The sequence below is a fragment of the Paenibacillus typhae genome (assembly GCF_900099765.1).
Taxonomy (GTDB): Bacteria; Bacillota; Bacilli; order Paenibacillales; family Paenibacillaceae; genus Paenibacillus_AQ; species Paenibacillus_AQ typhae.
On record NZ_FNDX01000019.1, the window covers coordinates 57,212 to 102,525 of the forward strand.

At 50.2% G+C, this 45,314-nt stretch carries 43 protein-coding genes (1 of these 43 cut by a window edge); 30 read left to right on the forward strand and 13 right to left on the reverse strand.

Features of this window, described 5'->3' with window-relative positions:
• Positions 1-248, reverse strand: the 5' portion of a protein-coding gene (locus tag BLR64_RS16460) for a winged helix-turn-helix transcriptional regulator (RefSeq protein ID WP_090715774.1). The gene continues 79 nt to the left of window position 1, outside the view; the window shows 248 of its 327 coding nt (coding positions 1-248); its start codon is at positions 246-248; the stop codon falls past the left edge of the window.
• Positions 249-409: 161 nt separating this feature from the next.
• On the opposite strand from BLR64_RS16460, the gene BLR64_RS16465 reads away from it, so the two are divergent.
• The 7 genes from BLR64_RS16465 (at position 410) to BLR64_RS16495 (ending at position 6,102) form a co-directional block, all read left to right on the forward strand.
• Positions 410-1,192 (forward strand): GTP cyclohydrolase II, encoded by a 783-nt coding sequence (locus BLR64_RS16465; RefSeq protein WP_090715776.1) that lies wholly within the window; start codon positions 410-412, stop codon positions 1,190-1,192.
• A 75-nt stretch (positions 1,193-1,267) separates the two neighbouring features.
• Entirely contained in the window at positions 1,268-2,323 is a 1,056-nt protein-coding gene (locus BLR64_RS16470; protein ID WP_090715777.1) for an ABC transporter ATP-binding protein, read from the forward strand.
• Positions 2,324-2,366: 43 nt separating this feature from the next.
• Positions 2,367-3,161, forward strand: coding sequence for an ABC transporter permease (locus tag BLR64_RS16475; RefSeq protein ID WP_090715843.1), 795 nt, complete (start codon positions 2,367-2,369; stop codon positions 3,159-3,161).
• A gap of 4 nt (positions 3,162-3,165) precedes the next feature.
• Positions 3,166-3,951, forward strand: coding sequence for an ABC transporter permease (locus tag BLR64_RS16480; RefSeq protein WP_090715779.1), 786 nt, complete (start codon positions 3,166-3,168; stop codon positions 3,949-3,951).
• A gap of 202 nt (positions 3,952-4,153) precedes the next feature.
• On the forward strand, positions 4,154-5,152 hold the full coding sequence (locus tag BLR64_RS16485) for an ROK family protein (protein WP_090715780.1): 999 nt from the start codon (positions 4,154-4,156) through the stop codon (positions 5,150-5,152).
• Positions 5,153-5,177: 25 nt separating this feature from the next.
• Positions 5,178-5,714, forward strand: a complete 537-nt coding sequence (locus BLR64_RS16490; protein ID WP_090715782.1) for a hypothetical protein — start codon at positions 5,178-5,180, stop codon at positions 5,712-5,714.
• A 49-nt stretch (positions 5,715-5,763) separates the two neighbouring features.
• Complete coding sequence (locus BLR64_RS16495) at positions 5,764-6,102, forward strand: DUF6054 family protein (RefSeq protein ID WP_208607188.1); 339 nt, start codon at positions 5,764-5,766, stop codon at positions 6,100-6,102.
• A gap of 27 nt (positions 6,103-6,129) precedes the next feature.
• Here BLR64_RS16495 and BLR64_RS16500 read toward each other — a convergent pair whose 3' ends face one another.
• Positions 6,130-6,573 carry a DUF4395 domain-containing protein gene (locus BLR64_RS16500; protein WP_090715783.1) on the reverse strand — a complete coding sequence of 148 codons (444 nt, stop codon included), beginning with the start codon at positions 6,571-6,573 and terminating at the stop codon, positions 6,130-6,132.
• Positions 6,574-6,779: 206 nt separating this feature from the next.
• Here BLR64_RS16500 and BLR64_RS16505 point away from each other — a divergent pair, with 206 nt between their 5' ends.
• The 3 genes from BLR64_RS16505 (at position 6,780) to BLR64_RS16515 (ending at position 9,784) form a co-directional block, all read left to right on the forward strand.
• Entirely contained in the window at positions 6,780-7,349 is a 570-nt protein-coding gene (locus BLR64_RS16505) for a TetR/AcrR family transcriptional regulator (RefSeq protein ID WP_090715785.1), read from the forward strand.
• A gap of 58 nt (positions 7,350-7,407) precedes the next feature.
• Positions 7,408-8,862, forward strand: a complete 1,455-nt coding sequence (locus BLR64_RS16510) for a DHA2 family efflux MFS transporter permease subunit (protein WP_090715847.1) — start codon at positions 7,408-7,410, stop codon at positions 8,860-8,862.
• Between the two features lie 151 nt (positions 8,863-9,013).
• Positions 9,014-9,784 carry a M15 family metallopeptidase gene (locus tag BLR64_RS16515; RefSeq protein WP_090715787.1) on the forward strand — a complete coding sequence of 257 codons (771 nt, stop codon included), beginning with the start codon at positions 9,014-9,016 and terminating at the stop codon, positions 9,782-9,784.
• A gap of 22 nt (positions 9,785-9,806) precedes the next feature.
• Here the strand turns inward: BLR64_RS16515 and BLR64_RS16520 are convergent, their stop codons facing one another.
• Entirely contained in the window at positions 9,807-10,817 is a 1,011-nt protein-coding gene (locus BLR64_RS16520; protein WP_090715788.1) for an ABC transporter substrate-binding protein, read from the reverse strand.
• A gap of 235 nt (positions 10,818-11,052) precedes the next feature.
• Here BLR64_RS16520 and BLR64_RS16525 point away from each other — a divergent pair, with 235 nt between their 5' ends.
• A complete protein-coding gene (locus BLR64_RS16525; protein ID WP_090715790.1) occupies positions 11,053-11,823 on the forward strand; it encodes a stalk domain-containing protein in 771 nt (256 codons plus the stop codon).
• Between the two features lie 77 nt (positions 11,824-11,900).
• On the opposite strand, the gene BLR64_RS16530 is transcribed toward BLR64_RS16525, so the two are convergent.
• Positions 11,901-12,803, reverse strand: a complete 903-nt coding sequence (locus BLR64_RS16530; RefSeq protein WP_090715791.1) for a DMT family transporter — start codon at positions 12,801-12,803, stop codon at positions 11,901-11,903.
• A 127-nt stretch (positions 12,804-12,930) separates the two neighbouring features.
• Here BLR64_RS16530 and BLR64_RS16535 point away from each other — a divergent pair, with 127 nt between their 5' ends.
• On the forward strand, positions 12,931-13,809 hold the full coding sequence (locus BLR64_RS16535) for a LysR family transcriptional regulator (protein WP_090715849.1): 879 nt from the start codon (positions 12,931-12,933) through the stop codon (positions 13,807-13,809).
• 149 nt (positions 13,810-13,958) lie between these two features.
• Here BLR64_RS16535 and BLR64_RS16540 read toward each other — a convergent pair whose 3' ends face one another.
• The 3 genes from BLR64_RS16540 to BLR64_RS30830 form a co-directional block, all read right to left on the reverse strand.
• Positions 13,959-14,672, reverse strand: coding sequence for a thioredoxin domain-containing protein (locus tag BLR64_RS16540; protein WP_090715793.1), 714 nt, complete (start codon positions 14,670-14,672; stop codon positions 13,959-13,961).
• A 35-nt stretch (positions 14,673-14,707) separates the two neighbouring features.
• Complete coding sequence (locus BLR64_RS16545; RefSeq protein WP_090715794.1) at positions 14,708-16,066, reverse strand: WG repeat-containing protein; 1,359 nt, start codon at positions 16,064-16,066, stop codon at positions 14,708-14,710.
• A gap of 87 nt (positions 16,067-16,153) precedes the next feature.
• The gene (locus tag BLR64_RS30830; protein ID WP_090715796.1) at positions 16,154-17,125 is read right to left on the reverse strand and encodes a YrpD family protein; all 972 of its coding nucleotides are present in this window, start codon (positions 17,123-17,125) and stop codon (positions 16,154-16,156) included.
• A gap of 439 nt (positions 17,126-17,564) precedes the next feature.
• Between BLR64_RS30830 and BLR64_RS16555 the strand changes: the two genes are divergently transcribed.
• On the forward strand, positions 17,565-18,725 hold the full coding sequence (locus BLR64_RS16555) for a Gfo/Idh/MocA family protein (protein ID WP_090715798.1): 1,161 nt from the start codon (positions 17,565-17,567) through the stop codon (positions 18,723-18,725).
• A gap of 100 nt (positions 18,726-18,825) precedes the next feature.
• Positions 18,826-19,623, forward strand: a complete 798-nt coding sequence (locus BLR64_RS16560) for a DUF3221 domain-containing protein (RefSeq protein ID WP_167360702.1) — start codon at positions 18,826-18,828, stop codon at positions 19,621-19,623.
• A 73-nt stretch (positions 19,624-19,696) separates the two neighbouring features.
• Here the strand turns inward: BLR64_RS16560 and BLR64_RS16565 are convergent, their stop codons facing one another.
• The gene (locus BLR64_RS16565) at positions 19,697-20,584 is read right to left on the reverse strand and encodes an AraC family transcriptional regulator (RefSeq protein WP_090715801.1); all 888 of its coding nucleotides are present in this window, start codon (positions 20,582-20,584) and stop codon (positions 19,697-19,699) included.
• A 124-nt stretch (positions 20,585-20,708) separates the two neighbouring features.
• Between BLR64_RS16565 and BLR64_RS16570 the strand changes: the two genes are divergently transcribed.
• Together BLR64_RS16570 and BLR64_RS16575 are read left to right on the forward strand one after the other, a co-directional pair.
• The gene (locus BLR64_RS16570) at positions 20,709-21,596 is read left to right on the forward strand and encodes a sugar phosphate isomerase/epimerase family protein (protein ID WP_068726125.1); all 888 of its coding nucleotides are present in this window, start codon (positions 20,709-20,711) and stop codon (positions 21,594-21,596) included.
• A 12-nt stretch (positions 21,597-21,608) separates the two neighbouring features.
• Positions 21,609-22,682: a Gfo/Idh/MocA family protein gene (locus tag BLR64_RS16575; RefSeq protein ID WP_090715803.1), complete on the forward strand. Its 1,074-nt coding sequence runs from the start codon at positions 21,609-21,611 to the stop codon at positions 22,680-22,682.
• Between the two features lie 77 nt (positions 22,683-22,759).
• Here BLR64_RS16575 and BLR64_RS16580 read toward each other — a convergent pair whose 3' ends face one another.
• On the reverse strand, positions 22,760-22,966 hold the full coding sequence (locus BLR64_RS16580; protein WP_090715804.1) for a DUF1657 domain-containing protein: 207 nt from the start codon (positions 22,964-22,966) through the stop codon (positions 22,760-22,762).
• A gap of 209 nt (positions 22,967-23,175) precedes the next feature.
• Here BLR64_RS16580 and BLR64_RS16585 point away from each other — a divergent pair, with 209 nt between their 5' ends.
• From BLR64_RS16585 to BLR64_RS16615, 7 genes are all read left to right on the forward strand, one after another.
• Complete coding sequence (locus tag BLR64_RS16585) at positions 23,176-24,039, forward strand: DUF421 domain-containing protein (RefSeq protein ID WP_090715806.1); 864 nt, start codon at positions 23,176-23,178, stop codon at positions 24,037-24,039.
• Between the two features lie 37 nt (positions 24,040-24,076).
• Positions 24,077-25,525, forward strand: a complete 1,449-nt coding sequence (locus BLR64_RS16590) for a spore germination protein (RefSeq protein WP_090715807.1) — start codon at positions 24,077-24,079, stop codon at positions 25,523-25,525.
• Positions 25,522-26,682 (forward strand): Ger(x)C family spore germination protein, encoded by a 1,161-nt coding sequence (locus BLR64_RS16595; protein WP_090715809.1) that lies wholly within the window; start codon positions 25,522-25,524, stop codon positions 26,680-26,682. Before BLR64_RS16590 ends, BLR64_RS16595 begins: the two co-directional genes overlap by 4 nt.
• A gap of 22 nt (positions 26,683-26,704) precedes the next feature.
• Entirely contained in the window at positions 26,705-27,796 is a 1,092-nt protein-coding gene (locus BLR64_RS16600) for a GerAB/ArcD/ProY family transporter (RefSeq protein ID WP_090715810.1), read from the forward strand.
• A 94-nt stretch (positions 27,797-27,890) separates the two neighbouring features.
• Positions 27,891-28,868 (forward strand): AAA family ATPase, encoded by a 978-nt coding sequence (locus tag BLR64_RS16605; protein ID WP_090715812.1) that lies wholly within the window; start codon positions 27,891-27,893, stop codon positions 28,866-28,868.
• Positions 28,869-28,871: 3 nt separating this feature from the next.
• Entirely contained in the window at positions 28,872-29,954 is a 1,083-nt protein-coding gene (locus tag BLR64_RS16610) for a DUF58 domain-containing protein (protein WP_090715814.1), read from the forward strand.
• On the forward strand, positions 29,951-31,294 hold the full coding sequence (locus tag BLR64_RS16615; protein ID WP_090715815.1) for a DUF4129 domain-containing protein: 1,344 nt from the start codon (positions 29,951-29,953) through the stop codon (positions 31,292-31,294). Before BLR64_RS16610 ends, BLR64_RS16615 begins: the two co-directional genes overlap by 4 nt.
• Positions 31,295-31,351: 57 nt before the next feature.
• Here BLR64_RS16615 and BLR64_RS16620 read toward each other — a convergent pair whose 3' ends face one another.
• The 3 genes from BLR64_RS16620 to BLR64_RS16630 all read right to left on the reverse strand — a co-directional run bounded on the left by BLR64_RS16620 (position 31,352) and on the right by BLR64_RS16630 (position 34,683).
• The gene (locus tag BLR64_RS16620; RefSeq protein WP_090715817.1) at positions 31,352-31,678 is read right to left on the reverse strand and encodes an AzlD domain-containing protein; all 327 of its coding nucleotides are present in this window, start codon (positions 31,676-31,678) and stop codon (positions 31,352-31,354) included.
• Positions 31,669-32,406, reverse strand: a complete 738-nt coding sequence (locus BLR64_RS16625; protein WP_090715819.1) for an AzlC family ABC transporter permease — start codon at positions 32,404-32,406, stop codon at positions 31,669-31,671. The genes BLR64_RS16620 and BLR64_RS16625 overlap by 10 nt, the downstream gene beginning before the upstream one ends.
• Positions 32,407-32,628: 222 nt before the next feature.
• Positions 32,629-34,683, reverse strand: coding sequence for a beta-galactosidase (locus BLR64_RS16630; protein ID WP_090715820.1), 2,055 nt, complete (start codon positions 34,681-34,683; stop codon positions 32,629-32,631).
• Positions 34,684-34,826: 143 nt separating this feature from the next.
• On the opposite strand from BLR64_RS16630, the gene BLR64_RS16635 reads away from it, so the two are divergent.
• The 5 genes from BLR64_RS16635 to BLR64_RS16655 all read left to right on the forward strand — a co-directional run bounded on the left by BLR64_RS16635 (position 34,827) and on the right by BLR64_RS16655 (position 41,692).
• A complete protein-coding gene (locus BLR64_RS16635) occupies positions 34,827-35,660 on the forward strand; it encodes a helix-turn-helix transcriptional regulator (protein WP_090715822.1) in 834 nt (277 codons plus the stop codon).
• Positions 35,661-35,843: 183 nt separating this feature from the next.
• Positions 35,844-38,423: a hypothetical protein gene (locus tag BLR64_RS16640; RefSeq protein ID WP_090715823.1), complete on the forward strand. Its 2,580-nt coding sequence runs from the start codon at positions 35,844-35,846 to the stop codon at positions 38,421-38,423.
• A 34-nt stretch (positions 38,424-38,457) separates the two neighbouring features.
• Entirely contained in the window at positions 38,458-39,171 is a 714-nt protein-coding gene (locus tag BLR64_RS16645; RefSeq protein WP_090715825.1) for an ABC transporter ATP-binding protein, read from the forward strand.
• Entirely contained in the window at positions 39,168-40,547 is a 1,380-nt protein-coding gene (locus BLR64_RS16650; RefSeq protein WP_090715826.1) for an ABC transporter permease, read from the forward strand. The genes BLR64_RS16645 and BLR64_RS16650 overlap by 4 nt, the downstream gene beginning before the upstream one ends.
• Before the next feature lie 47 nt (positions 40,548-40,594).
• Positions 40,595-41,692, forward strand: a complete 1,098-nt coding sequence (locus tag BLR64_RS16655) for an efflux RND transporter periplasmic adaptor subunit (protein ID WP_090715829.1) — start codon at positions 40,595-40,597, stop codon at positions 41,690-41,692.
• Between the two features lie 72 nt (positions 41,693-41,764).
• On the opposite strand, the gene nagZ is transcribed toward BLR64_RS16655, so the two are convergent.
• Positions 41,765-43,123, reverse strand: a complete 1,359-nt coding sequence (gene nagZ, locus BLR64_RS16660; RefSeq protein WP_090715831.1) for a beta-N-acetylhexosaminidase — start codon at positions 43,121-43,123, stop codon at positions 41,765-41,767.
• Positions 43,124-43,239: 116 nt separating this feature from the next.
• Here nagZ and BLR64_RS16665 point away from each other — a divergent pair, with 116 nt between their 5' ends.
• Both BLR64_RS16665 and BLR64_RS16670 read left to right on the forward strand, forming a co-directional pair.
• Positions 43,240-43,743, forward strand: coding sequence for a ferritin (locus BLR64_RS16665; RefSeq protein WP_090715851.1), 504 nt, complete (start codon positions 43,240-43,242; stop codon positions 43,741-43,743).
• 325 nt (positions 43,744-44,068) lie between these two features.
• Positions 44,069-44,932: a cation diffusion facilitator family transporter gene (locus BLR64_RS16670; RefSeq protein WP_090715832.1), complete on the forward strand. Its 864-nt coding sequence runs from the start codon at positions 44,069-44,071 to the stop codon at positions 44,930-44,932.
• The last annotated feature ends 382 nt before the right edge of the window (positions 44,933-45,314 follow it).

A 45,314-nucleotide genomic window follows, 5' to 3' on the forward strand; every position in this document is an offset into this window, starting at 1 on the left:
TTGGCAGTCAGGGAGTATTCAATGCGCACCGGCATTTCGGGATATACTGTCCGCTGAATGATACCTTCGTTTTCCATTTCCTTCAGCCGGTCAGATAATACCTTACCGCTGAGGTTAGACAGGCAGCCCTCGATTTCACCAAACCGGCGGGGGCCCTGCATCAATACAAATACGATCAGTGCGACCCAGCGTTTGCTTAGAACATCTACCGCCTTCTCAAAGCGGGGACACATCTCGAACTCATTCATTTAGCTCACCTCTGCATTCATTATATCATAAACTTACAATAAGTAATTATAAATATTTATATATATATTATAACTTGACGAAGTTATATTACAATGATAAACTAACTTACAAATAGTTACTACAGCGAATTTTGATAATTAAATTTTAGGATGGTGCAATTATGATTAAACCGGATATCATTTCTATATTGCAGAATAAGATCAAGTGGATTACTAACAATGACAATACAAACATTCTGGTCGGACCGATCACCTTACCTGTCAATCTGGATGGAGAGACGGTTACTTTTAAATGGTACAGCTGGCTTAATGCAGCTGATGAAGATCTTCAGCAGGGCGATACGAAGGAAGCAACAGAGCTTCTGATCTCCCGGCTTTCTTCGCTGAAGCTTGCTGATGCGCAGCAGTCGAGTGTACTTGTATATGGTGATTTTGAACACTCAGACGAGGCCCTGATCCGGATGCACAGCATCTGCCATACCGGGGATATCTTCGGAAGCAAGCGCTGCGACTGCGGATTCCAGCTGCGCCAGTCGATGAAGATGATCGCACAGCACGGCTCCGGGGCGCTGTTCTATTTGGCTAACCATGAAGGCAGAGGCATCGGGCTGTTCAGCAAAGCGATGGCCTACATTCTTCAGGAGGAAGGCTATGATACAGTAGAAGCTAACCTCGAATTGGGCTTTGCCGATGATTCACGGGATTACAGCGACGCGATCAGCGTTCTGCAGCACCTGCGCAGCAAACCGGTCACTTTGATCACGAACAATCCGAAGAAGCTTGAGGCTTTGAAGGCGGCCGGAATGAATACCGGTAAACGGATTCCGCTGTGGGGAGATGTGTCCGTCTTTAACGAAAAGTACCTGCGGACCAAGGTTACCCGCTCCGGGCATCTGGAGGCAGTGAAGACGGCTGATTTTTTTGAAGGAAGAGTCGCTAAATAATGAGGGGTAGTGCTTTTCCGCTCTGTCCATTATAATGGAGAACTGAACCCAACTTATAGTTAGCGAGGTACCTCTATGAACGCAATTGAAGTGCAGGACTTACGCAAAACCTTTAAAGTCCAAAAAAACCGCGAGGGCCTCAAAGGGGCCTTCGCTGATTTGTTTAAACGGCAGTATTCCGAGGTTACCGCTGTTAAAGATATTTCGTTCAAGATTCCGGAGGGCGAAATCTGCGGCTACATCGGGGAGAACGGGGCAGGCAAGTCGACGACAATCAAGATGCTCACGGGCATTCTTGTCCCGACTTCAGGCCAAGTGTCAGTAGGCGGATTTGTTCCTTATATGGAGCGCGAGAAGTTCGTTCAGAACATCGGCGTTGTATTTGGCCAGCGCAGCCAGCTTTGGTGGGACATCGGCGTTATTGAATCCTTTCAGCTGCTGCGTAAAGTATACAGAGTATCGGAGCATGATTTTAAAAAGCGGCTGGATGAGCTTGTCGAGCGGCTTGAGCTCCAAGAGCTTCTTAACCGGCCCGTCCGCAAGCTGAGTCTTGGACAGCGGATGCGCTGCGAGCTGGTCGCTGCGCTTCTGCATAACCCGTCCATTCTGTTTCTGGACGAGCCGACCATCGGCCTGGATATCGTCGTGAAGTCGGAAATCCGTGATTTTCTCAAGGATACGAACCGTGAGCACGGCACCACCATTTTGCTGACAACCCATGATCTGCAGGATATAGAAGCCCTATGCTCAAGGGTCATTATGCTGGATGACGGACGGATTATTTATGATGGCGGTCTTGAGGAGCTGAAACAGCGCTGGGGAACCGGGCGTGAGGTGCAGTTCCAGTTCGGCGCGGCTACCAGGCTGGCTCAGCTCGTACAATGGACAGAGGGAATGCCTGTCACCTGGACAGCGGAGAACGATCTGGGTGCCAAGGTATGGATTCCGCTTGAGCTGAACGTTTCGGATGTGCTGGCCCGTGTGGTCGGAGCGGCGGATATTACCGACATCAAAATTATCGAGACGAATACGGATGAGATTGTACGGAGTATCTATCAGTCCGGCTCTGCAGACAAGCCGGAGGATAAAATCGCGGCACTGCAGGAAGAGAAAGAGGCGGCACATGTCTAAATCTCTAGAGGCCGGCGGTTCACAGGAGAACGGGAAACTGCTGCTGCTGGGAGCCTATTTTGATTTTATTCGTATCCGTTTTTTGACCATGCTTGCATACCGTGTTAATTATTATTCAGGTATCCTGATCTATACCTTAAATATCGGAGTCAATTACTTCACATGGAAGGCTATTTACGGCGGGGGTGAATCCTTGGGCGGCTTTACCAGTGCGCAGATGACCACCTATGTTGCCGTCTCCTGGATGGCGAGAGCCTTTTATTTCAACAACCTTGACCGGGAGATTTCATCAGATATCCGTGACGGGAGCATTGCGATCCAGTTCATCCGTCCGTATAACTATGTGCTCGTCAAAATGATGCAGGGGCTCGGGGAAGGCCTGTTCCGCTTCCTGATGCTGATGATTCCGGGAATGGTTGTGGCGGTTCTGCTCTTTCCGGTTGAGCTCCCGACAGATCCCGCCGCTTGGATTGGGTTTTTGGTCATGCTCTTCTTCAGCTTCCTGATCAGTTCACAGATTAATGTGATCACCGGGCTGAGCGCTTTTTTTGTGGAAAATAATGAGGGTGTGATGCGGATGAAGCGGGTCATTGTTGATCTCTTCTCCGGTCTGATCGTTCCGATCAGCCTGTTTCCGGGCTGGTTGTCCTCTGTGCTGGATGTATTGCCGTTTCAGGCCATTACATACCTTCCGGGCTCAGTTTTTACAGGACGCGTACAAGGGGTGGGCATCTGGAATGTGCTCGGTATTCAGGTCTTCTGGTTCCTGGTGCTGCTGATTCCGATTGTCTGGCTTTATTATGCGGCGCGCAAGCGGCTGTTCGTGCAGGGGGGCTAAGCAGATGTATCATTTAGGCTTATTATGGGAATATCTCAAAAATTATATGAAAACCCGGTTAACCTACCGCGCTGATTTTTGGGTAGAGGTTATCTCGGACCTGCTGTTTCAAGCGACGAACTTTATTTTTATCATGGTCATCTTTATGCATACGGAAAGCCTGGGCGGCTGGAATCAGAATGAAGTGGTCTTTGTTTATGGTTTCTTCATGGTTCCCTTCGGTGTTTTCAGCTGCTTTGTGAATATGTGGAATTTCAGTGAGCGCTATATCGTCAAAGGCGAGATGGACCGCGTGCTGACCCGTCCGGCGCATAACCTGTTTCAGATCCTGCTGGAAAATGTAGACCCGCCGTCCCTGATCGGCTCCTTCATCGGGCTCGTCATTATGGCTATAAGTGGCGCTAATCTTGGTTTGCCCTTTGAATGGTGGACTATTCCAGTGCTTCTGCTGCTCACGTTAAGTGCAGTGGCGATCTATACCGGGATTTACACGGCACTGACTTCGTTGTCGTTCTATTCCGATGCCCCAACCGGCATACTGCCGCTGATGTATAACATCCAGAACTACGGACGTTATCCGGTGACCATCTACAACCGGGCGATTCAGGTGCTGCTTACCTGGATTATTCCTTTTGCCTTTGTCGGGATTTATCCTGCAGCCCTGTTCCTACAGCGGGATGAGATGCGGGGAATGGCTATTCTGACACCGGTTGTCGGGGCTGTATTCCTGAGCATCGGGCTTCTATGCTGGAATTACGGGGTTAAGCGGTATAAGGGAGCGGGTTCCTAATACAATATCTTCTTTGGAGGCAGGTGGATGAGAAATTATCCGTCTGCTTTTTTTGCATGCTCATAATCCGCTACATTAAATTCATCAGATCATACTACCGGGATGCGATAAAAATACTAACCGCCGTAAAAATTAAAGCCCATAATAAAGGTTGTACTACATAATAATGACATTATGCCAAAAAAGGACGGGCTGAGCGGTGATGAACAGATATATCATAGGTGTTGATTTGGGGGGAACAAATATCAAGGCTGGTTTGTATGATACTGAATTTGCACCAGTCAAGGAACTATCTATCCTCACAGAAGCGGCGCAAGGGCCGGCACATGTGCTTGAACGGATCAGAGTGGCCGTAAACCTGCTCACCATTGGGAACGGCATTCCTCTGCGGGAGATTGCAGCTATGGGCATGGGAATACCGGGACTGCTGGACCCGTATGAAGGTCTGTCCGTCTTTTCCCCGAATTTTCCGGGCTGGGAGCAGGTACATATAATAAACGAAATGAAGCAGCACTACAGCTTCCCGGTCTTTATCGACAATGATGTACGGGTCAATTTGTACGGGGAATGGCTGCATGGAGCCGGACGGGGCTGCAGCAATCTGGTGCTGCTTACACTGGGGACGGGGCTAGGCTCCGGTATTGTGCATGACGGCAGAGTTCTGTACGGAACCACCTTCAGCGCCGGTGAAATCGGGCATATGAATATGTACAGGCAAGGGCGCCCTTGCCGCTGCGGCAGCTCCGGCTGTCTGGGCCGTTACGTCTCCGCGGTGGGTATGGTAAATACACTCAAGGAAAAGCTGGCGGCCGGAAGAAGAAGTATCCTTCAGGAATGGACAAGCGGTGACGAAGCGGCTTTTACGGCTAAAATGATCTCGGAAGCCTATGACCTTCACGATCCGCTGGCAGTGGAGGTTATGCACGAGACGGGAGAGCTGCTGGGCTTCGGTCTGTCCAACGTCATTAATCTGCTAAACCCGCAGCGGATTATTATCGGGGGCGGTATGTCGGCAGCAGGTGACCGGCTTCTCAGCACGGTCAGGGAGACCGTGAATGCTCATGCCCTGAAGCTGTCCGGGAGCAGCTGCGACATTGTTCAGGCTGAGCTGGGCAGCCGGGCAGGCACTTTAGGTGCTGCGGCGTATGCGCAGCAGCGGATGCCCGTTTTTGATTCAGCCGCCCGGCATGGTATGCTGTAAATAACCAATATGCAGGAGGGTAATCATGAAACGGGACATTCAGCATGTGCCTTACGGCTATGAGCCGCCGGCCAAGGAACGTAAAGGGACTTTGATTTTCTACGATTCGTTTGAGCATATTACCGACCATGAGCTTGAAGCAGCGGCCAACACAGCGGCAGAACGCAAGTTCACCAAGCTGGTTCTGTACCCGCTGCATGAGGAAACGGTGAGACGGATGAGCAAAGAGCCTGTCCGATCCTATTATAAACGTGAAGACCGGCTGCATGAGTGGAAAAGAGACCAGGGCCGCTCCTTTATCACCATAGAGACCCTCGAAGGCAAGCGGAAGAAATATACCCCCCTCGATACGGCGCTGCGTCATATCAGTGATGTATACCCGCCGCCGTACTTTTTGTACCTGACACCTGAAACGGCAAATCTGTTTGCTTCGTATTCTTCTTTTGAAGAGTGGATTGTCAAGCTGCGCCTGATTCTGTCGGCTGAGCCGCAGCAGCTTCACCCGCGACTAGCGAAGTTCAGCCACCGCTGGGATGTGGCCGGGGCCGTTCAGGAGGAGTAGCCTGCTAAGACAATCCATAAACAGATTACTTCGGGGAGAGTGATCAGAAGTGGCGGATAAGTATACCTTGAATGTGAAAGTAAATCCGGATGTGGCAATGGCGCTGATAAAGGATGGAATGGGTACGGGCGCCGAGCTGCTGCACGAAGAGCTGAACGACCTTGGGGATGGACGGATGATCGGGACGCTTGTGTACGAACGTTACTTTCTCCGCTCCGGCAATCAGGCGGCTATGGTGATTATTGCGGATAATCTGCAGGGAGTAACTAACATCCGGCTTATTTCAGCGGGGAGCTCCAATAGTATGATTTTCAAGATCGACTGGGGTGCAGGCAAAAGCTTTGCTTCATCTGTAGCGAGGATTTTGTCCGATTATACGGTTGAATAAAAAAAGACAGGCAGCATGTGCACGGATTTATTTGTGCGATGCTGCCTGTTTGCGTCTGTACGAATACATTTTCCATTGATAATGGATGAAGCAGCCGATGCAAAAGCCGAGAAGGGCGACTGTCGCGGCAATTGCCACCATGGCAGTGAAAATGGAAGCTGCAAGAGTCCAGCCGTCCAGGTAGCTGATCCATCCGCCCGCCAGGCAAAAGACCGCAATGCTCTGGTTAAACTGCTGCTGATCATAGTCCTCTTGAAGATAAGAGGAGCGCTCTTTGCGGAGAAAATGTCCTGCCAGCTTAATGACCGGGTTATAGCCGAACAACAGACCGGACAGGCCGGCGGCCAGCGGCAATGCAAGAATCCAGTGAGCACCTGTTAACCAGGTCAATACAACAGAAAGGACGATGAAAGCCTGATTGATTTTGACTAAGGGCCGGGGAATTCCATTGGGCTTAGCTAATTCTGCCATACTAATGCACACCTTTCGTATAGGAATAATAAAATTATACTTGATCAATCATCTGCTGGCAATGTAATTCCTGTTATGACATCTGCAAAGTATGTAAACATAAGGTTAAATTTAAATTTTGAAGGATTTTGCGGTTGACAGACGGTTTAAATTTATGGTTCTATTATATAGACCGATTGTTATAAAAGGTAAAGGAAGTGTTGAGCTTGTCGAACAAGCACAATACGCGTGAGGCGATTGTGGACACCGCTTCAAGATTGTTTTTTACACAGGGCTATCACGCGACCGGACTGAATCAGATTATTAAGGACAGTGACTCGCCCAAGGGATCGCTTTATTATTACTTTCCCCGCGGGAAAGAGGAGCTGGCATTGACCTGTATCAACCGGACAAGTGAATTTGTTGCAGAGCTGCTCCGGCATTATGCGGAGAAACAGTCGAGCACAACCGCCATGATACAGGATTTTATACTGGAAGTTGCCAGGAAGGCTGAGGAAACCTCATTCGAAGGCTTTGTTCCGTTCAGCTTCTGGGTCGCCGTTGAAACCTCCTGTGTCAGTGACGAGCTGCGCTCAGCCTGCCAATCTGTCTTCAAGGACTGGCGGGATGTTATCATGCATCGTCTGCTGGAAGAAGGCGTTGATGAGCAGATTGCCTCGGATAAGGCTTCTGTTATCGTTTCATTGTATGAAGGTGCGCTGCTTCAGGCACTGACGTGCAAGAGTACACAACCGCTGCTTGCGGCGGTACAGGTTATACCAGCCATACTGGGTTAAGAGAAAGACAGAGAGAGAAAACTATTTAAATCAGGAGGATACAAGAGTGGAAGCAACAATGCAAGGCAAGCAACAACCTGAGGTTAAGAAATTTAAAACCATTCCGATTCTTGTTTCTCTGCTGCTCGCCGGCTTTATCGGGATGTTCAGTGAAACAGCGTTGAATGTAGCACTGTCGGATTTAATGACTATACTGCAAATTACCCCGTCGACAGCACAATGGCTTACTACCGCTTATCTGCTGACTCTGGGAATTCTCGTTCCGATTTCGGGCCTGCTGCTCCAATGGTTCACAACCAGACAGCTGTTTGTAGCCGCGCTAAGCTTCTCGATCTTGGGAACCTTTATTGCCGCAATGGCACCGACCTTTGAGGTTCTGCTGCTTGCACGCGTGGTGCAGGCAATGGGTACAGCTCTGCTGCTGCCGCTGATGTTCAACACCATACTGGTTATTATCCCGCCTGAAAAAAGAGGCGGAGCGATGGGGCTTATCGGTCTTGTAATTATGGTTGCGCCTGCGATCGGACCGACGATTGCCGGTCTGCTGATCTCCAACCTGACCTGGCACTGGATCTTCTGGCTGTCACTTCCGTTCCTTGTAACGTCCCTGATCTGCGGCATTTTCTTCATGCAAAATGTATCTGAGGTTACCAAGCCGAAGATTGATGTGCTGTCGATTATCCTGTCCTCCGCCGGATTCGGCGGTATCGTATTCGGATTCAGTAGCGCCGGTGAAGAAGGCGGCTGGGGCAGTACCAAGGTTATTGCTGCAATTGCTGTAGGTGTAATTGCGCTTGTGCTATTCGTCATCCGCCAGATGACGATGAAACAGCCGATGATCAACCTGCGTGCTTTTAAATTCCCGATGTTTACGGTAGCTGTGTTGATGATCTTTATCTGTATGATGATCATTCTTTCCTCCATGCTGATTCTTCCGATGTATCTTCAGCAGGGTCAGGGCTACTCAGCATTCAAAGCAGGTCTCCTGCTCTTGCCTGGCGGTATTATCAATGGTCTGATGTCACCGATTATGGGTCGTTTGTTCGATAAATACGGTCCGAAATGGCTTGTTATTCCGGGTCTGGTAGTTGTGGCTGTATCGCTGTGGTTCTTCTCCAGTATTACCGCTACATCGACCGTTATTTTCGTAATCGTGCTGCACAGCGCGCTGATGATCGGGATTTCGATGATCATGATGCCTGCACAAACAAACGGCATCAATCAGCTGCCGCTGGAGTACTATCCTCACGGTACGGCAATCATGAACACACTGCAGCAGGTTGCCGGTGCGATCGGTACTGCGCTCGCTGTCAGCATCATGACTTCCGGTACGAAGAGCTACATGGAAACTGTGACCGACACTACCAACCCGCTGAATGGTCTGGCTGCTTTCACCCATGGGGTGCAAAATGCTTTTGTATTCGGAATGGTGATGGCCGTTATCGGATTGATCATAGCATTCTTCATTAAACGTGTCGTTGTACAGCATAAGACTCAGGCACCGATGCACTAATCGTCTTTTTTGTAAGTAACCAAAAATAATCAAATTTTAAAGGCATATCCGTAAATGGATATGTCTTTTTTTACTGCCCAACTTTATAATGAGATCGTATACTAAGCAGCCGGGAGGATGAAATGGAATAAAGAAAGGGGCAACATGAGGCATGAAGCAGATTTTTAACAGGAAAAAGATTAGTGTGTTAAGCCCGATTGTCTGTGCAGCCTTGCTGTCCGTTTTGACTACGAATCAGGCATCGGCACAGGCCACAACCGGTCAGGATACAGTGTGGAAACCGGCAATCAACAAGGTTGTCAAAAAGGACAAGCTGCCCTCCGGCTTCGTATATCTTGATGAGGTTATTCCGGAAGCGCAATATCAAATCCGCTATTACGGCAAATATAATTTTACCGGTGCACCGGTCAGCGGATATAAGGCACCACTGGCTATCTCTACCTCCAAAGCGGCAAATGCCCTGAAAAAAGTGAGTGATGATCTTTCAGCGAAAGGTTATATTCTAAGAATCTATGATGCCTACCGTCCGCAAAAGGCGGTCAACCGCTTTGTTGCCTGGTCCCTTGATGCTTCAGATATTAAGAATAAGGCCCTGTATTATCCTGAGCTCGATAAGCGTAACCTGTTCAAGCTGGGGTTCATATCCAGAAAATCGGGGCATTCGAGGGGCAGTACCATTGATCTGACGCTGGCCGACAAAAAAACGGGCACCCTGGTGGATATGGGCAGCCCGTATGATTTCTTTGGTGACATTTCTTATTACAATACCACATTGGTCAGCACCGCACAGCATCAGAACCGCAAAATCCTGAAGGATGTTATGGTCAGGCAGGGATTTAAGCCGTATGCCAAGGAATGGTGGCATTTTACCCTGATTAAAGAGCCTTATCCGGCAACCTATTTTGATTTTAATGTGGAGTAGAGCTGATTAATAGTCAAAAGGATTATTGTTGTGCCATTAACACGGGCAGCTCCTCAAGCAGGCGTGTCCGGGTGATCAGATCATCAAAGTTCCATTTGCTGTCAGTAACGTACACATGGCCATTCTTCACCGCCGGAATGGTCTTCCAGATTGGCCCATCCATTAATTCCTTAACGGCGGCGGAGGTTTCCGCCGTCTCATCACCAAGTACAAACACTTCATCTCCGGCATATTCAGCCAGAACCTCAGCCGAAATTTCCGCAAACCGTTCGTCCTTGCCGATCATTTCCTGAACTCTTGGGGAAGGCTTGAAGCCCAGCATATCATACAGCGATACTGAAATTCCCTGATGACCCATCACATAGAGTGTCTTACCGAGCTGCAGATAGATTGTAGCCGTGTCTCCGGAGCCGAGATCCAGCTTCAGCTGATCCTTGACCGCCGCTGCCTTGGTTTCATATTCAGTTATTTTCTGTTCGGCCAGCTCCTGTTTACCGAGCGCGTGGGCAATCTGCCGCAGCCGTTCAAAAGTGCCGCCTTCACCGATTACCACCGTGGGAGCAATCGCAGAAACCGACTCAATAGCCGATTCATCCCAGTCATTATAAAGGATCAGGTCAGGATTTAGAGCCACTATCTTCTCCAGTGACGGGGGATAACCGATATCCTCGATCCCTTCGAGCAGATCAGGGTAGGAAACCTGTGTCCCGATAACGCTGAGACTGGCTCCGGCCGGTTTCACATCCAGGGCGAGCAGATCACCGGGATCACTGCCGATATAGACAATCCGCTGGGGATCGGCCGGAATCTCAATTTGACGGTCCTTGGCATCGGTAAAGCTCCTGGTTTCGCCAGTGCCGGCAGTCTGGGCTGCAGTTGCCTGAGCAGATTCAGCGGTTTGTGCCGGATTTGCTGTAGCTGATGCATTAGCAGCCTCCGGGCTGTTATTCGTGCTGCTGCCGCATGCGGCCACCAGCAATACAATGAGAATCGCGGTGCACAGCAATGAACTGTACCTTTTTAAAGTAGACATGATGAACCCCTTTCTATTTAATAATGATAATCATTATCACTTGAAATGAATTTATCATATCTGTTCCTTATGCACAATACACTCGTCCTTAAAGAATAGAATTTTAATACTCTATCTGAGCGTGTTTTACACGAAACGGGTTACTACTGCCGGGGAATCGGTTATTGTTAACTATAAGACTATTCCCTGCAGGCAGCGTGCATAATAATTCTAATACAGGAGAGGTGTGATCGGGATGAAGAGCAGAGTCGCAGCCGTTATCCTTAGTATTCTGTTATTGGCAGCAGGAACAGGGTTATGGACAGTTAATGAGGCAAAAGCAGCCGGAAGCCTGAGTGTTGTTGTTAACGGACAAGCCCTGCAGCTGGCAGATTCGTCTACTTACAAAAACGGTGCAAATGTATGGGTACCCTTGCGGGAAGTCGCTGAGGCGCTGAAGTACAAGATCACTTATGAAGGAAGCAGTGGTACGGTAAAGTTAAGCCGGGTAAACGAGGTAATCGAATTTAAGCTAAGCAGCCGGGAAATCTTACTGGCCGACAAGCAAAAGGTATCTTATGAAGGCTCTATTGAAACCAGACAGGGACGGCTGTATGTGCCGCTGTCTTTTCTGGCCTCTATCGGACTGGTTGCCGGGTACAATCCGGCAGATAATCGGGCAGAGATTTATTCGCCTGAAGTAACAGCAGGAGCAGTGACCACGTTGCTTGCAACAGGCCAGTATGAGGAGCTGCAAAAAAGGTATATCGGAGGCAGCAGCAGCCAGGCTCTTGCCCTGCCGGTGATCCGGCAGAATTGGGAGCAGGTTGCTGGCGTTGCGGGGAACTATCTCGGGGTTAAATCTGCTGTCAGTGAGCGGAAAGAGGATACATTCATTATTCAGAGCACACTTACCTTCTCTGCGTCAGAGGCTGTATTGACGCTGATTGTAGACAGTACCGGTAAATTGACCGGGCTGAAGCTTGCGCCGGCTGCGGCTGTGAAGGCTGTGGCAGATCAGCAGTAAATACAGATTCTCTGATCGAAAAGGAGATTAAGAAAACAGCCCCGGAGGCTTCCTACCGGGGCTGTTCGTGTAACATTTTATAAATCTGCCCTGCGTTTCTTGAAGCTGCGCAGCGGGTGAGGTGCTGCAGGCATTTTGCCCAGCAGCTCGGAAGCGACTATACCGAGCATTACCAGGGCAGCACCAGCGTAGCCCTGCATCGACAGCTGCTCCCCGGCGAACCAGTAACCAAAGAAAGCGGCGAATACCGGCTCCAGTGAGAAGATCAATCCGGTGCGTGTCGGAGTCGTGTACTGCTGGGCAACGGGCTGCAGGATGAAGCCGCAGGCGCTGCAGAGTATACCGAGGGCCAGAATAGCAATCCATCCGGGCATGGAGGACGGCAGAGCAGGCGTTTCAAATATAGCGGATAATACAAGCGCATAGCCGCCTGCGAACCCCAGCTGGAGAATACCGATATTCAGGGAGTCACAGCGCTTGACGGCTTTAGAGGTGTGCAGAATCTGCACGGCATAGAACAGGGCGGCCAGGATGCAGAGGAAATCACCGGGCCGGATATGCAGTGAGCCGTTCAGCGTGAGCAGCCCGATGCCTGCGATTGCAAGAAAAGCGCCGAAAATTTGCGGCGGGGAGACCTTTTTGCGAAAGACAAGGACTTCTAACAGCGGCACAAACACTACGGTCAGCGCAACCAGGAAACCGGCATTGGAGGTTGTGGTTGTCTGGAGCCCGAAGGTGATGCAGGTAAATACGCCAAGCAGCAGAAAACCTAATAATGCCCCGTATTTTAACGTCTGCCTATTAATGCTTCTTAGCCGTTTATGAAACAGAAATGCCGCCAGTATAAAGGCGAGGCCGAAACGCAGAGCGATCAGATTAAACTCCCCCATAGAATCGAGACCCATTTTCATGAAAATGTAGGAGGAACCCCAGAACAGCGTTACCATTATGAGCAGCAGCTCGGCCTTTAGCGGCTTCATTCGTATCATCAGCATCCTTTTTCTTATCATGTGAGTATAGTATAATACTGCCAAAACCATAAGTTAACTGAATGTTTATCATGGTATACATGAGAAAGATTCATATATGGTACAGGAGCTGATTTTTATGAGTCTTAGCAAATATGAGGTGTTCTTGAGCGTAGTGGAGCTGGGGAGTTTAACGAGAGCGGCTGAAGTGCTGGGTTTTACACAGTCGGGAATCAGCCACACCATCAGCAGCCTGGAAAATGAGTTTGGTTTCCCTTTGCTGCTCAGAAGCCGTTCCGGTGTAAAGCTTACTGGGGGCGGGGAGCAGGTGGTTCCGGCGATGCGGGAAATCCTCAAGTGGAATGAGCAGCTTAAGCAGCAGGTTGCCGATATTCACGGGCTTGAGACCGGGACGATTACGATCGGCACCTTCACCAGCGTGTCTGTATATTGGCTGCCGGGTATGATTAAGGAGTTCCGCAAGGAATATCCGTATATTGAATTCAAGCTGATGGAAGGAGGGTACTACGAAATTGAACAGTGGATCGAGTCGGGGATGATTGACTGCGGATTCATTTCTTTGCCTACGCGGGACAAATTCGAGGTGTTTCCGCTGAAGCAGGACCGTATGCTCGCGGTTCTCTCCAGAGAGCACCCGCTGTCGAATGCTCCCTACATGCCGCTTGCGCAGATCGCTCATGAGGACTTTATCATCCAGAAGCCGGGCTCCGACTATGATGCGAGACGGGTGCTGGACAAGGCGGGAATTAAGCCCAATATTAAATTTACCGTAGGCGACGATTCGGCGATTATTGCCATGGTAGAGAACGGGCTGGGCATCAGCATTCTGCCGGAAATGATCATCACCCGCCAGAACCATAATGTAGCCATGCTGGAGCTGGAGGAGCGCAGCTTTCGCTCGCTGGGAATAGCGGTTCATTCGCTAAAATATGCTTCGCCTGCCACTCGCAGATTTCTTAAGCATGCGCAGGAGTGGCTGAAACAGGAACCGGGGTGATCTACTGTTAGACTAGAGAGAAGGGAAACAACATAATTAATAAAAGCTAATGAAAAAAGAAAAAAATAGCACATTCTGCTAATTGGCAAGCATATGAATGCCAGAGTGAACAGTCTGTGCTTCTTTTATGTTTATTTATACAACAGAAATTATTTTACTGCTAATTGAGTTTCAATAGCTTCAGCCAATGTTTCATATGAAGAATCCAGTAAAAGTTCTCCATTAACCATGAATTGCGGGGTTCCATTTACTCCAAAATGTCCAGCAGTTTTATAGTCTTCCTTTACATCTAACATATATTCATGAGCTTTAAAATTTTTTTCAAATAGACTGTAGTCAATGCCGCTTATATTTTCTTTTACAAATTTCAATAGAAAATCTTGAGTTGCCCATATTTGTGTTTCATCACCTTGTTGATCATAGAGTTTATCATAAAAATCCCAAAATATGGAGTTACTTTGATTAGCAATCGCTTCTCCGGCACTAGCAGCCAGAATAGAATCACGGTCAATAAATGCATAATTAATAAAAAATAGTTCTGCTTTACCAGTATCAATAAATTCCTTTTTCAGTTTTGACCAATTGAGCTCCTTCCATTTTTTACATGCGGGACATTTGAAGTCTGCAAACTCAACTATTTTAACCTTAGCATCAGATTTACCAAGATGGGGTTGCTTTTCGTATTTCAATCCTTCAACATTATACGTACCTTTTATTTCAGTGTAATTGGGCATTTCCTCAAGTGCGGAGATTTTTGATGAATTATTATTAAAGATAATAACAGTCAATAAAAGAATTACAGAAATGGCTAACAAGGTGATAATATAGTAAGATGTTCTGCTACGGAATTCTCTCTTAGTCATCTATAAACGGCCTCGCTTCTTTCATATAATTAAACCTATTTTTGGCTCCAGACAATTTGTCCAAGCTGATTGATATATACTTCACTGTCATTTGTATAAGCATAAGATAACTCGTGGTAGAACGGTTCTGCCCAAGACAAGGTAGGCTGAATAACCCATTGACCAGCTTTGTTTATAAAACCGGATTTTCCCTGAGACTCAGCTATAGCCAGTCCTTCATGAAAATCACCGGCCGCTTCGAATGTATTATGGATTATCTGTTTGCCTCTGGCATCAATGTAACCAACTTTACCATCCATTTTTACCGCGGCTAAACCTTCTGAAAAAGAATGAACGGCATCATATTTAGCAGGTATAACTAACTGGCCTTTTTTATCGATAAATCCGAATTTAGATTCCTTTTGTACAGCTGCTAGCCCTGAATGAAATAGATCGGCATTCGAATAATTTGCAGATATAATAACAGTCCCTTTTTTATTAAGATAAAGATACTTCCCTTTTAATGATACCAATGCTAGACCCTCAGAAAAGTCTGTGGCACTGTCATACAAGGCTTTAATAACTATTTTACCTTTAGTATCGATGTACCCGTATTTTTCTCCAATCTGCACTGCAGCTAGCCCTTCAGAGAATGGATTAGCCTTCTTATATTGTGGTGGTATTATACTGGCGCCTGTCATGTCCATATATCCGTACTTTGAAACGGTTGTGAGTGTCCGGTATGCTGCCAAACCCTCTGAAAATGCCTTTGAGTCATAGTAATTATCTTTTGGAATAACCAGTTTCCCCTGTTGATTTATGAAACCTGCGAACTTACCGCCAGAATATACAATGGCAAGTCCTTCATTAAATCGATATGCATCGGAAAATTTAGATTGATAATTAATAATAATTTTCCCTTGGGAATTGATGTATCCGAATTTGCCTCCGCTTGACACTGGAAATAGGTTATCCTTAGCGTATAATGATACTATTTTCGGACCACTGTACCATTTAACTTGAAGGTTTCCGGCTTCACCTATAAATCGAATCGGCACATAAGTTACACCATTTGTAATTTCTGGTGCAGATTGAAGGGGATATACCTTGTTGTTAATCCAAGCTGTTTTCTGATTTACTAGTAATTTAATGTTAGTATCAGTATTTTTATTTACTCCTGTAATTGATTTTGCAGTCGGGTCAAAGCTGACTGTAAAACCCAAGGCAGAAAAAATATCCTTGAAAGGTACCAGGACGGCGTTATTTTTTATTATCGGAGAGTGTGTTAATGGCAAGCTATCACCATATAACATCACTTGTATTGAATTGTTTGCAAATGCTCCTTCGCGGCTGAAACAGGAAATAATCATCATTGCGATTAATGACGAAAAGAATATCTTTAATGAATTCCGCATGCTACAACTCCCTATATCTTTAATTTGTTTAAATTAAAAATAGCATAGCCAATTTCCTTGTGATACAAGGAAATTGGCTAAAAGCAATTATTTTCCTGTTACTGTAATAGTAACGTTGTTATTTGCATCGCGAGTTACTGTAGCGCCATCTTCATCCGGTGTCGGGAAGGCACTACTAGGCACTGCAACGCCATCTACCTTAATGTTACTAAATACAGATTTGTTTTTACCAATATCGTCACCTGTGACTACAGCGAGTACTTTCCATTTTTGGAAACTAGATGGCTGGATATCATATGCAGTATTCGATGTTACTATGGTAGTCAGAGGAGTGTCAGCAGATCTCCCACAGCCAAGGTCCGCACAGATTGCCGTTCCATCGACCTTCATACGAATTTTCTTTTCATAGTTGTACCAAGCATAAAAGGTAACCTGAGAACCAGCCATATAAGCATTTGAAGCCTGCACTTGATTATATGGTGAAATGAGTGAGGAATTAGTCGTAATTCCGTTAATTTGAATAGTAGGTTTCCATCCTTGTTCGGCGCTGCCAATACCAACATTTGAATCGTACATTAATCCCATATCAGCAGAGTTAGCTCCAGCCATGAAACCTGTGTAAGTATATGCATTTTCTCCGCTATCTCTGGATACTTGTGAAGGTGCCGCGATAGTTGCTGAAGTAGAAATATAGCTTCCCCTTTTAACTATATATTGTCTTCCGCCAATGCCATCTGGTAGATCAACTTGTGCAAAAGGAGTAGCTATATTTTGTAATTTGTATACATTCTCCGAAACTGAGCTTTTGACAGGTGTTGACTCAATACTTGAGAGTGAACGATCAATCGGAACAAAAAATGCTTTCTTTTCATGACTCGCGTCTTCTTCATAAAAATAGTATCCATCATCTTGGACGCTTATGTAATCGTATGTTCGCTCTGTTGTTAATGCAGCAACGCCCTTTAGGCTTTTTGTTAGTTTTTCCTTTTGAATCTCATTCGAAGCCTCAGTAATAAATCCATCAATTACATCTTGTGATATGCCAATTTTATTTTCGATTTTAACTTCTTCTTTTTATTGGGTATCTGATCCAACAAAATTGTTAGCTTCAGCACTTACAACAGATGAAACTAATAATAAAGCTGATAGAAATCCTGTTGAAAGAGTAATCCTTTTTAAATTCATTTTATTGCTCTTTTATAGGTTTAGTAGTAAACGAAAAAAACTGATTGCTCTTGTATCACTCCCCTTTTAAGGAAAATAGTGGAATTCCATAGATGATACTAATCCATAATTTACTAATAATCAACTAAAAAACAATATAAGAAATAATAAGTTATTAACTTTATTAATCCTACAATTTTTTTGTTTAATCTTTGCTTTTTAAAGTTTATCGATCTATTTTTTCTCATAGACTATAATTTCCGTAGAAACATAAAAGTTATGGTACAATATTAAAAGTTTCATATGAAAGCGAATTCATTCAAGGAGGAGTTAGATGAAACAGCTTCGCATTGGAATGATCGGTTACAAGTTTATGGGCAAGGCGCACAGTAATGCGTACCGCAGTTTGCCGATGTTTTTTCCGCAGGCGCTGAAGCCTCAGATGGCGGTCATCTGCGGACGCAATGAAGAGGCCGTGTCCGCGGCAGCCGGCCAGCTGGGCTGGGCCGAGAGTGTGACTGACTGGAAAGAGCTGGTTGCAAGAGAGGATATCGACCTTATTGATATCAATGCCCCAAGCAACGCTCATAAGGAAATTGCTCTGGCAGCGGCTAAGGCGGGCAAACATATTTTCTGTGAAAAGCCGCTGGCGCTGAATCTGGCAGATTCACGTGAGATGCTGGAAGCAGCGGACGCAGCCGGTGTTAAACATATGATTGGCTTCAACTACCGCTTCTCACCTGCAGTACGGCTGGCGAAAAGGCTGATCGAGAGCGGACGGCTTGGGCAAATCTATCATTTCCGCGCCTGGTTTTTGCAGGATTGGATTCTTGATCCGGAATTTCCGCTCGTCTGGAGGCTGCAGAAGGAGGTAGCCGGCTCCGGTTCACATGGAGATCTGGGCGCCCATCTGATTGATCTGGCGCATTTCCTGGTTGGCGATGTTCAGGAAGTAATCGGGATGAGCGAAACGTTCGTCAAGGAGCGCCCGCTGGCCTCAGAGATGACCGGACTCAGCGCGAGAGCCGGGAAGGATGCACCGAGAGGTCCTGTCACTGTAGATGATGCGACACTGTTTCTTGCCCGCTTCACCGGCGGAGCTATCGGGAGTTTTGAGGCAACGCGGTTTGCTGCAGGGCACCGTTCGACGAATGCTTTTGAAATCAACGGCAGCCTGGGCAGCGTGAAATTTGACTTCGAGCGGATGAATGAGCTGGAGGTGTATCTTACTTCTGACGCTGAAGATGTACAGGGCTTCCGCCGTGTGCTCGCTACGGATCCGGCGCATGATTACGCGGAGGCCTGGTGGCCGCCGGGCCACACGATCGGTTTCGAGCACACGTTTATCCATGAAATGCTGGAGCTGTCCTCGGCCATTGCCGAAGACCGTCAGCCGGAGCCGAATTTTAATGACGGCGTGAAATGCCAGGCCGTGCTGGAAGCAGTAGAGCGTTCCATTGAGGAACGGCGCTGGGTTCAGGTATCTGAGATGTAGACAGCCGGCTTCCTGACAGTTCATCGTTAAATGGCTAACAGCAACCTTTCCATGGTTCATCGCGTTTAGAGAAGTAGAAATCATGGAAAGGCGGCTGAATATGTCCAGATGGAAAATAGCGGGACTCAGCTTTGGTTTGATTAGCCTGCTGCTTGCAGGCTGTGCAGATGCAGGGGATGTGACCCGCACGGCTTCACCTGCAGCAAGCTCTTCTTCGGCGCCGGCACAAGGGGCCGTAGCTACATCCGACGGTCAGATTGCGGCGGATCCGGAGAAGGTACAGCTCTTCCTGACAGAGGAAAGCATTCTCAACGGGGATATTTATCTGGAGGACAATCTAGTCCATATTAATATTGTGGGGCTCGACAGCGGACTTGAGCAGCGTTTTGCCGAAAAATTCACTTCCGGCAGCTATATTTTGCACGATGTGAAATATTCTGCCGGTGAGCTTGAAGCAGCACAGAAATTGCTGGCAGACAAGGATTTGCATAATCAGCTTAATCTCTATGGATCATGGGTTGATGTCAAGCAGAACAAGCTTGGCGTTACTGTACCCGACGATTACCTGGAGGCTGCCGAACAGACTCTGAATAAGCTGATTGATCCCGGAATGCTGCGCTTTGAGGTGCAGGAGCTGGGGGAGCCAAGCGTAACCGGAACCATTGTTGAAGTGAAGTCAGAGACTGTGGACCGTATTCTGATCCTGGAACCGGGAAAAGACACGCCGACTTACTGGTTCTCCTTCAATGACCGCTCTGAGCTTTATGATGCTGCCGGGCAGAAAATAGAGGTCACCGGATTGAAAAAGGGACAGCAGGTGCATATCTGGGGGACGGGAACCATTCTGGAGTCGCTGCCTGCACAGGCCACTGTGCGGAGGATTGAACTGATAGAGTAGCTGCACACCGGCAATAAGGAAGAGCACCGTTCATAATAGCTGAACGGTGCTCTTTTTACGCATGCGAAATCCGTCATTTTCTCGCCGCAGAGGGCGTTATCCCTTTGTATTGCTTATACAGCTTAGTGAAGTAATTTGGATTGTCACAGCCTACTTTGCCGGCAATTTCAGTAATGGTAGCATCTGTCTCCAGCAGCAGACGTTCAGCCTCATTAACCCTGCACAGGTTCACGTAGTCAATGAAGGTGCGGCCGGTCAGTTTTTTGAAGGTTTTGCAGAAATGGTAGGGGTTAAGATTTACGAACTTTGCTGCAAATTCGATACTGATTTTATCGTCATAATGGCTGTCCAGATACTCCAGCAGCGGCTTGAAGCGCTCCCTGTTGACCGAATAGCGTTCACTCTGCTGCCTGCCCTCCACCTGCTGCGGGGGAAAGGAGCGGGCCAGCAGGGTGAAGAACAAATGCAGCTGATTCTTGACCACAAGCTGAAAAGCGGGCCCCTTAAGCTGCACTTCATGGATCACCGATTCCAGCAGCGTATAATAGGCAGCGCAGGCAGAAAGATTGTCCGCCGGCTTTACAGGAAACTGGTAGCGGTTATTCAGGTAAGGAGCCACAAACTGCTCGTGCTGGGAGTCCTGGTTCCTGTCCTTGAACAGCGAGGCATGGAACACGATGGATACAAAGTCAATATCTCCGCTTGTTAGACTATAGCCGACGTGAAGTCCGCCTGATGGCACAATAATGACGTCGCCCGCCGAAGCATGATAGGGCTTGCTGTCTACATGAAAGATAGCGCTGCCTTTTTGCATAACAATAATTTCAAAATGCTCATGCCAGTGCAGAAAAAGGATATTCTGCTCTGGCCGGGCATCCCTGCACCCGTTGAAGAATACGCGGAAGGGATAGGTTTTCTCTTCAAGCTGGGGGTATTCCTTGAGCTCTTTCGGATAGGACATCCCGGTATCAACTCCCACAAGATTCAGCTAAATTAGCACAAGATAAGGAGAGATTTTGCTTATAATGAGCCTTATACTTGGTTTATTCAGTTAACTATAAACCAATATTGGAGTGGTACACAAGATGGAAGATACATTGAGAATCGGTACACTGGTCGGAGGAGGAGACGCAGTAAGAGTGATTCCTCAGATTGCACGTCACGGCTTTGAATCCTACAGCCTGACCTTCTGGCAGACTACAGGCAAGACGGATCTGGCAGACACGGCAGCGCGGGTGCGGGAGCTGGCCGAGGAGCACCAGTTTGTCATTTCAGCGATCGGGGTGTTCGGCAATCCGCTTACCGGAACCGGCGATAATGCAGATACACTGGCAAGCTGGGAACGTCTGATTGATCACGCCCACTTATTCGGGACCGATATCGTAAACGGTTTCACCGGACGGCTGACCGGCCTGTCCATCGATGAATCACTGCCCAAATTTGCCGAAGTATTCGGAGAGCTGTCCAAAAGAGCGGCAGATAAAGGAGTCAGAATCGCTTTTGAAAATTGCTCCATGGACGGCAGCTGGAAGACCGGCGACTGGAACATAGCGCATAACCCTACCGCCTGGGAGAAGATGTTCAATGCCGTACCGGCCGACAATATCGGCCTGGAATGGGAGCCCTGCCATCAGATGGTGCAGCTGATCGATCCCATTCCGCAGCTGCGCAAATGGACGGATAAGATATTCCATGTACACGGCAAAGACGCAACAATTGCCTGGGACATCGTAAAGGAATATGGCATCCACGGACCAAAAGATTATGTGTGGCACCGCACTCCGGGCTTCGGGGATACGAACTGGACCGATGTAATCAGCATCCTTCGCCAGGCCGGATACAAGGGCACCATTGACATTGAAGGCTGGCATGACCCGGTATACCGCGATCATCTGGAAATGACCGGACAGGTTCATGCGCTGAACTATCTGAAATCGTGCCGGGGCGGCAGCTTTGTCCCCAATCCGGTCTAGAGGAGGCTTAACATGACAGCACAATATCGGGTGGCTGTGGCCGGCTGCGGAGCCATGTCTAATGAATGGATCAGCTATGCCTTAAAGCGGCCGGATACAGAAATCGTAGCTCTGGTCGATATCCGGCTGGAGGCGGCTGAAGCAATGGCCGTCAAGCACGGCCTTAACACGGCTGCGTTTACGGATATTAAGCAGGCAATCAAGGAGACCGGGGCGAATCTGGTATTTGATGTGACTATTCCATCCAGCCATTATCATATTGCTACTGCAGCGCTTGAGCTGGGCTGCGACGTGTTCAGTGAGAAGCCTCTGGCGGAATCGCTGGAGCAGTGCAGCGAGATTGTAGCGGTTGCCGGACGGACCGGCCGCTCACACGCGGTTATGCAGAACCGCCGCTATGACCCGCGTATCCGTTCTCTCAGAGGGCTGGTTGAAGCCGGGACGATCGGACGGATCGGCTACGTGGGTGCAAGCTTTTTCCTGGCGCCGCATTTCGGCGGCTTCCGGGATGCCATGGACAGCCCGCTGCTGCTGGATATGGCGATTCATACCTTTGATCAGGCACGGTTCATCAGCGGAGCAGACCCGGTTACCGTGTACTGCCAGGAGTTTAACCCTCCAGGCTCATGGTATGCAGGCAATGCAGCGGCTGTCTGCATCTTTGAGATGTCGGACGGCTCCGTATTCTGCTACCAGGGCTCGTGGTGTGCGGAAGGTGCGCCTACTTCCTGGGAAGCATCGTGGCGTGTACAGGGTGAGCAGGGCGCAATCCTGTGGGATGGTACGGGAATGCCTTATGCCGAGGTGATCCGGGACCATGCAAACAATGAACAGTTTCTGCGTGAATACGAGCGGCTCGAAGGAGCTCAGGTACCGATGGAAGAAACCTTCCATCACGGCTGCCTCCGCGAAATGTTCCTGTCGCTCAGTGAGCAGCGCCCGGCTGAAACGGACTGCCGCGACAATATCTACAGTATGGCTATGGTCTTCGGTGCCCTGGAGAGTGCCAGAACCGGCCGCAAGCTGGAAATCGCCAGCTTGTTGAACCTTTCCGGCCAGGTGCTGCGGCAGGAAGCCGGAATCTAGGCGAAAATGAAATAATAAAGAGACCGTCCCTCTGCAGAAGCTGCAGAGGGACGGTCTTTTTTGGTACCGGAAAAAGGTTAGAATCCTCTGTACTGCGGTTCTTCCTTCTCCAGCTGGGCTACACGGCCTTCAACCTGCGTAACGATCTGCTGGGTCTGTTCAGCTGCACTGGTAAACAGGGTTTTGGCTTCCTCATTCTGGGTTTCCAGTGCGAACTGCTCAAGGCTGGCCTGGGCGCTTTTTAACGAAGACAGGCAGGTTTTCACTTGCGAAGCAACAGTCATAACTTGTTTCCCTCCACATTCATAAATAACATCTGACTATCATCTAGTATTGACTGTAAAGCTGAAGGTAATGCTGGTAAATTCAAGCAGTTGAATGGATGAATATGGTTATACAGCATCAAAAGTTCGATGGACCGCGAGTAATTCTCCCCTCTTTTGACAAATAATGAATAGGACATATGCATAAACAAGTTACAGGGGGGATCAGCATGCCGGAATGGCTAGAGGTCATTGTACGAACCATATTTGCTGTTGTGGTCTTGTTCTTTTTGACCAAGCTGCTTGGCAAAAGACAGGTTTCACAGCTTTCTTTTTTTGAATATATAACAGGAATTACTATTGGGAGTGTGGCTGCCTATATTTCACTGGATACGGATAAGACATGGCATCTAGGGATAATTGCGCTGATTGTGTGGGTGGCCTTCTCTCTGGGAATTGAATATCTGCAGATTAAGAGTAAGAAGGCCCGTGATTTCATTGATTTCAAATCAAGCGTTCTGATCAAGGACGGCAAGATTATGGAGGATACCCTGCGTAAAGAAAAGCTGACCACGGATGAGCTGCTGGAGGAGCTGCGCAAAAAGGATGTTTTTACGGTGGCCAATGTTGAGTTTGCCATCATGGAGTCGGACGGTGCCGTCAATGTTCTGCTCAAAAAGGAAAATCAGCCGCTGACACCCAAGGATCTGGGGATCAAGGTGGCACCAGAAAAGGAAACGCAGGCTGTCATCATGGACGGCAAAATACTGGATGAACCTCTGGATACGCTGAACCTGTCGCGCAGCTGGCTGAAGGGGGAGCTGGAAAAACAGGGTCTTACGGTGGAGAATGTTTTTCTCGGGCAGGTGGATTCCTACGGGGAGCTGACGGTTGATCTGTATGCCGACAAGGTGCAGGTGCCGCAGCCCCAGGACAAGCCCCAGCTCTATGCCCTCCTCAAAAAATGCGAAGCGGATCTGGAGCTGTTCAGCCTGTCCACCAGCAATCAGGAGGCGAAGCAGATGTACGGGGACAGCTCGGCCAGACTGCAGAAGCTCCTGCAGGAATTAAAGCCTTATATTCAGGCAAACTAAGTCAGATTCACCATTTATCCGGAGGAGGCGGGAAGAAATGGCGGAAAGCGTTCTGGATGCCATACAGGAGCAGCTGCAAGGCTGCAGTGATGCTGTATACCAGTCTATTAACATTCACGGGCACCCCTGCATGCTGATCTATATCCCGTCTATCGTGGATACCCTCAGCCTGCAGGAATTCGTCGCATCACCGCTGAAGTCCGAGGCCAATGGAGAGCCGGACTGGTCCGGCTTTCTAAAGCGTCTGGATCACGGATCAGCCTTTGCCATTCCCTATATCAAGGTATATGAGATAGACAGGGCCGTGGAGCTGGTTGTCAGCGGCAATGCGGTGCTCTGCATCGAAGGGCTGCCGTTTCTGTACTACTTCGAGATCACCCACTATCAGAAAAGAGCGGTCTCCGAATCTCAGAATGAGCTGGTTGTTATCGGTCCCCAGGAGGCATTCATTGAGGATGTGGCCACCAATCTGTCACTGCTGCGCCACAAGATCAAGCATGCCGACCTGAAGACCAAGCATTTTTCTATCGGAAAATACACAAAGACCGATGTGTATGTGGTCTATATTGAGGGCCTCTACAAGCCGGAAATCCTCGCAGAAATAGAGGAGGTTCTGGTCAATCTGAATATGGACGGCGCACTTGGCATCAGCTACATCGCAGAGCATGTGAAGCAGGGCAAATTCTCGCCGTTTCCGGTATTCCAATATACCGAGCGTCCCGACTCGGTGGCTGCCTCGCTGATGGAGGGCAGGGTCGGAATTTTACAGGACGGTACACCCTCCGCACTGCTGACCCCTGTAACCTTATTAACGCTTCTGCAGTCGTCTGAGGACTATTATCAAAGCTTTTACGCAGGAAGCTGGATCAGGCTGGTCCGCTTTATCTTTTCGCTGATTTCCATGGTGCTTCCGGCCTTTTACGTCGCGGTTACTACTTTTCATTCGCAGATTATCCCGTCAGACCTGCTTCTGACAATTGCCGCCGCACGCGAGAACATCCCCTTCTCTGCCCTTACGGAAGCCCTCATTATGGAGCTGACCTTTGAGGCGTTAAGAGAAGCCGGCACCCGGATTCCAAAGCCTGTCGGACAGACTGTTTCCATTATCGGAGGTATTGTCATCGGTCAGGCAGCTGTGCAGGCAGGAATTGTATCTGCCCCGATGGTCATTGTCGTCTCGATAACCGGGATCGCCTCTTACATTATTCCGCATATGGAGCTGGGGCTTACTTTCAGGCTGCTGCGATTTGTGCTGCTGGTCCTTGGAGGCACGATGGGACTGCTGGGGGTTATCGTTGCTGTTTTTATCATTTACGGGCATCTGGCTCATTTAAAATCGTTTGGAACACCGTACCTTCAGCCGTTAGCACCGCTGATTCTGGAGGACTGGAAGGATACCCTGCTGCGTGTACCTAATCCGTTCATGACCAAGCGGAGCACCTCCTTTACAGCCAGTAAAAATGACAGGAGGCAGAGACCGAAATGAAGCTGCTCAGGCTTGGAGTTGCTCTGCTGCTGATGTTTGGCTTGACCGGCTGCTGGTCCAAGCTTGAGCTGGATGAGCTGACGTTTATATTCGGCATGTATGTGGATGCCGGAGCGGAGCCCGGCACGGTTGAATTGTCCATCAGCACACCGCTGCCAAACCGGCTGGCATCCGGTACACTACCCGGAACTGCCCAGGGAAAAAACTATTCGACTGTAACCAAAACGGCCCACTCGATTACGGATGCCATTATTCTGATCCAAAAGGATCTGTCCCGCCGGCTGGAAATTTCGCACATAAAAGCGATTGTTATCGGCAAAGATTATGCGGCTAACGGTATTCATGAGCTGCTGGAATGGTGCAAGCGGCAGCCGGAGATTCCAATGGGGGCTTATATCATGGCGGCTCCGGGCAAGGCCAAGGAGACAGCCGGATTGTCCGCAATCTTTGAGCAGCTGCCGGATCAGGTGCTGAGAAACTTTTCAGAGCTGAACCTGACATACGCCACAACTATACGGGATTGTCTGCTGGCCGAGTCCAACAATATGGGATATGCCATGAACTTCCTTTCGTTTGGCGAGAAGCCGGAGGAGAAGGACCAGGGCGAGCCGGTGAAATGGGCAGGTGTACAGGGGGTGATGCTCTTCAACGGCATGAAAATGGCAGGAACGTTAAACAGCGATCAGAGCAGGGCGCTTTCCTGGGCCTCCGGTAACCTGTCCGGGAATGTAGCTCTTCCCATGTACACTGTAATCTGGAACGAGCAGGAGAGTAAAGGAAAGGCGAGCGCGCTTTTCTATAGTGACACTGTATCGAGGAAGGTACGGATGACAGCTGACGGGCCTGTTTTCCACATCAGGTTGAAGGGTAAAGCGAGCATCACTCTTTTTGATGACAATAATACAGACGAGGCAGTGGATCACAGCAGTCTGATCCGGCGCAAGCTGGAGGAGCGGATTACTTCAGAAGTGCGGAAAGCGATAGAGCATACTCAGAAGGCAGGAGCAGATGTCCTGCAGCTTGGAATGTTGCTCGAATGGAACCATCCAAGGGAATGGAAGAAGCTAAAGGAACACTGGAGTGATTATTATGCTGATCGGGCGAAGATTGTCGTGACGACTGATATACGCATTGTAGATTTTGGGGCAAGCAAATAAAGGATCGGGCAAAGGAGGACCTATGCGTACTACTAACTGGCAGATGTTCCGTTTCAGCTTGGTCTATTTCAACTCCCAAACCTCCATTTTTCTCATACCCATTATTGTTTCAAAATCAGGATATCAGGGCTGGACAACGGTTTTGATTGGCAGTGCATTATCGGTCGTTCTTCTGTTTTTTATGATTCATGTAGGGAAGCTGAAGCCCGGGCAGCCCTGGATTCAATTCGGGGAACAGTATATGGGCAAGTGGATGCATCGTATTCTGGTATTTTTGCTGCTAGGCTGGTGTGTTTACTATGCTTCTTATGATATTGAAAATTTTGTGCTGTTCTTCGGATCGAATTATATGCGCGGCACACCTCCGCTCTTTATCCAGCTGGTAATCGGCACAGTCATTGCATATACAGCCGCCAAGGGATTAACTACGATTGTGTATATGGCGGACGGTGTTTTTCTGCTGCTGATCGTCACCACATGCTTTTCGTTGTACCTGTTTTTACCCCATGCCAATTTTCAGATGCTTCCTGCGTTTATCCACCACTTTGACCCGGGGAACACCATTAAGGGTTCCTTTGCAGTCAGCACATGGTTTGCGGAGTGGGTCGTGTTCCTGTTTGTCGCGCCGGAGCTTAAAATCAATACGAATATGCTGAAAAAGGTTCTGCTCGCCGAGCTGGTTCTGACCGTACTGGTACTGGCCGGGTGGGCGCTCACCATGATGAATTTCGGGCCGCATCTGGGAAAAGATCTGCAATATCCTTACCTGGATATGGTGCGCAGTTCGTCGCATGATGATATTCTGGGAAATCTGGACCCCATTCTGATTGGCATCTGGTCCGCTTCCATGTTCATTCACAGCTCATTTCTGATTTATGTGGCCAGCAAATGCGCCTTGTATCTGACGAGACAGAAGGGGAAGAAGCTGATGGTTCCGTGCCTCACCCTGTGTTCGGTTCTCATCGCCTTTCTGTATTCTATCAGTATCACCAGATACTATTATGACTTCAGCTCATACAATGCGGTGGCAGTCTGGCTGGCTGTGGAATGCATTCCCGTCTATTACTCTGTGGCAGCCTTCTTTAAATCCAAGGTAAATAAGCCTGCAAGCTGAATGCTGCGACTTATTTATTATAAATTGGATGCGCTTTCTGGTATGATTAAGCTTTAGTACATACCTTACAGACGATAGGATGGTGGAATGCTTCATGAATATTCAAGAGGCTGGCGAGCTCATAAGCTCAATCCGTAACAATCTCTCAAAGGTTATAGTCGGAAAAGAGGCCGGAGTAGACCTGCTGCTGACAGCGCTGCTGGCCAACGGCCACGTGCTGCTGGAGGATGTGCCCGGTACGGGGAAAACCCTGCTGGCCAAGACTCTGGCCCGTTCCCTGGACTGTCCGTTCAAACGGATCCAGTTCACTCCGGATTTATTGCCCTCCGATTTGAGCGGCATCAACTACTATAATCAGAAAACGGGAGAGTTTGAATTCCGGCCGGGTCCGGTATTTGCCAGCATTCTGCTGGCGGACGAGATCAACCGTGCTACTCCGCGGACGCAGTCCAGCCTGCTGGAATGCATGGAGGAGCGCCAGATTACCATCGACGGTGTGACCCATGGGCTGGAGGCGCCTTTTCTGGTCATTGCAACACAGAATCCGGTTGACAGCCAGGGAACGTTCCCGCTCCCGGAAGCCCAGCTGGACCGGTTCCTGCTGCGGATAACGACGGGATATCCGGCTTTTGAGGAAGGAGTACGGATTCTGCAGCGTTTCCGACTGAATAATCCGCTGGAGGACACGGCCGCAGTTGCGGATGCCCGGCAGATTCAGGAGGCACAGCGCCTGGCGGCAGCAGTGAATATCAGCGACGATCTGCTGGCCTATCTGATGCAGATTGTGGAAGCGACCCGCAAGGCGCCGTCCGTCAAGCTCGGTGCCAGCCCGCGTGCAGGCTTCGCGCTTCTGCGCGCGTCTCAGGGCTACGCCCTGATTAAAGGCAGGGATTATGTCCTCCCTGATGATATCAAGGCAGTAGCCGGGCCGGTGCTGGCACACCGGCTGGTGCTTCAGCGCGGCCCGGGGGCGCGGGAGGGTCAGGCTGCTGAGACGGTTCAGCAAATCCTGCGCGAAGTGGAGGTTCCGGCCGAACCTGTCCCGGCGGCAAGAGGCGGAAGGGGAGCGTAGCCCATGTCCCTTCCCTGGTTTATTATCAGCACACTTTCGCTGCTGGTGATTGTCTCTCTGATTTACCAGCGTAATGCGCTAAAAAAACTCAGTTATTCCCGTTATTTTTCCGCTTCTGCCGTCTATCAGGGTGAGCAGATAGAGATGGTAGAGGAGATTGTCAACCGCAAGCTGCTGCCGCTCCCCTGGCTGAGGCTGGAATCCAGCATTGCCCGGGGGCTTGAGTTCGGCAGCCAGGACAATCTTGGTGTCAGCAGCGGCGAGATTTACCAGAACCATATCAGCCTGTTCTATCTGCGGTCATACCGGCACATCAGGCGCCGGCATCAGATCCGCTGTACCCAGCGGGGCCTGTTCCGCCTGGAATCGGTAACGATGACGACCGGTGATCTGTTCGGAATGAGCCGGAACAGCAAACAGTTCCCGCTGCAGCTGGAGCTGCTGGTCTATCCGCTGATGATGGATATCTACGAGCTGCCGCTGCCTGTCCACAGCTGGCTTGGAGAGCTTCCGGTCAAACGCTGGATTGTGGAGGACCCGTTCCTGACCGCAGGCACCCGGGAATACAGGCCGGGCGACTCGCTCGGCGCCATGAACTGGAAAGCCACCGCCCGGACCGGAGTGATGCAGGTGCATCAAAAGGATCACACTGCCGATGTCAGGCTGATCATTTGCCTGAACGTGGAGAACAGTGATAACATGTGGCGCAATATTACAGATACGGAGCGGATTGAGCTGGGCATCCGTTATGCGGCAACAGTGGCAGAGTATGCAGACGGACACGGCCTTGAAACCGGATTAATGTCTAATGGAAGACTAGACGGTGAACCGGATGCCGTGAATGCCGCCAATGCGGGAAGCCTGCTGGAGGTGCTTGGCCTGCTTGCACGCCTGCAGCTGGACCGCACCCTGCCAATGTCGCGGCTCCTGGAGCTTGAAGCCGAGAACAGCCCGTCTGATAAGGATTACCTGATTATCAGCTGCCACCGCGGAGCCGAGCTTGTGCATGCGGCAGAGGAATTGCGGCTGCTTGGCAATGGTGTGGCCTGGCTGGATATTCCCGCAGAAGGGAGGGACAGTGCATGAGCAGCGGATTCGGCAAGCGGCTGAAATTTACTCTTGGGTTGTGGATGGCGTGTCTAATTGAGGGTTTGCTGTTTCTCCCGCTATGGATTCTCCTTGAGGTTTATTTGCACCCGGTGCAGGCTCCCTTTCCGTGGTATTTGATTCTGCCTGTATTGTCCCTGTCAGGGGTATTATTACGGCATAGGGTCAACCGCAGGTGGATGCAGATTCTTGCTTCACTGCCGATTGGGGCTGCGGCCGGATTCATTCTGGGGGGAGCAGGGTTTAATGCCTTACCGATCATGCTAGTCTGTGCCTTGTTCGCCTATCTGGGAATGAATGCGGCAGACCGCGGGCTTGGAATTAAGACTTATTCCATTGGTCTAATAGTGTATTTTGCAGCGGGCATTATTTATGCACGGGTTCCCGAGCTTCAGTATACCCTGACTCTGCTGACCTGGTGCGGCTGCGGGTGCCTTATCCTTGCTCTGCTGAATACCAACCTAAGCTTTATGCGCTACAATTCCTTCACAGCAGGAGCTGAACGGCTGCCTTTCGGTATGAAGCGGTATAACCGGCTGCATCTGGTGCTGTTTGTTGCCGCAGCAGCCTTACTAGCATCAGGTGCGGTCAAGGCCTTTGCAACACTGATAGTGGGTGCGTTCTACCTGCTCTTTGGTTTACTTTCCAGGCTTTTCTCCAGATCAGAAGACGTAGCCATTAGTCGGCAGGACATGCCAGCATCCCAGGAATTTCTGCAGACCGAAATGAAAGAGCCGGGACTGTTGTCTACGATTCTTGATGTGATTTTTTATGGGCTAGCAGCGGTCATTGCTCTAGCAGTGCTCTATTTCGGTGTACGCTGGCTTTACAGAAACAGCAGCGGCATCTTCCGCCGCGTAGTTGATTCTATCCTGTCAGTTCTGCGAAGGGAGAACAGTCAGGAACAGAACGGATATAAGGATGAAGAGGAGAGCGTTTTTGCCTGGGAGCAGACGATGGAAAGCCTCCGGAGGTTTGTAAAAAACCGGCTGAAGCCGGGAGGGAGGAGCGACCGCTGGGAGGCTATGGACGGCAGCAGTGAGCGTGTACGCTGGCTCTACCGCCACTGGCTGAATGCGAGAGCGGCCGAAGGCTACAAGATCAAGAGCCATCTGACGCCCCGGGAGACGGGAGCGGATGTGGCGGAATGGTCCGTGGACCGGCAGCAGGCCCGTAAGGGGGAGCGCAGCGGTAGTGAAGCACAGGCTGCAGAACTGCTGCAATTGTATAATGAGGCCAGATACGGACAGTCTCCGGCTTCGGCTTCCGGCAAGGAGCCCGGGCAGCTGGACCAGCTCAAAAAGCAGCTGAAGCTCTAATAGCCCCGGAGCGGCATAGAGCACTTCCGGGGCTGAGGTCTTTTGATTGAATCGGGATCAGAACAGCAGCCTGAGCAGCATCAGCGCCAATACACCGGTGAGGACGGTGCCCAGCAGGCTGCGAGTTTTGATGGCAACCCAGAAAGCCGGCAGGGCGGCGATCAGCTCCACATTCGTGTTCAGAGCCGAGAACTGCCCGCCGTCGATAAACAGCTCCTGGGCGACCAGTGCGGACATGACGGCGATCGGCATGTAATTCAGCCAGCGCATTCCCCATGCGGGGATGGTTATCCGGCTGAGCAGTATCAGCGGGAGCACGCGGGGAATAAATGTAACCAGCGCTGCTCCCAGTATAATCAGGAATATATCGGGTCTTACTTCCATTTTTCCAACACAGCTCCTATCGTTGAGGCTATCACCGCTGCGGCAATGACCCCGATACTGGGGGACCAGAGGATGGACAGGCCTACTGCAATAATCATGGCAATGAGGCCGACCGTAATATCAAGGGCATACCGGCTTCTGCTGATAAGCGTAAGCACCAGCAGTCCGATGAACATGGCCGGAAGGGCAAAGTCCAGACCCCATTCCTCCGGACTCGAAATCCATTGCCCAAGCACCGCACCGGCCAGATTGGCAATGATCCAGTTAAGATAAGCGGTAATATTCAGGCCGTGCATCCATTTCTCACTGATTGCCTTCTTGCGTGCACTTCTCTGAATGGCGACCCCAAAGGTTTCATCGGTCAGCAGTGTGCCGATCAGCAGATTGCGCAGCGGTGTCAGATGGCGGAAGTACGGCGAGAGGGCTGCACTGAGAAGCAGATGCCGGAGATTGACCAGCAGGATTGTAATAATAATGCTGGTTGCCGTGCTTCCGGCAGCAATCATTCCGGCAGCAATAAACTGGGCGGACCCGGCGTACAGAATAATAGATATTAGGGCGATCTCGGCCAGAGAGAGTCCAGCTGTTTTCTCGACAACACCGGCGGCAAAGCCGATGCTCAGATAACCCAGCAGAGTAGGGATACAATCCTTGACTCCCTGGAGGAAGCTTTCTTCGTTGTCGTCTGGTGCAGCAGCAAGTTCCGCCTGTACAGTATCGGTTTTCATGAGAACGTCCTCCTTTCAGCCTGTCTTTATTTAACGCATTGCAGTTAAAACGCATTATCTTAATATCTAATAAATTGCGCTCATTGGCAAGGGAAATCTTCATTAGCTATTCAACTATAAGTGTAAAAAGGTCCCGCCGCATAGGTTCATGCGGACGGGACCTTTTATTATATTTGCGTGACAGCTCAAGGATGGGAAGTGCTATTCAGGGATACATGGCGTTTATTGCAGCACCAGGACGCCAAATCCGTCCATAATGAACTTACCTTCCAGCGTTCGGCCGGTCAGTAAATCTGTACGGGCCTCCTTGAGCAGAATTTCCACAGGCAGCTCGTTATAGTTGAGCAGGAAGGTCAGGCTGGCTGACTCGCTGCTGCGGACCTGCAGCTCCACCTCGGCCGGCAGCTCCAGCCATCCGGCAGCAGGAGAGGCAAGCTCCAGGCTGTCTATAATTCTAACAGCTGCTTCCTCATTGAATACAGCCCCGTAATACCATACCTCGCCGCGGCCGCGTTTGTTCCGTGTAACCGCAGGCTTGCCGGCATAATAATCGCTGGCATAGGTACCCATCACCTCTACCGTATCGGCTTCCACATGCAGAATATCATTGAAGGAATCTGCGCCGGTCAGCTCATCACTTCCATGGGCCCACTTAATGGTTGTCGGAAGGCGTCTGCCTTTGACCATAGTGAATTCTTCAACGGTAATTCCGCACAGCTCTTTGGCTGCTCCCGGGAAAGCACGCATATAGCATTGGCCCCGGGAATCTTTATAACCGGTCCGGCAGCCGAAGATCAGCCTGCCGCCCTGCTGTACGTACTCATCCAGCAGAGCTGCCGTTTCATCAGTCATGATCGCGGGATGCGGATAGACCAGCACCTGATAGCGGGACAATTCCTCAGCGGTTGTCTTGCTTCGTAAATACAGTATGTCTGTAGGAATGTGCTTATGTTGAAGCGCCTTGAACCACTCTTTGTTGCTCTGCCACATGAACGGCCCGTGCCAGATGTCGTATTCGCCGTCCCACTCATTATCGTAATCGCGCACGATGGCGATGGATGCCTTGGCTGTTGTGCCGATAATGCTCTTGCCCGCCGCGCCAAGCTCCTTCCCGATCTCCGCTGCTTCCCGAACTCTGCGGTTCGGCAGATTATGATAGTCATTGATGCCGTGCCAGTAAATCTCGTTGCCCATGGTAGCTGTTCTCCAGCGAAAGTAGAGTACCATATCGGCGCCGTGGGCAATGGACTGGTATGTCCAAAGACGCATCTGCCCGGGTTTAGGGGATGGCATATCCATCCGGTTAACCCAGCCTCCAGGTCCGGACTGTTGCTCCATGATGCAATAGTTAGGGCTGATCGAACGCACTACCGATAACGATAAGCTCCAGCTGCGGTCAGCTAGCGGATTCCGCTCATTCTGATCATTAGAGATGCTGGAGAACTGCGGATAGGAATCATAGCTGAAGAAGTCGAGCATTTCATCGTTCAGCTCATGGCTGTCGAGATGACCGAACAAGCCGTTAGTTGTCACCCATTGCCCAGGGGCCTTTTCCCGGAGGATGTCAGCCTGTACTTTGGCAAACGAAATAGCATTGTCGGAGATAAAACGCTTCTCGTCCAGCGCCTGATGCGGGTTGGGCTGCCCGGGAACCGGGGTAGGGCGCGGCAGGAAAACCTGGGACCAGCTGGTATAGCTCTGGTTCCAGAAAACCGCACCCCAGGCTTCGTTCAGCTTATCCAGCGTGCCATATTTCTGCTGCAGCCATTCCCGGAAAGCAGTGTGATCGCTTTCAGAGTAGAATACGTTAATCTCACAATTCAGTTCATTGTCAATCTGCCAGCCGGCGACACCGGGGTGGCTGCTGTAACGCTCGGCCATTTGAGTCACGATCCGGGCACACAGCTCACGGTACTTCGGACTGCTGTAATTATAATGCCGGCGCATGCCATGCTGCAGGGTTACGCCTTCTTGAGTTACGTTAAGCACTTCAGGATATTTTTCTGTCAGCCAGGCAGGAGGTGTAGCCGTTGGTGTTCCAAGGATCACCTTGAGTCCATGGCTATGCGCCAGATCAATGGCTCTGTCGAACAGCCCGAACTGAAAGCGGCCTTCCTCCGGTTCAAAAATGGACCAGGCAAACTCGCCCATCCGGACAATGGTAAAGCCTGTCTCTACCATGCGGCGGTAATCGTCATCCCACATTTCCTCCGGCCAGTGCTCCGGATAATAACAAACACCAAGCTCGAACTTCTGGTCAGCCACAGGTTTCTTCATCATAACCTCCAAATGTAAAAAGATGCTTTAAACAATCTATAAATCTATTGTAATAGCAGCACTGAGCTGTCTTATATAACATAATCTTGCTATTATATGATTATATTGCGTGCTGAACATCCAAAGGGAAAAGGAGAAAGGCAATGATGAAACAACGGGTGCTTCCGGCTCCGGCTTATGCCCATTATGTCTGTTATCCGGAATTTATCGGGCATTACAGCGATTTCCCGCAGCATGCGGAGCGCAGGAGCGAAGGGATGCTGAACAGCTACAATCTGCATCTGGTTTTTGGCGGTTCGGGGTATGTGTTTCAGAATGGTATAAGGATACCGATGGGCATGGGCAGAGGTTTTCTCTATCCCAGAGGTGCTTATCAGCAGTATGGCTCAGATCCCGTTCAGCCATGGGAGGTACGCTGGGTCCATTTCAGCACCTCGCTTTCCCTGCCATTATTGGAGGAAGCTGACCAGTCGCAGGGATACTTTTTCACATTCGACCTGAATGCCGGACTTGAAAATAGGTTTGAAGAGATGTACCTCTTAAGTAACGCCTACGAGACACAGAACGAGCCCTGCTTGTCAGCTGTGCTGTATGAAATTCTTGTCACCCTGCTGCAGAACTCCGAGCCTCTGCACGGATCGGTTCCGCTGGAAATCCGCCATTCGATCCGCCGCACAGCTGATATTATCCATAATGAATGTGAGCGGCCATGGACGCTGGAAAGCATGTCGCGGCTTGCTGGATACAGCAGCTATCATTTTCTGCGGCTGTTCCGCTCCACCATGGGGAAGACGCCTAACCGCTATTTGAGCGAATGCCGGCTGGCCAGAGCCAAGCTGCTGCTGGTCTCTACGGAATTTCCGGTTGAGCGAATCGCGCTCCAGAGCGGCTTCCAGCAGTCCAGCTATTTTATCAAGGTATTCAAAGAAGCAGAAGGACTGCCTCCCAGCCAATACCGCCGTTCTTTCCGTTCATAAATTTGGCAGGAGAGAAGGGGAATGTTAACAAACCATGTTCATTAAACAGCACTGGCCGCGCTGTTTAATGGCATATTTGCGCAGAAAAGGTTACAACGTGACGGGAAGAGTTACAAATTGGATACAAATCCCTGTGTGTTAGCAACTATAATAATTCTAGCAAATATTTCTGGGAGGAAATCAATGAGACAGTTCAGAAAAAGATCGGTTGCCCTGCTATTGGGCACCTTGACCGTTGCCCAGCTGGCAGGAAGCCTGGCGGTGCCTGCAGTTCAGGCTGCGGGCACGCAGCCGTCAGCCGCAGCCTCAGCCGCAGTCAAGATAAGTCCGGTTACAATGTCGGCGGGAGTAACCGCAGCACTTGAGGATGTAAATATTTGGACACAGTCCGGCGGTAATATATTGACCTATACATTGAAGATTACCAATAACACCAGCTCGACTGTGAATCTGCAGCGTTACTTTTCAAGAGTCGTCACACCGGGCGGTTCCATTATTCCCGGCAATCCGGTAACCGCAGATGCGACGAAGAAAAAGATCGCTGCCAAGAACAGCATGAGTATTACATACTATGTAAATATCGGCCAAACCAAATCCCTCTCAGGTGTCAAGATTGCTATGTATGTGTGGGACACCAAAAGCAAGGGATACCTGAAGCATACCGGTTCCTTCGCTATTCCGGCAGCTTATTCCACAACAGCGGGCTTGGGCAAAAGCATCAATAGCAGGATGAACGACATCCCGGTCTCGGCAAGCGCCGACTCCCTGCAGCTTTATAAGTACGGCGGCAAAGTATACGCCAAGGTTGGCATCAGCATTACCAATAAAGGCAGCAAAGTACTGGGTGATACGGGCTACTCGGCATATCTGGTTACCGCAAGCGGAACCTCCTTTGAGCTTGCCTTGAGCAGCTCCCAGACCGGCTATAAGATACAGCCGCAGGAGAAACGGACTATTTTTTATCTGACCGAAATCCCTGCTTACCTGAATACGGCGAATATGAAGCTGCAGTTCACCCAGAAGGATGAAACCCTTAAGCTTGAGCTGGCCAAAGCTTCCTTCAAACTGCCGGCCGCAACCACTCCGGATCTTGTAGTGGCAAGCGGTGCTGTCAAAAAGATGGTCGTTAACAGCAATACTGTAGATACAAAGCTAACCGGAGCCGCTGTCTATGCAGAGGATGACAAGGCAATCTGGTCCTTCCAGCTGCAGCTCAAAAATACCGGCAACAAGGCGGTGACCCTGCCTGCTTACGAATTGTCTGTCAAATCGGCCAAGGGTACAGCGTTCCCCGTTAATGCCAAGGGCCTGAGCGGTCTTACCCTGAAGCCGCTTGAGACCAAGGTCGTTCCGCTGAATGCAGAAATTCCGCTTCAGGTGGAGCAGTCCTCACTGCAGCTGCAGATGATAGAGGCCGTTACAACCTCTGCCGGTACAGATGCGGGAGGCCCGGGAGCAGGTGAGGCGGCCGGCGATACGTCTGCAAAGCTTGTTTTTCCGGTTGCCTATTTTACAATTCCGTATACCCTCCGGGCCGATGTGCGCAGCGGTCAGGAGTACGGAACTACGAACCAGTACGGTACATTCTCCTACAGCCTGCAGTCGCTGCAGCGTTACCCATGGAGGGATGATGATATTGTCCTGGCCAAAGTGAGAATTACCAATAACCAGTCCGTTAATCTTACCATCCCCGAGCTCAAAGGCGCCCTGAAGCTGGATACCGACAATCTGGCGGCAACAACCGACCTGCTGATGGATAAGGATGCGGCGGTGCTTGCACCGGGCCAGTATACGGACATTTCCCTGCTGACCAAAATTCCGTATACGGATGAGTTCAACAATGTGCGTGTTAATCTGTCTGTCAAATCGGAAACCGAGAGTATTCCGTTCCTGGACTTCAGCACAACCAGCTTCATCAGCAGTGTGAACCAGCTTAAACGCGGAGACAGCTATGTGATTACCGGCAAAGGCAAAAATGCCGCCGTTCAGGAAAACAAAACGACAGTCTATGAAGGCAGCAATTTCAACATCCTCTACACCGAGGTTCTGATGAGCAGCGCCGAGAAACGGCAGAGCAAGATGGCCCGCCTGCAGGCGTACTTCAAAACAGCGGACGGACAATTCTACGAAGCCAAGGTGAACCAGTCAGACAACCTGGCGACACCGGGCGGCAAGCAGCTGATCACACTGTGGGCCAAGCTGCCCAAAACAGTTGCAACAACAGAGGTGGCGGCATATCTGGGGGCAGGTGTGACAGGCAGCAAGCTCAGTGAGAGCGGAGAACAGCCGACCGGCTTTATCAATGTAGCTTCGCTTCCGCTTACTCCAAAGGCGGTTGTTCCGGCAGCCAATCTGCAAAACATTGTCCTTTATCCATATACATTAAATGTGCTTACCTCCGATGGACGCCATGTGGAAGCCAGCGATACGGTTAATCTGAACATCACCTATAACCTGACACGGGACAACAGCTATGATGCAGGGGAGTCCGAACATAAGCTGGTGCTGCGGATTACCGATCCGTTCGGCCAAATCCAGGACAAAGTGCTGGCAGTAGGTACAGAGCTGATCGAAGGGAATAACCATACCTATTCCGTGTCCTTTACCCGCAATCAATATAAGCAATTGACCGGCGGCTCCTACAAACTGACCGTCTACGATGAGTTCCAGGGCGAGCGGCAGGAGCTGGGCAGCCAGCTCTTCACCATGCGGTTTGAACCGCTGCCAAAGCCCTCAGATGAAGAGAAAGAGACAGAGAAATAACGGTCTATTCTAATTCCACAAAGGAGCAGCTTCCATGTTGCGAGTTGAAAATATCAAGCATTCGTTCAAAACCGGCAATGAATGGACAACGGTTCTGCACGACATTAATTTTACAGTCAACAAAGGGGAGATGGTCGCGCTGCTCGGCAGCTCCGGTTCGGGTAAATCCACCATGCTGAACCTGATGGCGGGGCTGATGAAGCCGACGGAAGGCCATATCTACATTGCCGGCCATGATATCGTCCAGATGGGCGAGAACAAGCTGGCAGAGTTCCGCCGCAAGCACATCGGGTTTATCTTTCAGGCTTATGAGCTGATTACAAGCCTTACGGTGCGTGAAAATGTTGAGCTGCCGCTCGTGTTCCAGTCTGTATCCCCCTCGGTGCGCAAGCAAAAAGCGCTGGCGCTGCTGGAGCAGGTCGGCATCCCGGACAAAGCGGATTTGTTCCCGTCCCAGCTCTCAGGCGGTCAGCAGCAGCGGGTCAGTATTGCCCGTTCGCTGATTACCGAGCCCTCCGTTATCTTCGCGGATGAGCCGACCGGTAATCTGGATACCCGGACAGAGGAAGAGATTATTGCCATTCTGCTGAAGCTGAACCAGACTCTGAAGACAACTTTTATTGTTGTCACACATGAACTGGAGGTTGCAGAGCAGATGCAGCGCACCTTCTCCCTGCGTGACGGTTATCTGATCAACAATCCTCCTGCAGCAGCAGATGCGAAGTCCGCAGAAGGAGGTACGGGATGAAGATCAGGGATATATCACGGATGGCCTGGGATCAGGTCAAACGGCGCAAGGTGGTTACCGGCCTGTGCATGACAGGAATCTCCATCGGCTGTGCGGCCATTATTGTCGCCCTCAGCATCGGCCAGTCCGCCCAGACTTATGTAACAGACGAAGTGAACCGCAATTTCAAAATGGATGAAATCACCGTTACTCCAGGCGGTGGTATTCCATCCCAGGGCGGCGGCAGCGGAGGTGCTGCGCAGAACAATGAAAACCTCGACCCCGGTAAGCTCACGGCCCAGAAGCTGGAGATTATTAAGAGCCTGAATCATGTTGTGGCGGCTGCACCTTTTGAAGACGCCGGATATATGCAGATGCTGACGGTTGATAATAAAATTGCCGATGTTCAAGTAAAAGCAACAGACCTGCGGACGCTTAAGGAGTTCGGCTTTAAATTCAAGCAGGGCGGTGTTACCGATCTTCCGGGTATGGTGGTACTCAATTACGGGGCGACACTCGGTCTGATTGACAACGAGACCCGTCAAAAGCTGTATGAGCAGATGGGGGCAGACCCGTTTAATTCGGACCTCATGAACCAGTACAACAGCTTGTCTGTGCTTCCTTCAGAGATGTACAGGCAGCAGGTGCAGCTTCAGGCAACGGATTATTCAACCGCGGAGGGTAAAGTCAAGCTCAGCTCGGCGCTCCAGGTGGGCGGTATTCTGGCTACGGCAGAAGGAACGGATGACCTGCGGGCCTCATATGAAAAAATCATGTACGTTTCGCTTGAAACGGCTGCTATGCTGACCGAGCAATTGTCTTTCGGCATTAATAACGGCATGTCTCCGAATGTAGAGGAAAACAGCTACAAAACCGTCACGGTAAAGGTGGACAGCACAGACAACATCAAATCAGTGGAAGCCATGATCCAGAAGCTGAATCTGAACGCCATGGATAATCTGTATCAGCAGGAGATGCTCAAGGAGCAGTTCGATATGATAAAAATGGCTGCGCTCGGCATCGGGGTATTCATCCTGGTGATCGCATCTATCTCCATTATTGTAGCCATGACGATGTCCACGCATCAGCGCAGACGGCAGATCGGCATAATGAAGGTGCTGGGCGCCAACATGGGGCAAATCCGCAACATGTTCATTACGGAAGCGGCTTTGCTCGGACTTCTCGGGGGACTGCTGGGTGTGCTTTTCTCGTATCTGATTATCATGGGGCTTAATAAGCTGGTTGGTACAGCAGGTGACAGCCTGAACTTCTTTATCCCGTTAACGACCATTCCGGTGGGACTGGCCTTTGCCATTATGACGGGGGTGCTGTCAGGGATTTACCCGGCAATCAGTGCATCCAGAACCGACGCGCTTACAGCGATTAAACGGGATTAGCGGTTAGCATTATAGTTAATGTATTTCAAGCTGAAAGGAAGCCCACAATGAAAAGAATAATCAAGCGGAGCCTGAAATGGCTTATTATCGCAGCAATCATTATAGGCGCTGGATATATGCTGTACGGTAAAATGTTTAAGGCCGAGGAACCGGAAATGGTGATGGAGCCGCCGCAGGTGATCAGCTTCCCGGTAACCGAGGAAACCGTGACCAGCTCGGTTCAGGTCAAGGGGAAATCCCAGTACCAGGAGGAGACGCTGGTCTATGCACCGTTTGCCTCCAAGGTAACCGGTTGGAAGGTGGAGAACGGCGGGCAGGTCAAGAAGGGCGATGTGCTGTTTACCCTTGACCAGTCTACGCTCAAGAACGAGATTGCCCAGACGGAGGCGGCGATCCGCAAGGCGGAGCTCGAGGCGGAGCTTAACGCTTTTGTCAGCCAGCAGGAGGATGAGAGTGCAGCTCCGATCGGTACGGAGGCAGAACGCCTCAAGGCATTGGCTGCCGAAGAGGCTGCCCGGCTGAACGAGGAGCTGAATCAGGTCAACGCCGAAATCCAGCAGCAGGAGCTCAAGGATAAGAAGGCTAAACTGAACACCGCTGTATATCATGCGCCGGCTACAGGGATTTTCCTGTATGACAGCAGCACTGAACGGCCGCAGACAGTGACAGACAACCAGTATATCGGCAAAATTGTCGATCTGAACAAGCTGGAGTTCATTGCTTCAGTCGGGGAGCAGGACATTTTCAAGATCAAGCAGGGGATGAAAGTTAATGTGAAAATGACGGCTATGAAGGATCTGATTCTCAGCGGAGAAGTGACGGAGGTCTCCAAGTTTGCGACCAACACGACCGGACAGAATTCGGCCGGCCAGGTTCCGCAATTTGATGTGGTCATTTCGCTGCAGCCAGACGAGCATCTGATCGGCGGGTTAAGCCTGAGCGGGGATATCGAGACCTCGCGCCGGGAGAATGCGGTAGTGGTCTCCAGCATGGCTGTGATGCATGAAGGCGACCAGACCTTTGTCATGCTGGATAAGGGTAACGGGGTTTATGAACGGAAGGAGATTAAGATCGGACTGGAGACTTCAGATAAAACAGAGGTTCTGAGCGGGCTGAAGGCCGGGGATACGGTCGTTCTGCAATAGATTCCAATACAAGAGGGAGCTGCGGCTGTTGATGCCGGAGCTCCCTTTTTATCTGCTGATCATTTGTCTGTCTTACTTTGCCAGAGTCTTGCGCCATGCCTTTATATCGCTGTTCAATTCTGTCAGATCGGGGACGGCAACCGGCTTATCTGTCAGCTTATATTTTTCTTTGAGTGCCAGTATACGGTACACGCTTTCGTCGATCCGTGATTCCGGGATCACTCCGCTGCGGACACTCTCCAGCAGTGCGGCCCTTACCTTCCGTTCATTGGAATATTCGTGGGCAATCAGAAGAATGTCGCTGCCGGCGAGGACAGTATCTACGGCCGCTGCAGGCAGCGTATAATGATCCGTGATAGCGCCCATTGTCAGATCGTCTGTAATGACAACCCCGCCGAAGCCCATCTGCTCCCGGAGCAGCCCGCCTATAATCTTAGCAGACAGGGAGGCTGGCTTGTCAGGATCAAGCTGCGGATAAAGAATATGGGCTACCATTACGGTATCCGCACCTTCCTTGACCGCGGCCTGAAACGGCAGCCATTCCAGCTTCGCAAGCCCTGCTGCGCTTTTGTTCACGACGGGCAGCTCAAGGTGAGAGTCTACAGAGGTATCGCCATGGCCGGGAAAATGCTTAATCACCGGAATGGCGCCTTCTGAAGCGATACCATTCATCTCGGCAATGCCAAGCCGGGAGACAAGCTCAGCGTTATTCCCGAAGGAACGCTCACCGATTACCGGATTATCCGGATTGCTGTTGATGTCCAGCACAGGGGCAAAATTCATATTAAAGCCGGCTGACAGGACTTCCCTTGCCAGCAGCCTGCCCATCTCCGCGGCACTTTTCTTCTGGTTAATTATTCCGACCTTGCTGTTTGCGGGAATAGCAGCATATTCTTCAGGCATCCGGCTTACCTTGCCGCCTTCCTGATCGACGCTCATAAAGAGCGGCACTTTGTTTCCGCTGTTGCTCTGCTTCAGTGCGTTGATCAGGGATACCATGCTTTTAAGACTGCTGATATTGTCTTTATAAAGGATGATTCCGCCGATCTCGTCCTCCGCAATCATCCGCTTGGCTTCACTGTCCAGCTTGGTACCGTCAATACCGGCCAGCAGCATCTGTCCGATTTTTTGCTCCAGCGTCATTCCGGCAATCCTCGCTGCAAGAATGTCATGGCTGCTGTCAGATCCTGCGGACGGAGAAATGGAAGGAGCTGCTGCCGGTGCTACAGAGGTTTCAGGAGCTGCAGGCTGCGGCGAAGGGGACTTTGCAGGAACGGATCCGCCGCCGGCAGCCGTTGCGGGTGAGGAAGAAGCGGCTGGCGTTTGTGACGGCGGAGGGCCGTCCGCTGCGCTGTTACCCGTACTGCAGCCGGTTAGCAGCATCAAGGTTACAGCTGTAATTATCGAGGTGTATCGGCCGATATTGATCATATAATGGGCCTTCCTTTCGTTTGCAGATTCACATCCAGGGATGATAAGATGTATGGGAATAAGCAGTACATAGGTTTAACAAGCCATTCATTTTAAAAGGATGAGGTGACGTGTTCATGCAGGAAGATTTGATGAAGACACTTAATGAACAGATGAATTTTGAGTTTTATTCCGCTCATGTCTATCTGGCAATGGCTGCATATTGTTCCGGTGAGAGCCTGGACGGCTTCGCTAACTTTTTCCTGGTACAGGCCGAGGAGGAACGGTTCCATGCCATGAAGATCTACAAATTCCTCAATGACCGTGATTACCGCGCCACACTGGCAGCAATGCCGGAGCCTAACAACAACTACACCTCCATGCTGGATGCTTTTGAGCATGCCTATGCCCATGAGCAGCAGAATACCAAGAAATTCTACCATCTGGCTGATCTGGCCTTGGATGCGCGCGAGCATGCAACCATCTATTTCCTGAAGTGGTTCATTGATGAGCAGGTGGAGGAGGAAGCACTGTTCAGCAATATTATCGCCAAGCTCAAACGGATTGAAACGGACAGCAACGCCTTCTACATGCTGGATGCGGAATTTGCCGCCCGTTCCTTTACACCGACTGCGGAATAAGCTGCAGAACCAGATTTTCGCCATACTATAGCCAAATGCGGGATGTATTCTTTTACAGAATACGTCCCGTTTTTTACATATGTAATAGACTCAGTAAAGCTGGAAAAGTTACAGTACAGCCTTGATTATCGTTCCGGAAGCCCGTTTAATCGTTAAAAGTTGAACTAATGCAAAGGTTGTTGCAGGCAGCAACACAATTCCGGGGACCCAACTCTATTTAGGAAGGTTAACTATTACGCCGGCCGGCAACACTGTTTCTCTAGACCCACCCGGATGACAGCGTGTAGTATGGAACAATACTAATTGTTTTGGAGGTTCTTTTGTTTTGGAAAACTACAGCGACATCAAACAAAGTGAAAAAGGGGCCTGGCTCAGTCTGCTGGCATACATAGTGTTATCTGCAGTCAAACTGCTGATCGGGACCTTCTCGGGCTCACAGGCGCTGCTTGCCGACGGGCTTAACAACAGCACCGATATTATAGCATCCATTGCCATTCTGATCGGTCTCAAAATTTCGAGAAGACCCCCGGATTCCAATCACAGCTACGGGCATTTCAGAGCGGAGACGGTTGCCGCACTGATTGCTTCCTTCATCATGATTGCTGTAGGGTTTCAAGTTCTGTACCAGGGCGTGAACAAGTTCATCCAGCCGGTGCTGGAGACGCCTGACCTGATTGCCGCCTGGACCGCAGCCGCGTGTGCCGTGGTCATGATGGTTGTATATCTGTATAACATCAAGCTGGCCCGCAGGCTTAACAGTAATGCCATGCAGGCAGTGGCTCAGGATAACCGTTCGGATGCGCTTGTCAGCATGGGCGCTTTTATCGGAATCATCGGTTCGCAATTCGGCCTGCCATGGCTCGATCCGGTAACTGCAGTTATCGTCGGCTTGCTAATCTGCAAAACGGCCTGGGACATCTTCCGCAAAGCTACCCATGACCTGACTGACGGCTTCGATGCAGGGCAGCTGGAGCTGATGAAGCAGACGGTGGCGGGAATTGCCGGTGTGGAGTCGATCAAAGACATTAAAGCGAGAGTGCACGGCAACAACGTGCTGGTTGATACAACGGTACTAGTCAAATCCAGTCTCAACGTTGTACAAAGCCACGATATTACGGAGGAGATCGAAGATCAGCTGAAAGGCCGGCACCGGGTTTCTGATGTGCTGGTGCATATCGAGCCGGTGTGAATGGAAGAGCGGTGTAAGCGGAAAGCCTGAGCAATCAGGCTTTTTTTCGTTTGCGCGTGCCCAGAGGCACGCATTATCTAGTTGGTGCAAGTCCAACCAAGAGAGGGGCCAAGCCACTCTTGTAGCTAGGATGCTTGCGCATGGCGAAATCTGTGTGTAAAAGCGCATCGACAAAAGTACCGGTCAGAGACCGGGCGAGCAACAACCCAGGCCGCAACATCAAGTGAATCCTGCCGCGTCGTCAAAAAGGCCCTGCAAAGGGGAAAAGAGGGAGCCGAGTCTCGCTAAACTGGACGAAGGCCATGGAAGCTGTAAAGAACTTGGTACAACAGCGAAGAACCCTCCGGCGTAGAGGGAACGGCATGGTTTGAAAGATAATGCA

Coding starts and splice junctions, on each gene's coding strand:
- BLR64_RS16465 (WP_090715776.1), top strand. CDS start 410: ATGATTAAACCGGATATCATTTCTATATTGCAGAATAAGATCAAGTGG.
- BLR64_RS16470 (WP_090715777.1), top strand. CDS start 1,268: ATGAACGCAATTGAAGTGCAGGACTTACGCAAAACCTTTAAAGTCCAA.
- BLR64_RS16480 (WP_090715779.1), top strand. CDS start 3,166: ATGTATCATTTAGGCTTATTATGGGAATATCTCAAAAATTATATGAAA.
- BLR64_RS16485 (WP_090715780.1), top strand. CDS start 4,154: ATGAACAGATATATCATAGGTGTTGATTTGGGGGGAACAAATATCAAG.
- BLR64_RS16490 (WP_090715782.1), top strand. CDS start 5,178: ATGAAACGGGACATTCAGCATGTGCCTTACGGCTATGAGCCGCCGGCC.
- BLR64_RS16500 (WP_090715783.1), bottom strand. CDS start 6,573: ATGGCAGAATTAGCTAAGCCCAATGGAATTCCCCGGCCCTTAGTCAAA.
- BLR64_RS16510 (WP_090715847.1), top strand. CDS start 7,408: ATGCAAGGCAAGCAACAACCTGAGGTTAAGAAATTTAAAACCATTCCG.
- BLR64_RS16515 (WP_090715787.1), top strand. CDS start 9,014: ATGAAGCAGATTTTTAACAGGAAAAAGATTAGTGTGTTAAGCCCGATT.
- BLR64_RS16520 (WP_090715788.1), bottom strand. CDS start 10,817: ATGTCTACTTTAAAAAGGTACAGTTCATTGCTGTGCACCGCGATTCTC.
- BLR64_RS16525 (WP_090715790.1), top strand. CDS start 11,053: ATGAAGAGCAGAGTCGCAGCCGTTATCCTTAGTATTCTGTTATTGGCA.
- BLR64_RS16530 (WP_090715791.1), bottom strand. CDS start 12,803: ATGAAGCCGCTAAAGGCCGAGCTGCTGCTCATAATGGTAACGCTGTTC.
- BLR64_RS16535 (WP_090715849.1), top strand. CDS start 12,931: ATGAGTCTTAGCAAATATGAGGTGTTCTTGAGCGTAGTGGAGCTGGGG.
- BLR64_RS16540 (WP_090715793.1), bottom strand. CDS start 14,672: ATGACTAAGAGAGAATTCCGTAGCAGAACATCTTACTATATTATCACC.
- BLR64_RS16545 (WP_090715794.1), bottom strand. CDS start 16,066: ATGCGGAATTCATTAAAGATATTCTTTTCGTCATTAATCGCAATGATG.
- BLR64_RS16555 (WP_090715798.1), top strand. CDS start 17,565: ATGAAACAGCTTCGCATTGGAATGATCGGTTACAAGTTTATGGGCAAG.
- BLR64_RS16560 (WP_167360702.1), top strand. CDS start 18,826: ATGTCCAGATGGAAAATAGCGGGACTCAGCTTTGGTTTGATTAGCCTG.
- BLR64_RS16565 (WP_090715801.1), bottom strand. CDS start 20,584: ATGTCCTATCCGAAAGAGCTCAAGGAATACCCCCAGCTTGAAGAGAAA.
- BLR64_RS16570 (WP_068726125.1), top strand. CDS start 20,709: ATGGAAGATACATTGAGAATCGGTACACTGGTCGGAGGAGGAGACGCA.
- BLR64_RS16575 (WP_090715803.1), top strand. CDS start 21,609: ATGACAGCACAATATCGGGTGGCTGTGGCCGGCTGCGGAGCCATGTCT.
- BLR64_RS16580 (WP_090715804.1), bottom strand. CDS start 22,966: ATGACTGTTGCTTCGCAAGTGAAAACCTGCCTGTCTTCGTTAAAAAGC.
- BLR64_RS16585 (WP_090715806.1), top strand. CDS start 23,176: ATGCCGGAATGGCTAGAGGTCATTGTACGAACCATATTTGCTGTTGTG.
- BLR64_RS16590 (WP_090715807.1), top strand. CDS start 24,077: ATGGCGGAAAGCGTTCTGGATGCCATACAGGAGCAGCTGCAAGGCTGC.
- BLR64_RS16595 (WP_090715809.1), top strand. CDS start 25,522: ATGAAGCTGCTCAGGCTTGGAGTTGCTCTGCTGCTGATGTTTGGCTTG.
- BLR64_RS16600 (WP_090715810.1), top strand. CDS start 26,705: ATGCGTACTACTAACTGGCAGATGTTCCGTTTCAGCTTGGTCTATTTC.
- BLR64_RS16605 (WP_090715812.1), top strand. CDS start 27,891: ATGAATATTCAAGAGGCTGGCGAGCTCATAAGCTCAATCCGTAACAAT.
- BLR64_RS16610 (WP_090715814.1), top strand. CDS start 28,872: ATGTCCCTTCCCTGGTTTATTATCAGCACACTTTCGCTGCTGGTGATT.
- BLR64_RS16615 (WP_090715815.1), top strand. CDS start 29,951: ATGAGCAGCGGATTCGGCAAGCGGCTGAAATTTACTCTTGGGTTGTGG.
- BLR64_RS16620 (WP_090715817.1), bottom strand. CDS start 31,678: ATGGAAGTAAGACCCGATATATTCCTGATTATACTGGGAGCAGCGCTG.
- BLR64_RS16625 (WP_090715819.1), bottom strand. CDS start 32,406: ATGAAAACCGATACTGTACAGGCGGAACTTGCTGCTGCACCAGACGAC.
- BLR64_RS16630 (WP_090715820.1), bottom strand. CDS start 34,683: ATGAAGAAACCTGTGGCTGACCAGAAGTTCGAGCTTGGTGTTTGTTAT.
- BLR64_RS16635 (WP_090715822.1), top strand. CDS start 34,827: ATGATGAAACAACGGGTGCTTCCGGCTCCGGCTTATGCCCATTATGTC.
- BLR64_RS16640 (WP_090715823.1), top strand. CDS start 35,844: ATGAGACAGTTCAGAAAAAGATCGGTTGCCCTGCTATTGGGCACCTTG.
- BLR64_RS16645 (WP_090715825.1), top strand. CDS start 38,458: ATGTTGCGAGTTGAAAATATCAAGCATTCGTTCAAAACCGGCAATGAA.
- BLR64_RS16650 (WP_090715826.1), top strand. CDS start 39,168: ATGAAGATCAGGGATATATCACGGATGGCCTGGGATCAGGTCAAACGG.
- BLR64_RS16655 (WP_090715829.1), top strand. CDS start 40,595: ATGAAAAGAATAATCAAGCGGAGCCTGAAATGGCTTATTATCGCAGCA.
- nagZ (WP_090715831.1), bottom strand. CDS start 43,123: ATGATCAATATCGGCCGATACACCTCGATAATTACAGCTGTAACCTTG.
- BLR64_RS16665 (WP_090715851.1), top strand. CDS start 43,240: ATGCAGGAAGATTTGATGAAGACACTTAATGAACAGATGAATTTTGAG.